General features: G+C 70.2%; 47 protein-coding genes and 2 pseudogenes. 27 read left to right on the plus strand and 22 right to left on the minus strand.

What is annotated here, in order from left to right; translation table 11 throughout:
- Nucleotides 1–118 precede the first annotated feature (118 nt).
- The gene (locus tag ACFHVL_RS24975; protein ID WP_416630873.1) at nucleotides 119–1,045 is read left to right on the plus strand and encodes an acyltransferase family protein; all 927 of its coding nucleotides are present in this window, start codon (nucleotides 119–121) and stop codon (nucleotides 1,043–1,045) included.
- A 27-nt stretch (nucleotides 1,046–1,072) separates the two neighbouring features.
- Here the strand turns inward: ACFHVL_RS24975 and ACFHVL_RS24980 are convergent, their stop codons facing one another.
- The 3 genes from ACFHVL_RS24980 to ACFHVL_RS24990 all read right to left on the minus strand — a co-directional run bounded on the left by ACFHVL_RS24980 (nucleotide 1,073) and on the right by ACFHVL_RS24990 (nucleotide 2,499).
- On the minus strand, nucleotides 1,073–1,246 hold the full coding sequence (locus ACFHVL_RS24980) for a hypothetical protein (RefSeq protein ID WP_416630874.1): 174 nt from the start codon (nucleotides 1,244–1,246) through the stop codon (nucleotides 1,073–1,075).
- Nucleotides 1,247–1,440: 194 nt separating this feature from the next.
- The gene (locus tag ACFHVL_RS24985) at nucleotides 1,441–2,046 is read right to left on the minus strand and encodes an MOSC domain-containing protein (RefSeq protein ID WP_416630875.1); all 606 of its coding nucleotides are present in this window, start codon (nucleotides 2,044–2,046) and stop codon (nucleotides 1,441–1,443) included.
- Between the two features lie 60 nt (nucleotides 2,047–2,106).
- Nucleotides 2,107–2,499: a MerR family transcriptional regulator gene (locus ACFHVL_RS24990; protein ID WP_416630876.1), complete on the minus strand. Its 393-nt coding sequence runs from the start codon at nucleotides 2,497–2,499 to the stop codon at nucleotides 2,107–2,109.
- A gap of 50 nt (nucleotides 2,500–2,549) precedes the next feature.
- Between ACFHVL_RS24990 and ACFHVL_RS24995 the strand changes: the two genes are divergently transcribed.
- Nucleotides 2,550–3,236 (plus strand): SDR family oxidoreductase, encoded by a 687-nt coding sequence (locus tag ACFHVL_RS24995; RefSeq protein WP_416630877.1) that lies wholly within the window; start codon nucleotides 2,550–2,552, stop codon nucleotides 3,234–3,236.
- Nucleotides 3,237–3,543: 307 nt separating this feature from the next.
- Here the strand turns inward: ACFHVL_RS24995 and ACFHVL_RS25000 are convergent, their stop codons facing one another.
- Nucleotides 3,544–4,194 carry a DUF4360 domain-containing protein gene (locus ACFHVL_RS25000; RefSeq protein WP_416630878.1) on the minus strand — a complete coding sequence of 217 codons (651 nt, stop codon included), beginning with the start codon at nucleotides 4,192–4,194 and terminating at the stop codon, nucleotides 3,544–3,546.
- 478 nt (nucleotides 4,195–4,672) lie between these two features.
- Here ACFHVL_RS25000 and ACFHVL_RS25005 point away from each other — a divergent pair, with 478 nt between their 5' ends.
- The 8 genes from ACFHVL_RS25005 to ACFHVL_RS25040 all read left to right on the plus strand — a co-directional run bounded on the left by ACFHVL_RS25005 (nucleotide 4,673) and on the right by ACFHVL_RS25040 (nucleotide 11,396).
- The gene (locus ACFHVL_RS25005; RefSeq protein WP_416630879.1) at nucleotides 4,673–5,320 is read left to right on the plus strand and encodes a DUF4360 domain-containing protein; all 648 of its coding nucleotides are present in this window, start codon (nucleotides 4,673–4,675) and stop codon (nucleotides 5,318–5,320) included.
- A gap of 525 nt (nucleotides 5,321–5,845) precedes the next feature.
- Nucleotides 5,846–6,226 carry a hypothetical protein gene (locus tag ACFHVL_RS25010; RefSeq protein WP_416630880.1) on the plus strand — a complete coding sequence of 127 codons (381 nt, stop codon included), beginning with the start codon at nucleotides 5,846–5,848 and terminating at the stop codon, nucleotides 6,224–6,226.
- A gap of 128 nt (nucleotides 6,227–6,354) precedes the next feature.
- Nucleotides 6,355–6,660 carry a hypothetical protein gene (locus ACFHVL_RS25015; RefSeq protein ID WP_416630881.1) on the plus strand — a complete coding sequence of 102 codons (306 nt, stop codon included), beginning with the start codon at nucleotides 6,355–6,357 and terminating at the stop codon, nucleotides 6,658–6,660.
- Nucleotides 6,644–7,273, plus strand: coding sequence for a GOLPH3/VPS74 family protein (locus ACFHVL_RS25020; protein ID WP_416630882.1), 630 nt, complete (start codon nucleotides 6,644–6,646; stop codon nucleotides 7,271–7,273). The genes ACFHVL_RS25015 and ACFHVL_RS25020 overlap by 17 nt, the downstream gene beginning before the upstream one ends.
- Before the next feature lie 159 nt (nucleotides 7,274–7,432).
- Nucleotides 7,433–8,077 (plus strand): GNAT family N-acetyltransferase, encoded by a 645-nt coding sequence (locus tag ACFHVL_RS25025; RefSeq protein WP_416630883.1) that lies wholly within the window; start codon nucleotides 7,433–7,435, stop codon nucleotides 8,075–8,077.
- 102 nt (nucleotides 8,078–8,179) lie between these two features.
- Nucleotides 8,180–8,908 (plus strand): YcnI family protein, encoded by a 729-nt coding sequence (locus ACFHVL_RS25030; RefSeq protein WP_416630884.1) that lies wholly within the window; start codon nucleotides 8,180–8,182, stop codon nucleotides 8,906–8,908.
- A gap of 83 nt (nucleotides 8,909–8,991) precedes the next feature.
- Complete coding sequence (locus ACFHVL_RS25035; RefSeq protein ID WP_416630885.1) at nucleotides 8,992–10,761, plus strand: copper resistance protein CopC; 1,770 nt, start codon at nucleotides 8,992–8,994, stop codon at nucleotides 10,759–10,761.
- Nucleotides 10,758–11,396 (plus strand): DUF1775 domain-containing protein, encoded by a 639-nt coding sequence (locus ACFHVL_RS25040; RefSeq protein WP_416630886.1) that lies wholly within the window; start codon nucleotides 10,758–10,760, stop codon nucleotides 11,394–11,396. The genes ACFHVL_RS25035 and ACFHVL_RS25040 overlap by 4 nt, the downstream gene beginning before the upstream one ends.
- A 21-nt stretch (nucleotides 11,397–11,417) precedes the next feature.
- Here ACFHVL_RS25040 and ACFHVL_RS25045 read toward each other — a convergent pair whose 3' ends face one another.
- From ACFHVL_RS25045 to ACFHVL_RS25055, 3 genes are all read right to left on the minus strand, one after another.
- The gene (locus ACFHVL_RS25045; protein WP_282225765.1) at nucleotides 11,418–11,585 is read right to left on the minus strand and encodes a hypothetical protein; all 168 of its coding nucleotides are present in this window, start codon (nucleotides 11,583–11,585) and stop codon (nucleotides 11,418–11,420) included.
- A 219-nt stretch (nucleotides 11,586–11,804) separates the two neighbouring features.
- A complete protein-coding gene (locus ACFHVL_RS25050; protein WP_416630887.1) occupies nucleotides 11,805–13,001 on the minus strand; it encodes a helix-turn-helix domain-containing protein in 1,197 nt (398 codons plus the stop codon).
- 148 nt (nucleotides 13,002–13,149) lie between these two features.
- On the minus strand, nucleotides 13,150–14,463 hold the full coding sequence (locus ACFHVL_RS25055; protein ID WP_416630888.1) for an ABC transporter substrate-binding protein: 1,314 nt from the start codon (nucleotides 14,461–14,463) through the stop codon (nucleotides 13,150–13,152).
- A 197-nt stretch (nucleotides 14,464–14,660) separates the two neighbouring features.
- On the opposite strand from ACFHVL_RS25055, the gene ACFHVL_RS25060 reads away from it, so the two are divergent.
- Entirely contained in the window at nucleotides 14,661–16,511 is a 1,851-nt protein-coding gene (locus ACFHVL_RS25060) for a right-handed parallel beta-helix repeat-containing protein (protein WP_416630889.1), read from the plus strand.
- A gap of 198 nt (nucleotides 16,512–16,709) precedes the next feature.
- Nucleotides 16,710–17,540: a phosphoribosylaminoimidazolesuccinocarboxamide synthase gene (locus tag ACFHVL_RS25065; protein ID WP_416630890.1), complete on the plus strand. Its 831-nt coding sequence runs from the start codon at nucleotides 16,710–16,712 to the stop codon at nucleotides 17,538–17,540.
- 33 nt (nucleotides 17,541–17,573) lie between these two features.
- On the opposite strand, the gene ACFHVL_RS25070 is transcribed toward ACFHVL_RS25065, so the two are convergent.
- Both ACFHVL_RS25070 and ACFHVL_RS25075 read right to left on the minus strand, forming a co-directional pair.
- Nucleotides 17,574–19,190 (minus strand): MFS transporter, encoded by a 1,617-nt coding sequence (locus ACFHVL_RS25070; protein WP_416630891.1) that lies wholly within the window; start codon nucleotides 19,188–19,190, stop codon nucleotides 17,574–17,576.
- Between the two features lie 105 nt (nucleotides 19,191–19,295).
- On the minus strand, nucleotides 19,296–19,886 hold the full coding sequence (locus ACFHVL_RS25075) for a helix-turn-helix domain-containing protein (RefSeq protein WP_416630892.1): 591 nt from the start codon (nucleotides 19,884–19,886) through the stop codon (nucleotides 19,296–19,298).
- 109 nt (nucleotides 19,887–19,995) lie between these two features.
- Here ACFHVL_RS25075 and ACFHVL_RS25080 point away from each other — a divergent pair, with 109 nt between their 5' ends.
- Nucleotides 19,996–20,637, plus strand: a complete 642-nt coding sequence (locus tag ACFHVL_RS25080) for a class I SAM-dependent methyltransferase (RefSeq protein WP_416630893.1) — start codon at nucleotides 19,996–19,998, stop codon at nucleotides 20,635–20,637.
- An 89-nt stretch (nucleotides 20,638–20,726) separates the two neighbouring features.
- Here the strand turns inward: ACFHVL_RS25080 and ACFHVL_RS25085 are convergent, their stop codons facing one another.
- Nucleotides 20,727–21,092 carry a hypothetical protein gene (locus ACFHVL_RS25085; RefSeq protein WP_416630894.1) on the minus strand — a complete coding sequence of 122 codons (366 nt, stop codon included), beginning with the start codon at nucleotides 21,090–21,092 and terminating at the stop codon, nucleotides 20,727–20,729.
- 108 nt (nucleotides 21,093–21,200) lie between these two features.
- Between ACFHVL_RS25085 and ACFHVL_RS25090 the strand changes: the two genes are divergently transcribed.
- Together ACFHVL_RS25090 and ACFHVL_RS25095 are read left to right on the plus strand one after the other, a co-directional pair.
- Entirely contained in the window at nucleotides 21,201–22,052 is an 852-nt protein-coding gene (locus ACFHVL_RS25090; RefSeq protein WP_416630895.1) for a helix-turn-helix domain-containing protein, read from the plus strand.
- Between the two features lie 7 nt (nucleotides 22,053–22,059).
- Entirely contained in the window at nucleotides 22,060–22,311 is a 252-nt protein-coding gene (locus ACFHVL_RS25095; protein WP_416630914.1) for a DUF397 domain-containing protein, read from the plus strand.
- Nucleotides 22,312–22,359: 48 nt separating this feature from the next.
- On the opposite strand, the gene ACFHVL_RS25100 is transcribed toward ACFHVL_RS25095, so the two are convergent.
- Nucleotides 22,360–23,289, minus strand: a complete 930-nt coding sequence (locus ACFHVL_RS25100) for an endonuclease domain-containing protein (RefSeq protein ID WP_416630896.1) — start codon at nucleotides 23,287–23,289, stop codon at nucleotides 22,360–22,362.
- Between the two features lie 84 nt (nucleotides 23,290–23,373).
- Nucleotides 23,374–23,706: a YnfA family protein gene (locus tag ACFHVL_RS25105; protein WP_416630897.1), complete on the minus strand. Its 333-nt coding sequence runs from the start codon at nucleotides 23,704–23,706 to the stop codon at nucleotides 23,374–23,376.
- A gap of 162 nt (nucleotides 23,707–23,868) precedes the next feature.
- Here ACFHVL_RS25105 and ACFHVL_RS25110 point away from each other — a divergent pair, with 162 nt between their 5' ends.
- Nucleotides 23,869–24,666, plus strand: coding sequence for a class I SAM-dependent DNA methyltransferase (locus ACFHVL_RS25110; RefSeq protein WP_416630898.1), 798 nt, complete (start codon nucleotides 23,869–23,871; stop codon nucleotides 24,664–24,666).
- A gap of 652 nt (nucleotides 24,667–25,318) precedes the next feature.
- Nucleotides 25,319–26,623: an aspartate--tRNA(Asn) ligase gene (gene aspS, locus ACFHVL_RS25115; RefSeq protein WP_416630899.1), complete on the plus strand. Its 1,305-nt coding sequence runs from the start codon at nucleotides 25,319–25,321 to the stop codon at nucleotides 26,621–26,623.
- Between the two features lie 156 nt (nucleotides 26,624–26,779).
- On the opposite strand, the gene glpK is transcribed toward aspS, so the two are convergent.
- Nucleotides 26,780–28,333: a glycerol kinase GlpK gene (gene glpK / locus ACFHVL_RS25120; protein WP_416630900.1), complete on the minus strand. Its 1,554-nt coding sequence runs from the start codon at nucleotides 28,331–28,333 to the stop codon at nucleotides 26,780–26,782.
- A 64-nt stretch (nucleotides 28,334–28,397) separates the two neighbouring features.
- On the opposite strand from glpK, the gene ACFHVL_RS25125 reads away from it, so the two are divergent.
- A complete protein-coding gene (locus ACFHVL_RS25125; RefSeq protein WP_416630901.1) occupies nucleotides 28,398–29,372 on the plus strand; it encodes an acetylxylan esterase in 975 nt (324 codons plus the stop codon).
- A 195-nt stretch (nucleotides 29,373–29,567) separates the two neighbouring features.
- Nucleotides 29,568–30,506, plus strand: a complete 939-nt coding sequence (locus tag ACFHVL_RS25130) for a ribose-phosphate diphosphokinase (protein ID WP_416630902.1) — start codon at nucleotides 29,568–29,570, stop codon at nucleotides 30,504–30,506.
- 47 nt (nucleotides 30,507–30,553) lie between these two features.
- Here ACFHVL_RS25130 and ACFHVL_RS25135 read toward each other — a convergent pair whose 3' ends face one another.
- Complete coding sequence (locus ACFHVL_RS25135) at nucleotides 30,554–31,048, minus strand: ATP-binding protein (protein ID WP_416630903.1); 495 nt, start codon at nucleotides 31,046–31,048, stop codon at nucleotides 30,554–30,556.
- Between the two features lie 139 nt (nucleotides 31,049–31,187).
- Here ACFHVL_RS25135 and macS point away from each other — a divergent pair, with 139 nt between their 5' ends.
- Both macS and ACFHVL_RS25145 read left to right on the plus strand, forming a co-directional pair.
- Nucleotides 31,188–32,489, plus strand: coding sequence for a MacS family sensor histidine kinase (gene macS / locus ACFHVL_RS25140; protein ID WP_416630904.1), 1,302 nt, complete (start codon nucleotides 31,188–31,190; stop codon nucleotides 32,487–32,489).
- A 16-nt stretch (nucleotides 32,490–32,505) separates the two neighbouring features.
- Complete coding sequence (locus ACFHVL_RS25145; protein WP_416630905.1) at nucleotides 32,506–33,180, plus strand: response regulator; 675 nt, start codon at nucleotides 32,506–32,508, stop codon at nucleotides 33,178–33,180.
- A 69-nt stretch (nucleotides 33,181–33,249) separates the two neighbouring features.
- Here ACFHVL_RS25145 and ACFHVL_RS25150 read toward each other — a convergent pair whose 3' ends face one another.
- The 3 genes from ACFHVL_RS25150 to ACFHVL_RS25160 are packed head-to-tail and all read right to left on the minus strand — an operon-like array spanning nucleotide 33,250 to nucleotide 34,589.
- Nucleotides 33,250–33,834, minus strand: a complete 585-nt coding sequence (locus ACFHVL_RS25150; RefSeq protein ID WP_416630906.1) for a DUF5709 domain-containing protein — start codon at nucleotides 33,832–33,834, stop codon at nucleotides 33,250–33,252.
- 28 nt (nucleotides 33,835–33,862) lie between these two features.
- A complete protein-coding gene (locus ACFHVL_RS25155; RefSeq protein ID WP_416630907.1) occupies nucleotides 33,863–34,288 on the minus strand; it encodes a hypothetical protein in 426 nt (141 codons plus the stop codon).
- 1 nt (nucleotide 34,289) lies between these two features.
- Nucleotides 34,290–34,589, minus strand: a complete 300-nt coding sequence (locus ACFHVL_RS25160; RefSeq protein WP_416630908.1) for a hypothetical protein — start codon at nucleotides 34,587–34,589, stop codon at nucleotides 34,290–34,292.
- 165 nt (nucleotides 34,590–34,754) lie between these two features.
- Here ACFHVL_RS25160 and ACFHVL_RS25165 point away from each other — a divergent pair.
- A pseudogene (locus ACFHVL_RS25165) lies at nucleotides 34,755–35,963 on the plus strand (glycosyltransferase); the annotation flags it as partial.
- On the opposite strand, the gene ACFHVL_RS25170 reads toward ACFHVL_RS25165, so the two are convergent.
- From ACFHVL_RS25170 to aroA, 4 genes are all read right to left on the minus strand, one after another.
- On the minus strand, nucleotides 35,939–36,985 hold the full coding sequence (locus tag ACFHVL_RS25170; RefSeq protein ID WP_416630915.1) for a hypothetical protein: 1,047 nt from the start codon (nucleotides 36,983–36,985) through the stop codon (nucleotides 35,939–35,941). The pseudogene ACFHVL_RS25165 and the gene ACFHVL_RS25170 sit on opposite strands and share 25 nt — an antisense overlap.
- Nucleotides 36,986–37,047: 62 nt before the next feature.
- Nucleotides 37,048–37,839, minus strand: a complete 792-nt coding sequence (gene hisN / locus ACFHVL_RS25175) for a histidinol-phosphatase (RefSeq protein ID WP_416630909.1) — start codon at nucleotides 37,837–37,839, stop codon at nucleotides 37,048–37,050.
- An 80-nt stretch (nucleotides 37,840–37,919) separates the two neighbouring features.
- Nucleotides 37,920–38,996, minus strand: coding sequence for a ribosome small subunit-dependent GTPase A (gene rsgA, locus ACFHVL_RS25180; RefSeq protein ID WP_416630916.1), 1,077 nt, complete (start codon nucleotides 38,994–38,996; stop codon nucleotides 37,920–37,922).
- 28 nt (nucleotides 38,997–39,024) lie between these two features.
- Nucleotides 39,025–40,380: a 3-phosphoshikimate 1-carboxyvinyltransferase gene (aroA, locus tag ACFHVL_RS25185; RefSeq protein WP_416630910.1), complete on the minus strand. Its 1,356-nt coding sequence runs from the start codon at nucleotides 40,378–40,380 to the stop codon at nucleotides 39,025–39,027.
- A gap of 48 nt (nucleotides 40,381–40,428) precedes the next feature.
- Between aroA and ACFHVL_RS25190 the strand changes: the two genes are divergently transcribed.
- The 5 genes and pseudogenes from ACFHVL_RS25190 to rsrA all read left to right on the plus strand — a co-directional run bounded on the left by ACFHVL_RS25190 (nucleotide 40,429) and on the right by rsrA (nucleotide 44,081).
- Entirely contained in the window at nucleotides 40,429–41,235 is an 807-nt protein-coding gene (locus ACFHVL_RS25190) for an SOS response-associated peptidase (protein WP_416630911.1), read from the plus strand.
- 264 nt (nucleotides 41,236–41,499) lie between these two features.
- Nucleotides 41,500–41,892, plus strand: a complete 393-nt coding sequence (locus ACFHVL_RS25195) for a WhiB family transcriptional regulator (protein WP_416630912.1) — start codon at nucleotides 41,500–41,502, stop codon at nucleotides 41,890–41,892.
- A gap of 35 nt (nucleotides 41,893–41,927) precedes the next feature.
- Nucleotides 41,928–42,572 carry an alpha/beta family hydrolase gene (locus ACFHVL_RS25200; RefSeq protein ID WP_416630913.1) on the plus strand — a complete coding sequence of 215 codons (645 nt, stop codon included), beginning with the start codon at nucleotides 41,928–41,930 and terminating at the stop codon, nucleotides 42,570–42,572.
- A 562-nt stretch (nucleotides 42,573–43,134) separates the two neighbouring features.
- A pseudogene (locus ACFHVL_RS25205) lies at nucleotides 43,135–43,791 on the plus strand (sigma-70 family RNA polymerase sigma factor); the annotation flags it as partial.
- Between the two features lie 5 nt (nucleotides 43,792–43,796).
- Complete coding sequence (rsrA, locus tag ACFHVL_RS25210; RefSeq protein WP_326555354.1) at nucleotides 43,797–44,081, plus strand: mycothiol system anti-sigma-R factor; 285 nt, start codon at nucleotides 43,797–43,799, stop codon at nucleotides 44,079–44,081.
- Between the two features lie 74 nt (nucleotides 44,082–44,155).
- Here the strand turns inward: rsrA and ACFHVL_RS25215 are convergent, their stop codons facing one another.
- The gene (locus tag ACFHVL_RS25215; protein WP_370461611.1) at nucleotides 44,156–44,230 is read right to left on the minus strand and encodes a 50S ribosomal protein bL37; all 75 of its coding nucleotides are present in this window, start codon (nucleotides 44,228–44,230) and stop codon (nucleotides 44,156–44,158) included.
- Between the last annotated feature and the right edge of the window lie 160 nt (nucleotides 44,231–44,390).

A 44,390-nucleotide genomic window follows, 5' to 3' on the forward strand; every position in this document is an offset into this window, starting at 1 on the left:
CGACGGCCATGCCCCTTGCAACGACCAGCACACCCGGAAGACACCGCAGGTCACGCCACCGCCCGGAATGCCGGAAAACTCACCCGCCCCCGGTGAATAGCTACCCGCGATGGGTGTGATGTTCGGCATTGCCGGGCATTTGATGGCAGCTTCACTGGACCGGTACGGGCCGGCGGCCGTGGCTCGCCGAATGGTCCGGATGATCCTGCCGTTCTGGGCATTCAGCCTGGTCGCACTCGCGCTGATGCACAGCGTCGGCAGGCCGGCCGATCCTGCACGCAGGATCGGCTGGGACGAGCTGATCTGGTGGATTCTGCCGCTACAGGTGCCGTCTGCCGGAGAAGCAACCTGGGCATGGCCGTTCACGATAGGACTCTGGTATATCAGTACCTACCTGTGGCTGATCCTGATCTCGCCGGTCGCCCTGTTGCTGATTCGTCGATGGCCCGGATCATGCGTCGTGGCCTCGATTGTGATCTTGATCGGATTCCATCTCGGCCAGATCGAACAGGGGTTCTATATTGTCTCGTACCTGCCCTGCTGGCTGTTGGGGCTGGCCAGTCACGGCGGGAGACTGCAGCGTATACCGGCGCGAACCTTCTACGCGACAGCGTCGGCGCTGGCTGTTGTCGGTGGCTGCTGGATCGCCATCTTCATGGCCACGCATCCGGCCACGGCGCTGAACCATGTGCCAATAGCGACCACGCTGTGGTCGATGGCCTGGGCCGTCGTGCTGCTGCGCCCGCACTCGCGCGTACAGCTGCACCGTCTCAGTGAGTATCCTGCAGTGTGTCAGGTACTGCGTCTGATAAACACCTGGGCCGTCACCATCTATCTCTGGCATATCGTGGCGGGCGCATTGATTGTGGCCGTACTGACTCCTGCGTTGCCACCTGATTCGGCCGCTAATCTCGTGCTGCGGGTGATCGGGATGGCGATTCTGACTGCCCTTGCCGTGGTTTCGTTTGGCTGGGTCGAGACGCTGTCGTCCCGCTACGCTCGCCTCTGTAAGATCTCACCTGGCCACGCCGGCCCAGGACGGTGAGCCGGTCGCCGACGCCCCGGAGCCCACCTAGGCTCGCTGGGCGTACCGGAGCCCGTCGCGCAGGACGGCGAGGACTCGTCGTTGGCTTTCCGGGTCCGGGTCGACGTGTTCCAGGGTCCGTGCGGTGCCGATCATCAACCCGATCAACTCGGGCGTGGCGATGTCCGGGCGTACCGCTGCGGTCTGCTGCGCCTTGGCCAACAGCTGGCGTCGGTGAAGGCGTGCTTGACCGTCGACTGGCGGACGGCCTCGGCGAAGAACGCGAAGAAGCCTGCGCCGACGTCCTCTCCGGCGGCCATCTCCCGTGCGTAGGCGGTGATCTCCTGTAGCCGGGACTGGCCCAGCGCGACGACGCCCGGGACGCCCTGTGGGCCGACAGCGCCGACCTGCTGTCCCTACGCTGACCGACCGGCCGGGCCGAGCACCCAGATCGTGTCCCCTGGGCGGATGACGCCCGCGACCACGACGCGGGCATAGAGGCCGCGCAGCCGGGCCTGGCGGCCCTGCTCGCTCCAGACCAGTTTGTGCGCGTCGCGCCCGTAGCGGTTGGCGAACTTCACGCATCCGTTGTGTGGCTCGGCCGTCACCTCGATGACCGCCTCGTCGCCCACCGCCAGCCGGGTGCCGGCCGGTAGCGCTTCGGAGTGCAGGTCGAGGTCGGCGAAGAGCTGATCGCCCGCCAACCCCCAGTCCTGCGGGTCGTCGCCGGCGACCAGCCGGACGAACCGGGAGTTCATCACGGTGAGCTGACGGTCCGGGTGGGCCGACCCGTTGTCGGTCACCGAGCTGCCGCGCTCCGCCCAGGTGTCGCCGACCAGACCTACGGTGACGTCGAGCATGCCCTCGGCCAACAGCTCCCGCTCGTCGACGGCCGGCCGGCGGACCACCAGGTCCAGCGTGCCGGAGCTGCGCGGGGAGCGGGTCACCTCGGCGAGCCCGGCGGCAAGCTCGGCAGTGGACAGCTGGCGGGGTGCGGTGGTGTGCGCCATGACGTCGTCCATGCTCGGAGTGTGCCAGAGCGTACGCGTACCGTCGAAGGGATTCTCGGCCCGGTCACCGGGTCAGTCGGCGGCGGCCGGGGCGGATTCGTACGTGCAGCCGCTGGCCGGGTGCGCGGAGCGCGAGATCACCTCGTCCAGCCGGCGGCGGGCCGCGATCAGCTCGGCGATCTGCGCGTCGATCCGGTCGCGCTCGGCGGCCAGCCGGGCCCGCGACTGCGGCGTGTTGACCTTGGCGTCGACGCACGGCATCAGGTCGGCGATGGTCCGGCTGGACAGGTTCGCCGCGTACAGCATCTGGATGAGCTTGACCCGATCGACGGCCGACTCCGGGTAGTGGCGCTGGCCGGCCGGGCTGCGCTGCGCGGCCAGCAGCCCCTGTTCCTCGTAGTAGCGCAGCGCCCGGGTGCTCACCCCGGCACGGGCCGCCAGGTCTCCGATGCGAAAGGTGACCACGGTCACTGCTCCTTGCCTTTGACGTCAACGTCAGGTCTTAGCGTACCGGCATGAAGATCTCCGGAGCAGTCGCCCTGGTCACCGGGGCCAACCGCGGTCTCGGCCGCCACTTCGCCGCCCAACTGTCGGAACGCGGCGCCAAGGTGTACGCCACCGCCCGTCGACCCGAATCCGTCGATCTGCCCGGCGTGCAGGTCCTGCCGCTGGACATCACCGACCCGGCGTCGGTGGCCGCCGCCGCGCAGGCCGCCAGCGACGTCACCCTGCTGGTCAACAACGCCGGCGTGGCCACCGGCGCCGACCTGGTCTCAGGTGAGCTCGACCTGATCCGCCGGGAGCTGGACACCCACTTCTGGGGAACCCTCGCCATGATCCGGGCCTTCGCGCCGAGGCTGGCCGACGGCGCGATCCTCAACGTGCTGTCGGCACTGTCCTGGAGCGCCTACCCGGGTGCGGGCGGCTACGCGGCGGCGAAGGCGGCCGAGTGGAACCTCACCAACGCCGTACGCCTGGAGCTGGCCGGCCAACGCACCCAGGTCACCGGTCTGCTGCTGGGCGTCGCCGATACCGACATGACAGCCGACTTCGACGGGCCGAAGAGCGACCCGGCGGTGATCGTGAAGTCCGCCTTGGACGGTCTTGAGGCGGGCGAGTGGGAGGTGCTCGCCGACGAGACCGCCACCGCCGTGAAGGCGTCGCTGGCCGGAGACCCCCGAAGGTTCTACGCCAACCCGTGACCGGTTCCGCGGTTGGACCTGGCGACCCGCGGCCGGTCCGGTCGGATCCGTCGTCCCGGCCATCGACCGCCAGGACGGGTCAGCCCGGCCAGCCACCCGATCGCGTCGCATGACCACTCGACCAGCTTGCCGCGGAACACCGCACCGTGCAGCGGTGGGCCGTTGCAGAAGCTGTCGTCCGGCAACCCCGGGAGACATGGTCTGAACCGGGTACGGAGTCGACGCGTGGGCGCGGGCAGGTGAACCTGCCCGCGCCCATCTGCTGTGGTGCGGAGACGCCGTACGTCGCTGAGTCGGGTTCAGGGAATCAGCACCGTTCCCATTTGAGGTTGAACAGGGTGTCGACGTCGCCCTCGCTCGCCGCCATGGACATGCTGGCGTTCGAGCTAGCGGTCCCGGCGTCCACCCGTAGCTCGGTGTTGATGTTCAACACCCGCTGCTGTCCGCAGGGCAGGTAGAACAGCGCCGGTGCCGCGTCCTCGGTGGACCAGTAGCCGTTGTACGGGCCGCCGAACGTGGCGTCGGTGCGGCTGCTCTCGGAGGAGCCCTGCCAGTAGTAGTGGGTGCGTTGCCGACCTGTCGCGCCGGTAGGGATCCGGGCCCGGCCGCGGTAGTCGGCGGTGGCGACCGCGATGGTCCAGCCCGCAGGCAGCCTGACGAGGACGCCGAGCTGGCAGTTCTTCCGGCTGGCGGTCAGATCGAGGCCCCGGCCGGCGGTGGCGACGAAGTCGGAGTAGCGGATGCGGAAGCCAGTGTTGTCGGAGTTGGCGACGACCCAGGCGGTGCCGGGTGCGCAGCCTGACCCGTTGGCTGCCAGCACCTCGACGGTGATCTGGCCATCCGGCGCGCTGTTGGGCTCGGCTGGCGCGGCGTGGGCCGGTACGGACAGGGACAACGCGAGAACCGTGCCGAGTACGGCGAAGATTCCGTGTCTCGCGCCAACGAGGTCTTTTTTCATTCTGTTCCTCTCGGGGCAGTTGGTGTTAGCCGAATAGAACACGTGCTTCGTCGCCGAACAGCCCGCAGGATGTTCGCATGTCGACCTTGGGGCAGGCCGCTGCTCGGTGGAGCGGAGTTCTCGGTGGCGTTCTGCGAATGGATGGTAGCGACGCTGACCGAAACCTGCAACCATCTGTGCTCATCAATGTGATCAACTTGTGGCGGGTCCTTGAGCTGGACCGGGGTGGTGGCAACGTCGACAAGATCAAGTCGTGGAGTCGTTGTGTGGCACTGGATTTGACCAGTTGGCCGCAGGTTGCTGTGCTACATGGACCCCGTGCGTCCACCTCTGTGTCGACCTCGATGCGGCGGTAGGCGGTCGAATCGACTTCGCTTTCGTTCCAATTGATCTCGAACAAATTGACGTTGACAGACGTCGATGTCTGTACGTAGCTTGTCCTGCAGGTAGCGTCGTTTCCTGCATCGGAGGAGGTTTCATGCGTAAACTGCTGACGCGTGGCGGCGTGGTGCTTGCGCTGCTCGCTTCAACGCTGATCGCCGGGGCGCCAGCGTCCGCTAGGGGAGTCATGGATGACCCGCCCGCGGACCAGGTCGTGATCGATCTGGTGGCGATGGCGGGCTCCGGCTGCCGACCGGGCACCGCGGACGTCGCCGTCTCCCCGGACAACACCGCCTTCACCACCATCTACAGCGACTACCTCGTCGAGGCCGGTCCGGGTATCTCACCCACCGCCGGCCGCCGGAACTGCCAACTCAACGTCCTGGTCCATGCCCCGGCCGGTTACACCTTCGCGATCGTCAAGGTGGACTACCGGGGGTACGGGCTGCTCGGCCGGGGTGCCGTCGCCTCAGCTCGGGCCAACTACTACTTCCAGGGCATGACGCAGAGCACCTTCAGCAACCACCCGATCCCGGCACCGCTGGACGACAACTGGATGGTCACCGACGAGGTGCCGATCGCCTCGGTGGTCTGGCACCCCTGCGGCGAACGCCGCAACCTCAACATCAACACGGAGTTGCGCCTCAGCAGGGGGTCGTCGACAGGGTCCAGCTTCCTGACCATGGACTCGACCGACGGCAGCATCGAAACGATGTACCACCTGGCCTGGCAGCCCTGCCCGTGACCTGAACGCACGACCGCACCGTACGACCCGAGGGTGACCGGCCACGCCGGTCACCCTCGGCCTGTCAGCGTCCGGGCGCAGCGATCGAGGCCGGCCCGGACAGCGACAGTTGGCCGTCACGGCCCGGGTTGCGTCGAACGACTGTCGATCAAGGGCGGAGGGGCGATTGGCGGTGGCCGGCGGGACATTGGTGATGGGGAGGGATCCCGCCGGCCACCGGGTTCACCCGCGAGAGGTGTGGGAGATGCAGCTTATCCGAAGCCGACAAGCTTTCGGAGTCGGCCGGTGCGACGGGTGTCGTCGTTGGTCGGCGATGCCCGGTCCTCCGTTCGGTGACGGGTCACGATATCCGTGCCAGCGCCGGGCCGGGACGTAAGGTGAACATGTGGACTTCTCGCGTTTTCAAACTTTCGTAGCGGTTTCACCGGCGCGTTAAGCATTGCACCACTGTGGGTGCCCTGGCAGACTCGATCTGCGTACGCCGATGGCGGGCGATCGATGGTGATCCAGGGTGAGGAGTTGGCGATGGCCAAGAGCCGTGGCACACGCCATGAGATCACCGACGGCGCCGAGCTGAGCGATATTCGGGTCGCCGCATCGAACGATCCCGCCGACTGCCTTCAGCCATCGCTGGCCGGCCTCCTGTTCTGTGCAACTTGCGAACGGCAGATGATCCCGATGTCGAGGCTCAACGGCCGTGTGTACGGTGCTCCCTGCGGCTGCCGGCTGAGTCCGGTGGATGCGCTGACGGTCGAACGACTCGTGTACAACGCCGTCGAGGCGCAGCATCCGGAACTGCTGACCTGTGTCACCGGCAATGATCTTCCGGCGGTATTCCGGCAGGTCCTGGCGGAGGTACGGATTGGCGGCGCAGCCGACGAGTTGGAATTCATCTGGTCCACGTGACCGCTGTCCGCTGAAGTGCTCTCCCCCGACCCGCACCTTCATCATTGACGACCGCATCCGGATCACCCGCCGGTGACCGGACGACCTCGCGTACCACTTTGTGGGTCGATGATCGGGCTGGACTAAATATGACATATTTTGCTGAAGACGTACTGATACCGGAGTTCTCGCCGGGAACAGTGCTCCGGTTCACCCCGTCCGAGTGGCGGTACGGTCGTGGCCCCGTACCCGGGGAGCCGTTCGAGCTACTGATCACCAAGGTACGGACCGCGTCCGCGCGCAGCTACGACGGCCAATGGGTGTGGGTCGACGGGCACCATGTGGATTGCCGCCCCGACCACCAACCCTGTCAACAGGCGCTGGTCAGCGTCGCCGCGGTGCGACGCGCAACGGAGCCGGGTCAGCGGGCGGTGGACGGTGCTGCTCGCCGATGAGTTCTTCCTGCTTGCCCACCACGATGTCACCGGCCGTGCCCGCCTGCACCCCAGGGCCGTCGGGCTGGGCCTGGCCAGCGCGGTCCTGGCCGAACTGGTCACCGTACGGGCGGTCACCGTCGACGCTGGACACGTCTGGGTGGTGAACCCGGCGGCACGGACCGACCCGCTCGGTCGGTCGGCGCTGCGGCTGCTGCTCGACGAGCCCGATCACACCGCCGTACGGCTGTGGCTGGCCGTGCTCTCCGAACGGGCACCGATCCACGTGGCCCAGCGGCTGGTCACCGCCGGGGTCGTCCGGGCCGAGCAGATCCGCCGTCTGTTGCGGACCCGCACCGTGTACGTACCGGTGGACATCAACGCGGCGGCCTGGCCCTGGGCGAGGCTGTCGCTGCGGCTGCGTCGGCTGGAGCAGCTCGACGAGCCGGACCTGTTCCTCGCCGGACTCTCCGTCCAGACCGGACTGGACAATCACCTGCTCGACGGGGCTGAGTTGGAGGCCAGCCGTCACCTCGCAGACCTGCTGCGCACCACGCTGTCACCGGCACTGCGGGACCTGCTGCTGCACACCGGCGCGGCCGTCGGCAACACAGTGCTCTCCGGGCGCGCCTGACCCCGGGCGCACCTGACCCCGGGTACGCCCGGAAACCCGGGTACGCCCGGAAACCCGGCCGCGGCCGTCCGCGAGCCGGCCTGTCCGCCAGTCAGCCGGCCTGTCCGCCTGCGACTCGGCCTGTCCGCCTGCCTGGTCATCACCCAATTGGAGTACGCCATGAACGCCACCACACCGGCGACGACCGTTCGGGACGCCACCCCCGCCGACATAGCTCAGGCCGCGACGCTGCTCACCGAGGCATTTCTCATCTCGCCGGTGTCCCAGTGGCTCGTCGGGGACATCGACGCCCGGGTCACCACCTTCCGCTCGCTGTTCACCATCGAACTGGAGCAGGCCATCGACTCCGGAGCGACCGTGCATGTCGCCGGCCGGTTCAGCGGGGTCGCCATCTGGTACCCGCGCGATCGACCGGGTCCGGCCGGCCAGGTCACCGTGCACCAGCGCCGACTGCTGCTCGCGGCGGGCATCTGGCAGCACCGGGTCGCCGTACTCGACGCTGTGCTGCGTGAACACCAACCGGAGCAGCCACACCGGTATCTCGCGTACCTCGGGGTGACCCCGTGGCTGCAGGGCAGGGGAGTCGGTACCGCGCTGCTGCGTCACCAGCATCAGGAGCTCGATCATCGCGCCGTACCGGCCTACCTGGAGGCCACCACGCCGCGCAACCGGGGCCTCTACCACCGGCACGGGTACGTCGCCAGCGAACCCATCCACCTGCCGGGCGGGCCACCGCTGTGGCCGATGTGGCGGGCACCCCGGCGACCGGGGACCTCCGGCCCTGTCGGACCGGCCGGCAAGTAGTCGCACCAGCCGGGAACCAGACGACGGACGCATCCGACCAATGCGAAAGCCCCACCTGCCCACGGGCACCTGGGTGGGCCGACAGACGAAAGGTCGCCATCGATGCATTCCACCCTTCGGCATGTCACGCGTGCCGGCGCCGTAGCCGCCCTCGCCGGCGGTGTCGTGCTGCTCGCCACCGCACCGGCGGCAGCCCACGTGACGATCACCCCCACCGTGACGGCCGCCGACTCGTACACCGTGCTGACCGTGTCGGTGCCGCACGGGTGCGACGGCTCGTCCACCACGAAGGTCGCCATCCAGATTCCTGACCTGATCAACGCGGTCACGCCGACGATCAACCAGGGCTGGACGGTCGAGAAGGTGATGGCGGAGCTCGATCCGCCGATCACCGACGGCCACGGCAACGAGCTCACCGAGCGGGTGGCCGAGGTCGTCTACACCGCCAAGACCCCGTTGCCTGAGGGGCACCGGGACGTCTTCGAGCTGTCGCTGAAGCTGCCGGACGCCGCCGGCGAGGAGCTGATATTCCCCGCGATCCAGACCTGTGAGCAGGGCGAGGCGGCCTGGGCGCAGGTGCCGGAGGCCGGCCAGGACAGCCACGAGTTGGACTACCCGGCACCGGCGTTCGTGGTCACCGCAGCCACCGAGGACGGCGATCACGGATCCGGCGAAGGGTCCGACGACGGTGACTCAGGCGAGGCGACCACGGCGAGCTCGACCACCGAGTCCGGTCCGAACTCGCTGCTCGGCTGGATCGGACTGATCTTCGGGCTGCTCGGTTTCATCGCCGGTGCCCTGGCGCTGCAGCGGACGAGGAAGGCCGCGTAGGCGTGGGTCACCACAACCGGCTGCGCCGCAGGGCGCAGCCGGTTCTCCTTGCCCGGTCGGTTCTCCGTCTCGCAGTACCCGCGATGCTGCTCGGGACGCTGCTCGCGTTGGCCGTGTCCAGCCCGGCCGCCGCGCACGCCACCCTGCTCAGCAACGACCCGGCCGACGGTGGGCTGCTCACCGAGGCGCCGCAGACGGTCACCCTGACCTTCAACGAGCCGGTCCAGGTACGCCCCGACGGTATCCAGGTGCTCGACGCCGCTGGCACCCCCGTCGAGACCACCGCCCGGTCTGTCGACAGCAGAGTCCTCATCGGCCTGCCGGCCGAGATGAGCGACGGTACGTACGTCGTCAGCTGGCGGGTGATCTCGACGGACAGCCACCCGGTCGCCGGTGGATTCAGCTTCGCGATCGGGGCGCCCAGCGCCGGTAGCGTCACCATCCCGGTCAGCGAGCCGGACACCGCGTTGCAGGTGCTGCGCCCGGTCACCGAGGCGTTGCTCTACCTCGGGGTCCTCGGCAGCGTCGGCCTGGCCGTGTTCGGACTGGCGTTCCTCCGCGGGCCGGCCGGCGTGGCGTTGGCCGGCCGGCTGCGTCGGCGGCAGACCCGGGTGATCCGGTTGTTCGGGGCGGTGGCGTTGGCCGCGCTGATCGTGATGCCGCCGGTCACCACCGCCTGGCAGGACGCGGCGGAGGTCACCGCCCTGGCCGGCACCGCCCCGTGGCGGACCGGGTACGCGTCCGACCTTGGTCTCACCGCCGGCCTCGCCGGCATCGGTGTCGTCGCCGTCCTCGCCGGCATCGGCCTGATCGGGGCCGGCGGCGGCTGTTGGCGGCGACCCGCCGGCGCGACGGTCTTCGCCGGTGCCGGACTCGCCCTCGGCTCGTTGATGATCATCGGCCACACCCGTAGCTTCGGCCCGGCCTGGCTGGTGCTTGGCAGCGATCTGCTGCACCTGGTGACCGCCGCAGTCTGGCTCGGCGGCGTACTCGGCCTGAGTCAGCTGCTGTCCGACCGAGCCGACCGAGCCGACCGAGCCGACCCCGGGCCGGCGGCCGACGGTGCACCGGCGGCGGCCGAGTCAACACCGGCGGCGGCCGAGTCCACACCGGCGGCCGCCCCGGCACCGACGGTGCTGGACCGGGCCGGCGTGGTGGTGGCGTTCTCCCAGACGGCCGTCTTCCTGGTCGCGGTGCTTGCGATCGCCGGGGTACTGCTCGGCTGGCGGATCGTCGGCTCCTGGTCGGCGTTGTTCGGCACCACCTACGGGCAGGTGCTGCTGGCCAAGGTGTCGGCGGTGGGAGTACTCGTCGGCATCGCCGGATGGAACCGCTACCGGCTGGTGCCGCGTACCGCGAAGCCCGACACCGAGGCCGCCGCGCTCCGGTCACTGCGCCGCGCCGTACGGGTCGAAGCGGCGCTGCTGGTCGCGGTGCTGGCCGCGACCGGCGTCCTGGTCACCCGCGATCCGACCAGTACGCCAGCCGGTTCCGAGCCGGCGGCCGACGCGACCGGTCCGGCCGGCGAACAGGCGATCACCGTGGACGGAGCGCTCGGCGACGACCGGGTCGAGATCCGGATCACCCCCGGGGCGACCGGCATCAACGCGTTGGAGTTGGCGCTGTTCGACGCCGCCGGGCAACCGCTGGAGCCGGTGGTGCCGCCGACGGTGACAGTGACCCAGCCCGACATCGGCATCGGCCCGCTGGAACGCCGGCTTGCCCAGGTCGGTGCGGGCAGGTACGAGGCGGTTGCCGACTTCCCGCTGCCCGGGGTGTGGGAGATCAGGGTCAACGCCCGTACGTCCCGCTTCGACAGCCCGATCGTGACCATCCCGGTGGAGATCCGATGAAACCTGTCCGACGACGGGCCGCGGCGCTGGTCGCCGCGACGACGCTGACCATGGCCCCGCTGACCGCCGCGTCGATCTGGCTCGCGGCACCCGCCGCCGCGCACACCCAGCTTGCCGCAGCGCAGCCCAACGGTGCTGGCGCGACCACCCTGACCTTCACGTTCGACCATGGCTGCGACAACGCGGACACCACCGAACTGGCGGTCGACATGCCGGACGGGGCGATCGCCGGTGCCGCCACCGGGCAGCCGGCCGGCTGGAGCGCGGACGTCACGCCCCGCCGGGTGGTCTGGACGGGCCCGGCGATCGACGCGGAGCAGATCGCCGCGGGCGACGTCGAGTTCGCGGTCCTGGTCCGGCTCACCGGAACCGTCGGACAGACGTTCTGGTTCCCGTCGGTGCAGGGGTGCGCCGACGGGGACAGCTACGACTGGCTGGGCACCGAGCCGGGCGCCGAACGCCCGGCACCGTCGCTGATCGCCACCAACGCGGTGCTCGCGCCAATGCCAGCTGCCGTCCCGGACGGGCAGCGGCCGAGCGGCGGTGGCGCGAGCCTGCCACAGACAGTGTTCGTCGTGGGGATCCTGGTGGTCGGCGCGGGTCTGGCCGGCTACCGGCTGACCGGCAGCGGGTGAGGCTACGACCTGCCGGTCCGGTCATCGTGGCCAGTGGCCCCGGTTGATCGGCACCCGGTGCAGGGCGCGGCAGGGAAGCTCGGCACCGCACCGGCAGGTCCGGCGCCACCTGCGCCACGACCACTGTGGGCGGTGCCGGCGGGCCAGTGTCGCCGCGACGGCGAAGAGGTACTCGTCGTACGAGACCATGGTCCCTCCCTTGACGACAGAGCCGATCACGGCATGCCACGGGCGCGGCGAACCACCGGCACCGAGGACCTACTGCCACGGGGTGCCCGGCCGATCACGGTGCGCCGTAGCGCGACACGGAGCCGGGGTGCGACGCCGGGGGCTCTCCACTGACACCCGACGCCGCACCCCGTACGAATGACGATAGAAGCTCTTACGTGGATTTTGCGTAACGAGCGGTTACGTTGCGTGCTGCTCGGGCGAGAGTGGATCGATTCCCATCCGTACCGCGAGTTGCCGCAGCTCGTCGGAGCCGCCGCGGGGCGACGAGTCCCGCACGATGTGCGCGATGATCTCCCGGACGGTGGCCCGGCTGCGGGTCTCGTGCGGGGCGATCGCCTCGGCCCGCAGGAACGCCCGGACCGACTCGTCGTTGCGTTTGGCGGCATGGAACCCGCGACCGGCGTCCATGTGCAGCCGGGCGCGGCGCTGCGGGGTACGCAGCGCGCTCTGGTCCACCTTGCGGGCCAGCTCCGGTGCGCGGCCCGGCTCGCCGTTCTCCAGTACCACCCCGACCCGCCACACCGCGACGTTGGCCGAGGTGAACTCCATCCGCCACGGGTCGCCCGCAGTCCGCCGGGCCACGTCCTCGGCCTCGGTGACGTGCACCTCGGCGACGTCGTGCTGGCTGAGGCTGGCGGCGGCGAGCGCGGCGTGCAGGTGCAGCATGCCGTACCAGGCCCGGCCCTCGTCCGTATCGAGATGGGGTTGCATCTCCTTGGCGGCGGTGCGGGCCAGGTTCCAGGAGCGCTTGCGCAGGCCGGTGGCGAGGATCGCCTGGGCCAGTGCGTACGCGGCGGCCGCCTGGCAGGCCGGGTCGCTGCTCAGCTTGGCGGCCACCACGGCCCGTTCGGCGAGCCGCATCGCCAGGTCGACGTGCCCCTGTGGTTTGAGCGCGAGTGAGCCGGTGACCAGTGTTTGGACGGCGATGCGCAGCGCCGTCGGGTTGTCGCCGGCGTTGGCGATGGAGCGGATCTCGGAGATCAACCGGGGGAGCAGGATGCCCAGCGTCGGGTTGTCGCAGGCCATTCGGGCCCGCATCGCCCGGTCCGCCTCGGCGGCGAGGTGCGCCGCCGGCCGTGCGCCGGCCGGCTCGTCGTCGTCCATCGCCTTGCGGATCGCCGGTACGGCCGCATACAGTGCCAGGTCGTTGCGTGAGCGCGGCAGATATGGCTGCGCGGTGAGATCCATCGTGGATACGCCGAGAGCGGACGCGAGCGCGATCAGCATGGAACGCTTGGTCACGGCCCGCTTGCCGTTCTCGATCATGGAAACGTACTCGCGGCTGACCCCGATCTCGGCAGCGAGTTGTTGCTGCGTCATGCCGGCGATGTCACGCCATCGCGCGACCCGCAGGCCGATGTAATCCTCCGGCATCGGAGTACCTCCCATGCAGACGGTACGGATCGATCGGCGTGACGTCGACAGATGTAACTGCTCGTTACGCCCATCTCGCCTGTTGGCGTGATCCCGTCGACCCGGGTGGACGGTGGGAGGTGTCCGGGTGGTCGGCCGGCCTGCGTGTTCAGCCGGCGGACAGGGCCCCGTTGGCCTGCGCGACGAACTGCTCGGCTGCTTGCTGCGGTGTTGCCTGGCCGCCCTGCACCGATTCCGCCGCGATGGTGAGCAGCGACCGGATCTTGGTGTGTCCGCGTGGCGGCGGGACCGGAGCCGAACCGAACAGGTCGGCCATCTGCTGCTCGAAGGCGACCGACGCCTTCATCTTCTCGTCGGCGAGTGTGGCCTGGACGCTCTCACGGACCTGCAGATTGGAGCTGAGACCGCGTTCCGTGCCCAGGATCCGGCCGGCCTGCGGGTCGTTGACCAGGAAGTCGATGACGTCGACGACGACGTCAGGGTGCTGGGTGCCGCGGAATCCTGACCAGTACATCGAGGCGCGGGCCCACTGACCCTGCGGGTCACCGGGGTAGGACACCACTCCGAGATTGTCACGGGTGTGCTTCTGCAACTCGGCGAGCTGGTTCGACCACATGAAGGAGGTGGCCGCGTCGCGGGTGGCGACCAGTTGCTGGGTCACGTCGCCGCTGTTCGCCAACTTGATCAGCTCGGCGCTCGGGGTGGCTTCGGCAGCCCGTGCCTGCGTCCACAGCTCGAACCAGGCGGTCAGATCCCGGACGCTGAAGCCCAACTGCCGGCCCTGGTAGAGCTCCATGTCCTGGGTTCGCAGCCACAGCCAGAGTGCCTTGTAGTCGCCGGACGGATCCATGGTGCCGGCCACCGCGCCGTCGGTGAGTGCGGTGATCTCGGCGGCCCAGTCGATCAGCTCCTCGTAGGTCATGCCGATGGTCGGCTCCTCGACGCCGATCTCGGCGAGCAGTGTCTTGTTGTAGACCATTCCGGGCGTGTTGGCAGCGGCGGCCACGGCCACCGTCCGGCCACCGATCTGTCCGTACTGGACCAGACTGCTCGGAAAGCCGGAGAGATCCAGTTCGCCGTTCTGGACATACGAGGTGAGGTCCAGGACCACGTTGCGTTCGGCGTACTCTGTCAGGTAGTTGTCATCGATCTGGAACAGGTCGGGCGCGTTGCCGCCGGCGGCTTCGCTGGAGAGCCGGTCGTAGTAGCCGCTGTTGCCCTGCCAGGTCACCTTGAATGTGACGCCCGAGTGGCGGCTGGCGTACAGGTCGAGTGCCTGTTGGGTCAGCTCGGCCCGCCGCTCCGCCCCCCACCAGAAGACGGAGATCTCGACCGGTTGGTCCCCGTCGTCGGCCTCGTCGCCGTCGACAGTGGCGCAGGCAGTGAGTCCGATAGCGACGAGTAGTGTGACTGTCAGTGTTCGTGCGAACGCTCCGCGTGTCGAGATGGTTGATAGTGACACGGGTTTCTCCTGATCAGGGCCGGGTTTGCCGGTCGGCGCTCGACCATTTAACACAAGCGGACGGGCTGCGTGTCAACGGTCCGTCCGGGTGGTCATTGCTTGACGTAGATCGATGTATTGACATACGTGAGCTGCGGACGTAGCGTTTCGAGAGCGGAAAGCGCTTTCCTACATCATCGTCAGCGGAAGGCATTACCATGAGGCACCATCCCGACCTGACCAGCCGCCAGCGCCGGCGGCGGATCTGGTGGCCGACACTCGCTGCCGCCGTCATCACCACCCTGCTCGCCACCAGCGTCACTTCCGCCTCCGCAGCGGCCCTCTTCGGCGACGACTTCGAAGACGGCAACACCTCCGGCTGGTCCAAGTCCGGCGGCAACTGGACAGTGGTCAGCGACGGAACCCGGGTCCTGCAGCAGTCCAAGGTCGACGCCAACCTTGCCCGGATGTTCGCTGGCTCCACCAGCTGGACCGACTACCAGGTCCAAGCCAAGGTCAAGCCGCTGAGCTGGACCGCATCCGGCGGCTTCGTCGGCCTCGCCGCCCGAGCTTCGGGCGCCACCAGCTTCGACCGGTTGGCACTGTTCGACGGGCGTGTCGAACTGCAGGCGGTGCGCAGCGGATCCGTCACCGTCCTCGGCACCGCCGCGCGGCCCGTGCCCACCGGCACCTGGGCGACTCTGACCCTGGAGGTCTCCGGTGACACCGTCCGCGGCTGGGTCGACGGCACCCTGATCGGCACCGGCACCAGCCAGCGCGGTCAGGGCCGCATCGGCGTGCAGACCGACCGGGCCACCGCTGCCTTCGACGACGTGACGGTCAGCACCCTCGGCACCGGCCCGTCCCCGTCCCCGTCGGTACCGCCGTCGTCCTCGCCGACCCCGACCCCGACCCCGACCCCGACGCCGCCCCCGCCCCCGACGCCGACGCCCACGACCGGACCGGGTGACGAACTGATCGTCGCCACCACCGGCGACGACGCAAACCCCGGCACCCTGGCCCGACCACTGCGCACCGTGCAGCGTGCCGTCGACCTCGCCGTCCCCGGCACCACCATCCGGCTGCGCGGTGGCAGCTACGCCCCGACCACCAACATCCGGATCCTCACCTCCGGCACCGCCGCCGCGCCGATCACCCTCACCCGGTACGGCACCGAACACGTCCTCATCGACGGTGAGCAGATGCCGCACACCCCGGCCCCACTGGGCGGCAGCATCCCCAACATCGAACGCGGTGCCATCCACATGCAGGCGTCGTACTGGCGGATCGTCGACCTGGAGATCGCCAACGGCCCGTACGGGGTCTACTGCCGCACCTGCCACCACAACGTCTTCCAGCGCCTGACCACCCGCGACAACTACGAATCCGGCCTGCAGATCCAGGGCGACGCCACGTACAACCAGGTCATCGACCTCGACGCGTACGGCAACCGCGACCCGCGCAAGAACGGCGAGAGCGCCGACGGCCTGGCCATCAAGGAGGGCACCGGCGTCGGTAACGTCGTCCGGGGCGTGCGGCTGTGGAACAACGTCGACGACGGCTTCGACGCCTGGATGTTCCGATCCCCGATCCTCATCGAGAACTCGGTCGCCTGGGGCAACGGCGTCAACCGGTGGGGCTTCCCCGACTTCGCCGGCGACGGCAACGGCTTCAAGATGGGCGGCGGGATACCCGACGCGATCGGTCACACCGTGCGCAACAGCATCGCGTTCGGCAACGTCGTCGACGGGTTCATCGACAACGGCAACCCGGGTGCGCACCGCTTCGACCGCAACACCGCCTGGAACAACGGCCGTAACGGCTTCACCGTCAACCGGTCGTCGTCGGTGCTGACCGGCAACCTGGCGGCGACCAACCCCACCCCGGTGTCACTCGGCTCGTCGACCGGCAGCGGAAACTCGTGGGACATCGGCGGTACCTGGAACGATGCGTCGCTGATCAGCACCAACTCGTCAACGATCACCGGTCCCCGCCGCCCGGACGGCAGCATCCCGACCTCGAGGTTCCTACGCCCGATCAACCAGCGACACCTCGGCGCCTGCCTGTAGTAGTCCCGGCTGCCGGCCGTCAGGTCGACCGGGTTCATCTGATCACCGTCGCGTCGCCGCCCCGGAATGCGTCGGCGGCGCGGCGGCCACCCGGCCAGGTCCTCCACCCGCTCCAACCTGGCCAGCCCGTCCGCCCGCCAGCCTGGGGCGGACGGGCACCCGGCGGTCTGCGTCCGTCGTCGTGATGTACTTGCGGCCGTGGAACTGCTGCACTCAGGCAAGGTAAGGGACGTGTACGCCGACGGCGACGACCTGATCCTGGTCGCCTCCGACCGGATCAGCGTCTACGACGTGGTGCTACCCACCCCGATCCCGGACAAGGGCAAACTGCTCACCGCGTTGTCGCTGTGGTGGTTCGAGCAGCTCGCCGACCTGGTGCCCCACCACGTCGTCTCCGCCATCGACGTACCGGCCGAGTTCGCCGGCCGGGCCATCCGGTGCCGCCGCCTGGACATGGTGCCGGTCGAGTGCATCGCCCGCGGCTACCTCACCGGTCTGGGCCTCAAGGAGTACGAGAAGTCCGGCTCGGTCTCCGGCATCGCGCTGCCCGCAGGCCTGGTCGAGGCGTCCAGGCTGCCCGAGCCGATCTACACCCCGACCACAAAGGCGCCCGCCGGCGAGCACGACGAGTTCATCACGTACGCCGACGTGGTCACCCAGGTCGGCGCGCAGACCGCGCAGCGGCTGCGGCAGATCACCCTCGACGTCTACCGGCGGGGCGCGGCGCTGGCCGAGGAGCGCGGCCTGATCGTCGCCGACACCAAGATCGAGCTGGGCTGGGCACCGGACGGCACCCTGGTCCTCGCCGACGAGGTGCTGACCAGCGACTCGTCCCGGTTCTGGCCGGCCGACGCGTACCAGCCGGGCCGTGCCCAGTTCTCCTTCGACAAGCAGTACGTGCGGGACTGGGCCGCCGGCACCGGCTGGGACAAGCGTCCGCCGGCCCCGGAGGTGCCGGCCGACATCGTCGAGGTGACCCGGGCCCGCTACGTCGAGGTCTACGAACGGATCACCGGCCGCACCTGGTGAGCGGGGCTCACCAGGTGCGGCCATACCCCTCGATCACGTGACCTGTTGCGGCGCGGTGTCGGCTGCTCGGCTCGTGGCACCACGCTGCGGACCCCGGGCGAGCACGTAGCCGAACAGGAGCGCCATCACCACGACGCCCACCCACATCGCCTGCTGCCAGCCGTCGACGAAGGACTGCTGCGCGGCTCGGACCAGCTCGTCGGCGTACGGGCCGGCGTCCTCGGCGGCGACGAGGGCGGTGGCGATGCCCTGTCGGGCCGCGTCGGGCGCGTCGACGGGCAGCTCGTCGAGCCGGGCGCTGACGGCGTTGCGGTAGCCGGCGGACACGATCGCCCCGAGCAACGCCACGCCGAGTGCGGCACCGAACTCCCTGGTGACGTCGTTGAGCGCGGACGCGGTGCCCTGGCGGGCGCGGGGCAGTGCGCTGGTGATCGCCTCGGTGGAGGGGGTCATCGACAGGCCCATGCCCAGCCCCATGGCGAGCATCCCGGGCAGCACCGACAGATAGCCCCCGTCGACGGAGACGAAGCCTGCCATCAGGGCCAGACCCGCGCCGCCGAGGAAGATCCCGGCCGCCATGGTCGCGCGCGCACCGATCAGCGCGGCCACCCGTGGGGCGAGGCCCGAGGCGAGCATCATCAGCAGTGCCATCGGCATCATCGCCAGCGTGGAACGCAGCCCGGACCAGCCGAGGACCGCCTGGAAGTACGGGAAGAGCACGACGAAGATGCCGGCCTGAACGCCGAACACGGCGAGTAGCGCCACCGAGCCGCTGGACAGGCCCCGGTCGCGGAACAGCCTAACGTCCAGCAGCGGCGCACGCCGGCGCAGTTCCCAGGCGACGAAGACGGCGGCGCCGACAGCACCGACGGCCAGACCCAGCAGGGTCGCGGGAGCGGTCCAGCCGCGTTCCGGCCCCTCGTGCAGGACGAAGATCAGTCCGACGGCGGCCAGCACCGACGACAGTGAACCGATGGTGTCGAACGGGTCGCCCGACTCCTCGCGGGAGTTCGGGACGTACCGGATCGTCATGCCGGCGGCCACGACGACCAGCGCGACCGGCAGGGCGAACAGCCAGCGCCAGTCGGCCACGTCGACCAGGAGCGCCGACAGGTACATCCCGAGCAGGCCGCCGCCGCCGGCGACGGCGGTCCAGACGCCGATCGCCCGGGACCGTTCCTGATCCGGGAAGGTCGAGGTGATCACGGCGAGCGTGATCGGCATGATCATCGCCGCGCCGACGCCGCTGAGCAGCCGCGCGGTGATCATTGTTTCGGTCGAGGTGGCGAGGCCGGCTGCGGCGCTGGCCGCGCCGAAGACGACCAGCCCGGCGAGCAGTACGGGTTTGCGCCCCCACCGGTCGCCGACCGCGCCGAGCGGCAGCAGCAGCGCGGCCAGGGTGATCGTGTAGATGTTGATGATCCACAGGACGGTGCTCTGCGAGGCGCCGAACGCGACGGCGAACTCCTGCTGGGCTACGTTCAGCCCGGAGACGGACGCGATCACCGCCATCAGCGCGATGCAGACCGCGACGAGGACCGCGCGGCGTCGGCGCGGATCGTGGATCGTCGGGTCGGAATCTTTCGCGGTGGCTTTCGCGGCGGCTTCCGCCACGGCTGGCACCTGCGGAGACAGGCTCGGAGAGGTCATGCGGGAAAGCTAGCCCGGCCTTGCGGTAGCGGCACTGCATCTTGCGGTAATGGCAAGACTGGGCTGGTTGCCGATCAGCGGAGTCGGTCGAGGTCGCTCCTTCGTTCAGCTACTCGGTGCGTCGCTCGACGACAGGGCATGTGCCCGCTCGCCGTCCTGGTCGAAGATGGTGAGGATCTCGACCGGCCCGTTCACCGCGCCGATCGAGTGCGGGATCATCGTGGAGAACTCCGCCGCGTTTCCAGGGCCAACGGGAATCTGCCGCTCACCCAGGTGCAGCAGAGCGGTGCCGCTGAGCACGAAGAACCACTCCCGCCCGGGGTGCACGCTCAGATGCCCCGGGCCGGTACGCCGCTGCGGGGTGATCCGCATCTTCGCCACCATGCTGCCGCCCGGCTGACCTGAGCTGCGCGACAACATCCAGGTAGCCAGACCCGGCTCCTGGTGTTTCATCGGCCGGATGATCACATCGGCGTCGTCGACCGGCTCGACGAGTTGATCGATCGTTGTGTCCAGCGCCCGGGCCAGGGCGACGAGCTGGTCCAGGTCGATCCGTCGGTGGCCGGTCTCGATGCGGCTCAGTGTGGACGGACTGAGGTGGCACCGGGCGGCAAGCGAGTCGAGGCTCCATCCGCGCGCCTGCCGTAGGCCACGGATGCGCTGCCGGACCACCTCGGAGAGATCGACCTCTGACACGCCCACCATGCTAGATGCGTCCGACGCTGAGCCCTGCCGAGGTACGGCACCTTCTTGCGGAAACCGCATGATCTCTTCCGGTTTGCGGAAGGTTCACTACCGTCGAGACATGAGCAACGACACCCACGCCGATCATCCCGCGTTCAGCGCGCACTGGTGGGAGCGGCACTATCAGGCACACCCGTCGGGACACGTCTCGCCAGGACCGCAGCTGGTCGCCGAGGTGGCGGACCTGCCCCCGGGTACGGCCCTCGACGCGGGCTGCGGCACCGGCGCCGACGCGATCTGGCTCGCCAGCCGGGGTTGGCAGGTGACCGCCGTCGACGCCTCGTCGACCGCGGTCGGCCGCGCCGAGAAGCTCGCCGCGCAGCAGGAACCAGGTGTGGCGCAGCGCATCACCTGGATCGCCGCGGATCTGACCAACTGGGAGCCGTCGCGGCGCTACGACCTGGTGACCAGTCAGTACGTGCACCCCGACCTGCCGTTCGACCAGTTCGTGGCACGGCTGGCCGCCGCCGTCGCCCCCGGCGGGACGCTGCTGGTCGTCGGCCACGACCACGCCGACACCCACTCGGCTGCCCACGCCCCGAAGGCCGCGTCGATCGGCCTCGACGCCGTCGTCAGCTCCCTCCCCGAAGTCCAGTGGGAGCTGGCCGTCGCGGAGTCCCGGACCCGCGAGGTGCACCACGACTCGAAGCAGTTGACCATCCACGACTTCGTCGTCCGGGCCTACCGCAGGCCGTCGCCCTGAAAGAACAGCGCTTCACCTTGCCGGGCTGGCCGTGATCGGCCAGCCCGGCAGCCGTTCGTCAGTACGCAGCTCGCCTGCCGAGCGGTACGTCAGATCGCATCATCGGCGTAGGGCAGCTCCAGGTGCGCGGTCCAATAGCAGAGGTCGGCGCGGTGCTCGACCAGCATGACCGGCTTGCCACAGTGTTCGGAGATCAGCGTCGCTGCCTCGTCGAGGTCGGACACGTCCGCCTCCCAGTGGTGGTCCAGGTAGAGCTTGAGCCCCGGATTCTCCCGGCCGAGATCGAGGACCTCCGCCTCCTCCGGCGGCACCAGGATGACCGTGTAGCGGGCTGCGGTGTGCTCCGCCTCGCTGAGCTGCTCGGGCAGTTCCGGGCCGGGCCGGAAGTGGTCGATCACCGACGGGATCGGCCCTGGGCTGTCCGCCGGGTCGTACGCCCGCACCTTCACCAACATCACAAGCTCACCTCACTGATTGCATCTTAAGGATGGCGAATCGCAACGTTGTCGATTACTCTCGGACTGTGCGGAGATCAAGTCAAGCCCTCATCTGACGGAGAGCAAATGATCAATAGAGAGTTGCCCACCATCGTCGGTCGCGGGCTGGCCGGTGAGCTGCGTGAATTACGGAAGGCGGCAGGACTGAGCGTCCGTGCGGTGGCTGGCAAGCTGGACTGGCAGGGCTCCAAGTTGTCCCGGATGGAGACCGGGCAGCAGCGAATCCGGATCGAGGATGCCGCATCGTTGCTGGTGATCTACGGAGTAACGGGTGCGGATCGCAAGCGACTCCTTGCCATGGCCGAGCGGGCAGCCGAACCTGGCTGGTGGGAGACCTACGGGTCCGGCTTGTCAGCGTGGTCCCGCACGTTGCTGCAGCTCGAAGCGGAGGCGACGGCGATCTTCAACTTTGAACCGCTACTGGTGCCAGGACTGCTACAGACCCCGGACTACACGCGGGCGCTGATGAGGTCCTGCGGCATCTCCGACTCCGACACCCAGCTGCGGGTCGCAACTCGACTCGGACGTCAAGCGATCTTGACCCGTGACGAGCCACCGACCGTGCGTTTCGTCATCGACGAAGGTGCACTGCGCCGGCCGTTGGGCGGTGGGTCGGTGATGGCCCGGCAACTACGGCGCATGGTCGAGTCGGCGGAGCGACCGAACATCGCGATCCAGGTCGTGCCGTTCGTGACCGGAGGCCATACCGGGCTGGACGGACCCTTCATGCTCCTCGACTTCCCGAGGAACAAGCCTGTCGTACACCTGGAGCACAAGATCTCCGGGTTGTTCCTGGAGGAGCCGGACCAAATCGCCTTCTACCGTCGAGAAATCGATAGTCTTGCTGCTGTGGCGCTCGACCCTGACCGGTCGGCGCAGCTCATCGGCGAGATCGCGGCAGAACACGAACGTGAGTGAGGCGAGGATGAACGCAGCCGACCTGCCAGTGGGCTTGGCGTGGCGTAAGTCGAGCCGCAGCGGCTCCGACTCCAACTGCGTCGAGGTAGCTGGGCTCGTTGGGGTGGCGGGGCTCACTGACGAGGGTGTCTCCGGCGCCTCCGGCGTCGAGGTAAGGGACTCGAAGGATCCGTACGGCCCAGTTTTGTCCTTTTCCGGCGACTCCTGGGCTGGCTTCGTCTCGTCGCTCCGGTGTCGAGGTGACGCTGACGCACGTTAAAACGCGAAGATGACGTGCGTCAGCGTCACCTCGGTGTGCGCGACCTGGTCAGGTGGCGCGTTCGGCGATCGCGTCCCGTACCTTTCGCACGACTTGCCCTTTCCGCCGGAGTACGTCGTCGGCGGTGAAGCGGAGCGCAAGCCAGCCGGCTTCGCGGAGCGCGTTGAAGCGGTACACGTCCTTGCGGAACGTCGCCCGCTCCCGGTGGTGGTCACCTTCGTACTCGATGGCGATCCGCCACTGCGGGTATGCCAGATCGACCCGAGCGATGAACCGCCCCTTCCCGCCGAGCGGGGCGTCCCGCACCTCGTACTGCGGGATGGGTTTTGGCAGGCCGGCGTCGTGCAGCAGCAGCCGGAGCCGGCTCTCCATCGGCGATTCACTCAACGGCTCGGCAAGGGCAAGAAGCTCCCGGACCTGTTGCAGTCCACGCAGCCCGGGGCGGGTGTCGATGTATGCCGCGAGGTGCTTGCGCGTGACGAGGCGGCGGCGTAGGACGGTGTCGAGGGCACCGAGCGCAGCAGCACGTGGCAAAGAGCGACCCAGGTCGAACGCGGTACGGACTCCAGTGGTCAAGGGCAACCCGGCGAACGAGGTGATGTCGTCAGGGGCGAGCGTCCGGTGCGCGGACTTCAAGATGGGGTGTGAGTACCGCCTGGCCGTCTTCGGTAGGGCGACGTGTACCGGCACTACTGCCTGCCCGGGACCGCGTCGCGGCAGGATATCGACCCCCCATAGAAATGCTGCGCTGAGCTCGTGGATTGCCGCGCCGGGCGGCAGCCGTGCGGCGGCGGCTCTGCACCACATCCGGTGGTCGTCGGGGTCGTACGAGCTCTTGTGTACATAGACGTCGGGCAGGATGCGGCGCCAGGACGGACCGTTGAGCATCCGCCGGGTGATCAGGCCGGCGGCGATGGCGCGGCTTGCGGAGAACGGCTCGAAACTCAGCTCGCGTGGCACCGTGGCGGGGCGGGACATCGCAGCAGCTTGCCCGGTCGTCGCCGTCGTTTCTGCCCGGTACGCCGGTCCAGTCGCGCATCCGACGCAAGAAGAAGCAAAGCCTCAGCCGCGTGGGGCGTACATGATGACGGCGACGCCGATCAGGCAGATCGCCGCGCCGGTGATGTCCCAGCGGTCCGGCCGGAACTTGTCCACGACGACGCCCCAGGCGAGTGAACCGGCGACGAAGATCCCGCCGTAGGCGGCGAGGATCCGGCCGAAGTTCGGATCCGGCTGCAGCGACGCCGCGAAACCGTACAGTCCGAGCGCCATCACCCCGGCGGCGATCCACAGCAGGCCACGGTGCTCCCGCCAGCCCTGCCAGATCAGCCACGCCCCACCGATCTCGGCCACTGCGGCGAGCACGAACAGGATGAGGGAGCGCGCGACGGTCACGACGCCGACCCTAATCCAGATCTATCCAGACCCAGCCGCTGGTCGAGGTGACGCTGACGCACCTCATTTCGCGATTTTGAGGTGCGTCAGCGTCACCTCGGTGTTGATCGGACATCGTAAATGGTTGGCGCGGAGTCGGCAGGCATGTGCAGGATCGCGTCCATGACGAGCAGCGATCTGTGGGACGAGCAGGCAGCACAGAGCTACGACGAGGGATCGGCCGAGATGTTCGCCCCGCACGTGCTGGACCCTACGGTGGAGTTTTTGGCGCAGTTGGCTGGTGCCGGCAACGGCTTCGCTCTGGAGTTCGCGATCGGCACCGGCCGGGTGGCGATCCCACTTCTCGCGAAGGGTATTCCGGTGAGCGGGATCGAGCTGTCGCAGCACATGGTGAACCAACTTCGCCGCAAGATTCCGCTGGCCGCGGAAGACCTTCCGGTCGTCGTCGGCGACATGGCGACGGCGACGGTTCCGGGGCAGTTTTCCCTGGTGTACGTCGTGTACAACAGCATCGGCAACCTGCGTACGCAGGACGAGCAGGTGGAGTGCTTCCGCAACGCGGCTCGGCACCTGTCGCCGGGTGGGCGGTTCGTTGTCGAGCTGTGGGTACCGGGCATCCGTCGGTTTCCACCGGGCCAGTCGGCGGTGCCGTTCAAGGTGACGGACCGGCACGTCGGCTTCGACACGTTCGACATGGTCACCCAGCAGGGCACCTCGCACCACTACCGGCGGCGCGACGACGGCAACGCCAGCTATGGCGCCAGCAACTTTCGCTACATCTGGCCGGCCGAGTGTGACCTGATGGCCCGGCTTGCCGGCCTGGAGCTGGAGCAGCGGGTAGCGGACTGGGACGGCTCGCCGTTCACCTCCGACAGCGAGAAACACGTCTCCGTCTGGCGCAAGCCACCGTCTGGCGCAGCTCCGCGCTCAGCGTGCCCTGCGGACCACCACGAAGCGTGACACGGTGAACGCCGCGCTCGAGTTGGCTGCCGCTGTCGACGCCAACCGGCGTGCCGAGCTCCTGGGATGTCTCTCGCGAGCTACTCGTCCTGCTCGATATCGACCTCATCGAGCAGGACGAGGCTGACGATCACAAGGACATCGCGGCGTGACCTACCTGGCCGACACGTCGATGCTGGTGCCTGGTGCCTGGTGCCTGGTGCCTGGTGCCTGGGGTCTGGGGTCTGACCGTTCTACACATCGACAACGACTTCGAGACGATCGCGGCGGTGACCGGGCTTCGGGTCCGGCGTGCGGACCGTGTCTGACCGGTCGGAATCCGGATGCGGACGGCGACGCCGTACCGCTAACGTCGACAGCCAACAGCGACGACGGAGCCGAGTAGCGGTTGCGCCCACCGGAGTGACAGAGAGCCGCCCACAGCTGAGAGGGCGGACTCCGGCCCAGCCGTGAAGACCCTCCTGAGCTGCGGGAAAGAACGGCCCGTCCGGGCTCAGTAGACTCCCGCCGACTCGCCCACGTCACGGGTAAGCGAAGGCTGCGCCACGCGTACACCACGCGGTGGCGCGGCGAAGGTGTGGTGGCACCGCGAGGATCCCGCTCGTCCACACCTTTCTGGGGACGCGTTGCGCACACTCCAGGAGGTCACCACATGCAACGCATCCTTTCCGCCGCCCTTCCTGACTTCGTCGGCCAGCCCGTACGGCTGGCCGGCTGGATTCACCGGCGGCGGCTGCTGAAATCCGTCGCGTTCCTGATCATGCGCGACGCCGCCGGGCTCGCCCAGGTCGTCGTCACCGACCCGGCGGTACGGGCCCAGCTGGAACAATTGCCGGAGGAGACCACCGTCTCCGTCACCGGCACGGCGACCGCCCAGCCGGCCGCCCCCGGTGGCATCGAGGTGACTGGCCCGTCGATCACCGCGCTGACCGACCCGGCGGCACCCGTACCGTTTGATCTGTATCGGCCGGACCTGCGGGCCAACCTGCCGACGATCCTGGACCACGCGCCGGTCGCGCTGCGGCACCCGAAGTTGGCCGCCACGCACCGGATCTCGGCCGCCGCCGTCGCCGGCTTCCGGAACACCCTGACCGGCATCGGGTTCGTCGAGATCCACACCCCGAAGATCGTCGGTACGGCGACCGAGAGCGGCGCGAACGTCTTCGCCCTCGACTACTTCGGCCGCCGCGCCTACCTTGCCCAGTCACCGCAGCTGTACAAGCAGATCATGGTCGGTGTCTTCGAGCGGGTCTTCGAGGTGGGGCCGGTGTTCCGGGCCGAGCCGAGCGACACCGCCCGGCACCTGGCCGCGTACACGTCGCTCGACGCCGAGCTCGGTTTCGTCGACGACCACCGGGACGTGATCGCCGCCTGCCACGCCACCGTCGGCGGGATGCTCGCGGCGGTCTCCGAGCGCGCCGGGCCGGCGTTGGAGCTGCTCGGCGTACGGCTGCCGGCGCTGCCGGCCGAGCCGGTGATCGTGCACTTCGCCGACGTCCTCGACATGATCAGCGCGGCGACCGGCCGGGACGTCACCGGTGAGCCGGACCTGGCCCCGGAGCATGAACGCTGGCTGGGGGAGTGGGCGCTGCGCGAGCACGGCAGCGACTTCGTCTTCGTCGAGGGCTACCCGACCCGGCACCGGGCGTTCTACACCCACCCGGACCCGGCGCGGCCCGGCTACTCGCGTGCCATCGACCTGATCTTCCGGGGCGTGGAGCTGGTCAGCGGCGGGCAGCGGCTGCACCGGTACGGCGACTACGTCGACGCGCTCGCCGAGCGGGGTGAGACCGACCTGAGCCCGTACGCCGGTTACCTGGACGCGATGCGGTACGGCATGCCGCCGCACGGCGGCTTCGCGTTCGGGTTGGAGCGGTTCGTGGCCCAGCTGCTCGACCTGCCCAACATCCGGCAGGTCACCCTCTTTCCGCGCGACCTGCACCGCCTCACCCCCTGACCCGGACACATCTCCCCGCCCGGCGATCTTGCACTTATCGATGGACAATCGCGACAAATGCTCTCGATAACTGCAAGATCGTCGCGAGGGGCGAGGGGCGAGGGGCGAGGGGCGAGGGGCGAGGGGCGAGGGGCGAGGGTGGGAGGGTGGTGGCGGTCAGTCGGGGTCGTCGACCCAGTCGAGGGTGCGGCTGACGGCCTTGCGCCACTGGGCGTACTCGCGGTCGCGGTGCGCCGGCTCCATCGCCGGCAGCCACTGCGCGTCGGCCCGCCACTGGGCACGCAACGTGTCCAGATCCGGCCAGAAGCCGACCGCCAGCCCGGCCGCGTACGCCGCCCCGAGGCAGGTGGTCTCGCTGATCGCCGGGCGGACCACCGGCACGTCGAGCACGTCGGCGAGGAACTGCATCAGCAGCCCGTTGGCGGTCATCCCGCCGTCGACCCGCAGCCGGCGCAGCGCCACGTCGGAGTCGGCGTTCATCGCGTCGACCACCTCACGGGTCTGCCACGCCGAGGCCTCCAGCGCGGCACGGGCCAGATGCCCCTTGGTGATGTAACCGGTCAACCCGGCGACCACGCCCCGGGCGTCGGCCCGCCAGTGCGGGGCGAACAGCCCGGAGAACGCCGGCACGATGTAGCAGCCGCCGTTGTCGTCGACGCTGCGGGCCAGCTCCTCGACCTGTGCCGCGCTGGAGATCAGCCCCAGGTTGTCGCGCAACCACTGCACCAGCGAGCCGGTCACCGCGATCGCACCTTCGAGCGCGTAGCGCGCCGGCTCATCGCCGATCTGGTACGCCACCGTGGTCAGCAGCCCGTGTCGGGAGGCTACCGGGCTGGTGCCGGTGTTCAGCAGCAGGAAACTGCCGGTGCCGTAGGTGCACTTTGCCTCGCCGGGCTGGAAGCAGGTCTGCCCGAACAGGGCCGCCTGCTGGTCACCGAGCGCGCTGGCCACCGGCACGCCGGCCAGCGCCCCACCGGCGACGTCGGCGTCCGCCGTACCGTAGATCGAGGCTGACGGGACGATCTCCGGCAGCATCGCGGCCGGAATGCCCGCCGCGGCCAGGATCTCGTCGTCCCAGCGCAGCGTGTGCACGTCCATCAGCAGGGTGCGGCTGGCGTTGGTCACGTCGGTGACGTGCCGGCCGGTCAGTTTCCAGATCAGCCAGGATTCCATCGTGCCGAACAGCACCTCGCCGCGCTGCGCCCGCTCGGCGAGGCCATCGACGTGCTCCAGCAGCCACATCGCCTTCGGTCCGGCGAAGTACGTTGCCAGTGGCAGTCCGGTGCGTTCCCGTAGCCGCTGCTCGCCGCAGGCGTCGCCGAGGCGGTGCAGTTGCGGCCCGGTGCGGGTGTCCTGCCAAACGATGGCGTGGTGCACCGGCCGGCCAGTGGCCTTGTCCCACACCACCGTCGTCTCCCGCTGGTTGGTGATGCCGATCGCGGCCAGCCCGCCAGCGCCGCCGGCCCGGGTCGGACCGTCGATGCCGGCGTCGGCGAGGGCCTGCCGGACCACCTGCTCGACGTTGGTCCAGATCTCGTCGGCGTCGTGTTCCACCCAGCCGGGCCGGGGGAAGATCTGCCGGTGTTCCCGCTGCGCCATGGTGACGATGGAGCCGCTGGCGTCGAAGACGATGCACCGTGACGAAGTGGTGCCCTGGTCGATGGCGGCGATGTACCGCGCCGTGGCGGCCCGGCTGGTTTGCTCGGTCATTGGACCAGTATGGCCTTGAAAAGTAGGGGCCCAACCGTGGAGCTTGCGCTGGTAGCGTGCCGCCATGGCCTGGTTCGATCTTCCCCTCGATGAGCTGCGGCGCTACCAGCCGGAGCTGTCCCCACCGGCGGATCTGCGTGCGTTCTGGGACGACACGTTGTCCGACGCCCGATCGATGGCGGTGCCGCCGGTGGCCACCGCGGTGGAAACGCCGCTGCGCGCGATCGCCACGTACGACGTGAGTTTCACCGGCTTCGCCGGTCAGGAGATCAAGGCCTGGCTCAACGTGCCGTCGGGCGCCGCCGGGCCGCTGCCGGTCGTCGTCGAGTTCGTCGGGTACGGCGGGGGCCGTGGCCGCCCGCACGAGTGGTTGCTGTGGGCCAGTGCCGGCTATGCCCATCTGGTGATGGACACCCGGGGCCAGGGCGGTTCGTGGCGTGGCGGCGACACCCCGGACCCCGGTCCGGACGGTTCCGGGCCGGCTACTCCCGGCTATCTGACCCGGGGAGTGCTGGATCCGGCCGGCTACTACTACCGGCGGTTGATCGCCGACGCGGCGCGGGCGGTGGAGATCGCCCCCGAGCTGCCCGGCGTGGACGGGGCGCGGCTGGCGGTGGTCGGCACCAGCCAGGGCGGCGGGCTGGCGCTGGCCGCTGCCGCGCTGGCCGGTGACCGGGTGTCGGCGGTGGTGTCCCGGGTGCCGTTCCTGTGCCAGATCCGGCGGGCGGTGACGATCACCGACGCGGATCCGTACAACGAACTGGTCCGGTTCTGCCGGGTGCAGCCGGGGCGGGCGGCGGCCGCGTTCACCACGGTCGACTACGTCGACGCCGCGCATCTGGTGCCGTGGGCGAGCGCGCCAGCGCTGTTCAGCGCCGCGCTGATGGACCAGACGTGTCCGCCGTCGACGGTCTTCGCCGCGTACCACGCGTACGCCGGTCCGAAGGAGATCGAGGTGTACGAGTGGGACGGGCACGAGGGCGGTCGGGCGCACTTCGACCAGTTGTCGATCGAGTTCGTGCGCAAGCAACTCGGCTGAGCCGGGCTCGGTCAGGGCCGCTGCTACTTCTGGTCGGGGTTGTCGCCGAGCGTCCGGAACGCGGGCCAGACGCCTGGCCGCGGGGGGGGGAGTTCGATCCGGGTTCTGCTAGGTGGATCTGCAGTAACAGATCGATCTCACCTGACTCGCCGCCCGTTGCCGACGCTGGTCCCGGGCTGCCCTACGATGCACCTCGTGCGCGACATCGCAGTGTTCAGTGGCAGCGCCCACCCGGGGCTGGCGGCCGAGATATGCGCCCACCTCGACGTCCCGCTGCATCCGGTGCGGGTCTCCCGGTTCGCCAACGACTGCCTGGAGGTGCAGTTGCAGGCGAACTGCCGCGAGCGGGACGTCTTCCTGATCCAGCCGTTGGTGCCGCCGGTGCAGGAGCACCTGGTCGAGCTGCTGCTGATGCTCGACGCCGCCCGAGGCGCCTCCGCCGGGCGGATCACCGTGGTGCTGCCGCACTACGCGTACGCCCGGTCCGACAAGAAGGACGCCCCGCGGATCTCCATCGGTGCCCGGCTCGTCGCCGACCTGCTGGTCGCCGCCGGCGCCGACCGGGTCCTCGCGATGACCCTGCACTCACCGCAGGTGCACGGCTTCTTCAGCGTCCCCGTCGACCACCTGCACGCGCTGCGCGAACTCGCCGCTCACTTCCGCGACCACGAGCTGGCCGACACCGTCGTCGTCTCACCCGACCTCGGCAACGCCAAGGAGGCGGCCGCCTTCGCCCGGATGCTCGGCCTGCCGGTCGCGGCCGGCGCGAAGCAACGGTTCAGCGACGACCGGGTGCAGATCAGCGCCGTGATCGGCGACGTCGTCGACCGGGACGTCATCGTGCTCGACGACGAGATCGCCAAAGGCAGCACGGTGATCGAGCTCATCGACCACCTGCGGGAGCTCAAGGTCCGCTCGATCCGGATCGCCTGTACCCACGGACTGTTCTCCAGCGACGCGCTGAACCGGTTGAGCGGCCAGGACGGCGTGATGGAGATCGTCTGCACGAACACCGTGCCGATCCCGGAGACCAAGCGGGTGCCCAAACTGCAGGTGCTCTCGGTCGCGCCGGCACTGGCCGAGGCGATGCGGCGGATCCACAACGGCGAGTCGGTCAGCGCACTGTTCAGCTGAGCGCACTGTTCAGCTGCGGAGCTGGGTACCCAGTCGGGCGCAGCCGGTCAGCGCCGCTGCTGGCCGACCGGATCGTCGACGTCGGTGCCGACTCCGGTGCCAGGGCCGCCGGACAGACTGAGGCTGACCCGGACCGTGGTGCCGTCCGGCCCGGTGGCGACCGCCATCGTGTCGGTCAGCCGCTCGGTGAGCCAGAGTCCCCAGCCACCGGCGGTGTTCGGCGCCGGCCGCTCCCGGCTGTGCAACTGGTCCGAACCGATGCCCTGGCCGTTGTCGGAGACCTCGCAGAACATCGATCGCGTGTCGCGCCACATCTGCAGCCGGCCCCGCCCGCCGCCGTGCCGCACCGCGTTGGTGATCAACTCGTTGACTGCGAGGACGAAATCGTCGAGCTGCTGGCCGGTCATCCCGGCCGAGGTGGCGCAGGACGCCACCCGGTGCCGCAGGTCGGTGACCTGACCCCGGTCGAAGGTCTCGTTGAGCAGATCCATCGGGTCGATAGGCACGACCGTACGCGATGACGAGGGATCTGCGTCGGTCATGGCCCATCCGGCTGCTGATTGGCAGGTGCTTTCCGCGGCATTGTCACCCTACGTCGACCGGTGCGGAAATGCACCTCGATCCGGCGTGTCCCCGCTGCCCATCGGCCACCTGCCAGGACGCGTGTGCCATCGTCTTCGGGTGCGTGGGACCCCCTCACCGGCGGGCACCCTGATCGTCCCGCTGTGGCGGGCGATCGCGGTCTTCCGGTTCGCCGCCCTCGGCTACGTGCTGGTGCTGTACGGCCGCAACGCGGTCGACTACGCCCACCCCGTCGTCGCGATCCCGGTGCTGCTGGCGATGGTCGCCTGGACGATCGTGGCGACGTGGGCGTACGCCCGTCCCCGCTGGCGCCGCTGGCCACTGCTCGCCGCCGACCTGCTGATCGCGCTGGCCACGTTGCTGGTCAGCCCGTGGATCATCGGGCGGGCCGTCCTCGCAGACGGGGTGCCCACCCTCGGCGTCGCCTGGCTCGCCGGTCCGGTGTTGGCCTGGGCCGTCGCCGGCGGCCGCCGACTCGGCGTGGTCGCCGCCCTGGTCCTCGCCACCGCCGACCTGGCCGTACGGGAGCGGCTCAACGAGTCGTCGGTCACCCCGGGAGTGCTGATGCTGCTCGCCGGTGTCGTCGTGGGTCACGTCGCCCGGCTCATCGTCGCCGCCGAGGACCGGTTGCAGCGGGCGGTCGAGCTGGAGGCGGCGACCCGCGAACTCGCCGCCGCCACCCGGGAACGGGAACGGCTGGCCCGCGACATCCACGACTCGGTGCTCCAGGTGCTGGCGATGGTCGCCCGTCGAGGAGCCGACCTCGATGGTGAAGCGGGCGAACTCGCCCGGCTGGCGGGGGAGCAGGAGGCGGCGTTGCGGACCCTGGTGACCAGCCGGGTGGCATCGTCGGCGGCCGGGTCCGCACCGCTCGCACGCGCGGCGGCCGGGTCCGCACCGCTCGGACGCGCGGCGGCCGGGTCCGAAGGCCGGGCGTCGGCAGCCGGGGCGGACGGCGTCGGAGCGGCGGGCGCCGCCGCGGACGGCGCCGGTGCCGGCGCCGGCACCGCGGATCTGCGGACCGTGATCGCCCGGTACGCCGCACCCCGGGTGTCGATCGCCGAACCGGCCGGTCCGGTCCTGTTGTCCGGTCACGTCGCCGCCCAACTCGGCGCCGCGCTGGGCGCGGCCGTCGACAACGCCATCCGCCACGGTGGGCCGGACGTACAGGTGTGGGTGCTCGTCGAGCAGGAGCCGGACGCCGTCACCGTGTCGGTCCGGGACGATGGACGCGGTATCGCACCCGGTCGCCTCGCCGAGGCGGCGGCCCAGGGCCGGCTCGGTGTCAGCCAGTCGATCCGGGGACGGATCGCGGAGGTCGGCGGCACGGTGCGGATCGTCTCCGCACCGGGCGAGGGTACGGAGATCGAACTTCGGGTGCCGGGACCGGTGCCTTGTTGACGGGAGCGGGACAGAGATGGCAGCCAGCGCGGCGGAGCAACCGGCGGAGCCGATCCGGGTGATGGTGGTCGATGACCATCCGATGTGGCGTGAAGGCGTCGCGCGGGACCTGGCCGAGGCCGGCCACCAGGTTGTCGCGACCACCGGTGAGGGCCGACAGGCGGTCCGAATCTGCGCCGCAGCCAGACCCCAGGTCGTGGTCCTGGACCTGCAGCTGCCCGACATTTCCGGCGTCGAGGTGATCCGTGGCCTGCTGACCGCTCACCCCGGCGTCCGGGTGCTGATGCTCTCGGCCAGCGGCGAGCAGCAGAGCGTGCTCGACGCAGTCAAGGCCGGGGCGACCGGCTACCTGGTCAAGTCGGCCAGCCCGGCGGACTTCCTCGACGCGGTCCGGCGTACCGCCGCCGGTGACACCGTCTTCACTCCGGGACTGGCCGGACTAGTGCTTGGCGAGTACCGGCGACTCGCCGCGACCCCGGACCCGGGCGGCGACGAGCCGCAGCTCACCGAACGGGAGACCGAGGTGCTGCGGCTGGTCGCCAAGGGGCTGTCGTACAAGCAGATCGCCGCCCGGTTGGGGTTGTCGCACCGGACGGTGCAGAACCACGTACAGAACACCCTCGGCAAGCTGCAACTACACAACCGGGTCGAACTCACCCGGTACGCGATCGAGCAGGGCCTGGGTGACTGACCGCCCCGTAAACGGCTGACCCGCCTCCGCCCCTGGAACGCCGACCGCCCCGCGGGTCGGTGTGCGGCCTCAGCGGTTGATCGGCCGGTCGACCGGTGGCTCGGTCTCGTGGATGGCAAGCTCCTCGGCGGTGGCACCGCCACCGGCCGCACCGGCGTCCATCGCGACCGAGTCCGGCTCGTCGTCGGTGTGCGCGCCTTCGTCGGCTTCGACCAGCCGGCCCACCACGCCGTCGCCGGCTGCGTCGCCGAGCCGGCCGTGGTCGTAGACCGACACCGGCGAGTCAGGATTCGAGTACGGCCCCGGGTCGAGCACGTCGGCGTCGCGCTGCGCCTGGGCCCGGGCCTGCTCGCCGTCCGCCTCGTCGCTCAGCGCCTGATCCGCCGGGCCGCCGAGCAGGTCGGTCACCGGTTGTTCCAACGACTCCCGGGCGACCTTGTAGTCGAGCGACTCCCCGTCGAGCTGCTCCTGGGCGGTGTTGCCGAAATGGTCGACCGCCACCGGGACGTCGCCCGGGATACTCGCCGGATCCGGCCCGTCCGCCTCGCGGCCGCTGGCCACGTCGTCGTACGCGGTCGAGTCGTCGTCGGCGATCTCGGGAATCCCTTCGGACTCCGTGTCGGAAACCGGCCGGGGGAAGTCGTCTGCACGCATGCCGTCCCATTACCCGCGACCGCAGTGGTCACACACCTGTACCCGGTCGGTCCGGTCGTCGCCGCAGTGGCCGCCCTCCTTCGTCGCCCGCAGCCCCGGTGGGCACCACCGGGTCTCCGATCGGGGCCGCCGGCTTCGCCGTGGTCCGGCCCGCAGGCACCTGGTACGGATGCGAGGCGGTCGTCGCCGACGATCCGCTCACCGTGTCGGCGGCGAAATCCTCGTCGGCCGGGCGCCCGACCGAGCGCCCCAACGGCGGCCCGACCGGGCGGCCCGACGGCGCACCCATCCGGCTGGCTCCACCACTGGTGCCGATGAGCGGACCGGTCGCGGTCGGGTGGCAGTCCACGCGGCCGGCGGTGCCGCCGCTGGACCCCAGCCGTCGGCCGATCAGATAGCCCACCGCCGTGCCGAGTAGCACCAGTGCGAACCGTGTCGGGTCGAAGGAACGCATCTCAGAACCCTTCCCGTGGGTGATCGGCGGGTTCGAGCACCGCCCAGACCAGGTTTCCGTCGCGTACCGGCAGCCGCTGTGAGATGTTCCGCCGCAGGCTGGCCTGTGCCGGCAGTTCCCGGGCCGCGTTGGCGGCACCGGGGACCGGCTCGAGATCGAGGCCCAGCACGGTGGCCGTCGGCGCGCAGGCCGGCAGCGGGCCCCGGTCGAATCGTCCGCCACGTGCGTCGGGCGCAGCCGCCCGCCGCGCCGACGTACCCGATGGGTGGATGCGGCTGCTCTGCGTCCTGGTCGCTGCCATACGTACCGGTACCCCGGTTCGGCCCGGTCACACCGTCAGAGTGCGTGGTCGCGCCTCACCCTCGCGTTTCACCCCAGGGTGGTGCTCGGCGGAACCGGGTGTTCGGCCGTACGGCAGAGGTTAGAAAGAACCGCTACCAATCGTGCCGAGCCAACGGAGGTGAAGATGCGCGTAGGTCTGGTGTCAGCACACGGTGGAGCTTCCATCGGCGGTGACCCGGGACGTCTCGACGGCGGCGGGCAGCCGTTGACCGGGACGTGGCAGCACATCGCCCGGCTCGCCGCCGAACTGGCGGAGCTCGGTCACGACGTACGGGTCTTCCAACGGTGGACCGAACCGGACCTGCCACAGACCTGCCAGCGGGATGGGTACCAGCTGGTCCGGGTACCGGTCGGCCCGCCGGCCCGACTCGGCACCGGCGACCTGCTGGCGTACCTGCCGGAGCTCGGGCGTTGGCTGGCGCGGCAATGGGACGACCAGACGTGGACCCCAGACGTGGTGCACGGCCACTTCTGGCCGGGTGGGCTCGCCGCAGCCAGCGCGGTGAACCACAGCGGCGGTGTGCCGCTGGTGCAGACCTTCCACAGCATCGGCAATCATCAGCTGCGCCAACTGGGCGGTGACTACAGAGGACCACGGGCGCGGATCGCGTTGGAGCAGGCACTGAGCCGGGTGGTCGACGCGGCGATCGCCCAGTGCACCGAGGAGGTCGACGAGATCGCCCGGATGGGCCGCGACCGAGCCTCGGTGGCGATGATCCCACCCGGGGTGGACACCAGTCGCTTCGCCCCCGCCAACGACCCGCCGATGCGGCGCCGCCGCCGGATGCTCGCCGTCGGTGAGCTCGTACCCGGTGCCGGCCACGACGAACTGATCGGGGCGCTCCGGCTGGTCGGCGACGTCGATCTGCTCATCGCCGGTGGTCCGGGCCGGGCCGACCTGGACGGGGATCCGGGTGCCCGCCGGCTGCGCGAACTGGCCGGCCGCTGCGGCGTCGCGGAGCAGGTCGAACTGGTCGGCGCGGTGCCCGCCGAGGAGATGCCGCAGCTGTACCGGTCGGTGGACGTCGTGGTCTGCGCCAGTCGGTACGCGCCGGTCGGCACCGTCGCGCTCGAGGCGATGGCCTGCGGGATACCGGTTGTCGGCTACGCCCGTGGCGGCGTCGCCGACTGCGTGGTGGACGCGGTGACCGGGCGGCTGGTGCCGGCCGGGGACGTCCGGGCCCTCGGCGTAACCCTGCGCCGGCTGCTCGCCGACGACGCGGAACGGTTCGCGTACGGGCATGCCGCGATCGACCGGGTCCGCTGCCGATACAGCTGGGAACGGACCGCCGCCGCGGTGGAGCGGCTCTACCAGCGGGTGCTCGGGGTACGCGGCGTACTGGTCCCGACCGGGTCGAGTTCCGCCGTCGCGACGCCGGACGGCGATTCGGTCGAGCCGGTCGAGGTGGAGCTCGACCTGGTGGCGATCGAGGCGGCGGAGGCGGCCACCGCCGCACCGGCGGCAACCCCGGTCCGCGCCGCCTGACCGGCGGCTGGCCGGGTCGCTGTCTCGTCGGCGGCTGGCCGGGTCGCTGGCGGCGCGAGCGCGGGATCGCCGGCGTGCTGCGCCGTCGCGTACCGGGTCATGCCCAGCACGGCTGCCAGGGTGATCAGGAAGCCGGTCGCGGCCAGCCATTCCCGCCCCGGCCAGATCTTGTCATTGAGCAGCAGCAGGCCGACGACGGCGGCGGGAACGGCACCGGCGGCGTCCATCGCCGCGATCGCCGCGGTCACCGAGCCCCGCTGCATCGCCAGGGCGATCAGCCACTGACCGATCGCCGAATGCGCGATCAGCAGGTAGAGCAGCGGTTCGGTGAGGAACTCCCGGAAGGTGTCGGTCCCGGCCAGCGGCCGGGAGGCGACCGCGGCGGCGGAGAACGCGAACCCGGCCAGCAGGCCGAGCAGGACCGAGGCCATCGGCCCGGTGAGTCGGGCGGCGAGCGCGCCGAGCGCGGCGATCACGACAGTGGCCAGGGCGATGGTGGCCACCGCGCGCTGGCCGAGGGGATGCGCCGGTGCCGGCCGGGCGGCGACGACCAGCGCGCTCACCCCGATCAACAGCAGCACCAGCAGGACGATCTCGGCGGCCGGCAGCCGCCACCCCAGCGTCAGCACCCCGAGCAGCGCGGTGACCCCGAGTGCGGCGGCCGCACTCGCCTGGACCAGGAACAACGGCAGGTCCCGCCGGGCAAGGAAGGCGAGCACGAACGCGGCGATCTGGCAGCCGACCCCCAGCAGGTAGACCCGCTGGCGGATCAGGCGCAGCAACAGCCCCGGATCGAAGCAGAATCGGACGGTGGTGCGGGCTGCGGCGATCGCCTGGAACAGGTGCGCGACACCGTAAGTGATGACCATTGCCGCAAGGAAGCACCAACCGGTCGATGTCACCCGGCGAGGATAGACGGTGGCATCGGCGGTCAGCCGAGCCGGTGCAACAGGTCGGAATGCAGCCTCCCGTTACTGGCCACCGCGCTGCCGCCGCCCGGACCGGCCCGTCCGGTCAGGTCGGTGAAGGTGCCACCGGCCTCGGTGACGATCGGGATCAGCGCCGCGAGATCCCACAGCGACAGCTCCGGCTCCACCATCGCGTCGACGGCACCCTCGGCGACCAGCATGTAGCCGTAGAAATCGCCGTACGCGCGGCTGCGCCACACCCCGCGCATGATGTCCAGCATCGCGTCCAGCCGGCCCAGCTCCTCCCAACTGGTCAGCGAGGAGTAACAGAAGCTGGCGTCGGCGAGGCGGCGTACCCCGGAGACTTTGATCGGGGTGGCGGCGGCGGTGTGCCGACCGGCGTACGCGCCGTGCCCGATCGCCGCCCACCAGCGGCGGCCGAGCGCGGGCGCCGACACCAGGCCCACGACCGGCTGATCGCCCTCCATCAGGGAGATCAGGGTGGCCCAGATCGGTACGCCACGGATGAAGTTCTTGGTGCCGTCGATCGGATCGATCACCCACTGTCGATTCCCCGGGCCGGCCGCCGCGACGGACGCGCCGAACTCCTCGCCGAGGACACCGTCCCGGGGCCTGGTCCGGGCCAGCGTCGCCCGCAGCGCCTTCTCCACCGCCGTGTCCGCGTCGGAGACCGGGGTCAGGTCGGGCTTCGATTCGACGCCGAGGTCGAGCGCCCGGAACCGGGCCATCGAAATCGAGTCCGCGGTGTCGGCGAGCATGTGGGCGAGCGAGAGATCGTCGGCGTACCGGGCCATGGCCGGAAAGGTATCTGATTACCGAACGCGATGTTCAGGAGTCCCATCGCTCAAGATCGTGTGAGTCGGCGCGGCGGCGATCATTCCCGCGCGGCGCCCCGGCCGGGTTCGGCGTCGCCGCCACGCGAGTCCAGCAACCGGCGGTACGAGGCGAGCCGACGCGGGTCGGCGTTGCCGGCGGCGACCCAGTCCGCCAGCCGGCACTGTTCGGCTTCGTTGGTGTGTTCGCAGCCCGGTGGACAGTCGACGCTGCCTTCGACGAGGTCGGCGAAGCCGTGCAGCAGGCTTTCCGCCGACACGTGGGCCAGCCCGAAGCTGCGTACCCCGGGCGTGTCGACGATCCAGCCCGGGTCGCCGTCGATCAGGACCCGGGGCAGGCGCAGCACCACCGCGCTGGACGAGGTGTGCCGGCCCCGACCGATCGCGCTCACCGTGCCGACCGCCCGCAGCGCCTCCGGGACCAGCCGGTTGACCAGGGTGCTCTTGCCGACGCCGGAGTGCCCGACCAGCACCGACAACCGACCCGCCAGGCGCTGGCGCAGGTCGGCCAGATCGCTGCCGGGGCGGCAGAGCACGAACTCCAGGTCGAGGTCGCGGTAGTAGTCGATGACCTGTTCCGGGCCGGCGAGATCGGCCTTGGTCAGGCAGAGCACCGGGGCGATCCCCGCGTCGTATGCGGCGACCAGGCAGCGGTCGATGAAGCCGGTCCGGGGCGTCGGATCCGCCAGCGCGCTGACGATCACCAACTGGTCGGCGTTGGCGACCACGATCCGCTCGAGTCGCCCCTCCGGGGTGGTGTCGTCGTCGTCGGCGGTGCGGCGCAGCACCGACACGCGCTCGTCGATCCGCACGATCCGGGCGAGACTGCCGGGTGTACCGGAGACGTCACCGACCAGACCGACCCGGTCACCCACCACCACCGCATGGCGGCCGAGTTCCCGGGCCCGCATCGCGGTCACCACCGGCGGAGCGCCGGTCTCGGGGTCGGGCACCGCCGGGACGGCGAGGACGCAGCCGTACCGGCCGCGGTCGACGGTGACGACGAAGCCGTCGACCGCGTCGCCGTGCGCCGGCCGGTTGCGGGTACGCGGCCGCGACGCCCGGCCAGGACGGATCCGTACGTCGTCCTCGTCGTACTCCCTGCGTCTGCCGGCCAGGACAGTGCTCCTCTCTACCGTCTCCGGGTCATGAGTCTGCCAGTGCGTTGCGGTCGTCGGCCGCCACCGTCGGCTGTTCGTCCGGTCCCGTGCCGGCCGTCACCATTGACCACAGGGTCGGGAACTGCGGCAGTGTCTTGGCGGTGCAGGCGACGTCGTCGAGTTCGATGCCGGGCACCAGCAGCCCGAGTACGGCGGCGGCGTGCGCCATCCGGTGGTCGTCGTAGGTGCGGAACGCGCCGCCGCGCAGCGGCCTCGGCTCGATCCGCAGCCCGTCGGGCAGTTCGGTGACCTGCGCGCCGAGCCCGGACAGCTCGGTGGCCAGGGCCGCCAGCCGATCGGTCTCGTGCCCGCGGATGTGCGCCACCCCGGTCAGCCGCGACGGGGAGTCGGCGAGCGCGGCGAGCGCGGCGAGCACCGGGGTGAGCTCGCCGACCTCACGCAGATCTGCGGTGAGGCCGTGGACGGTGCCGGTGCCGGTGACGGTGAGCCCCGCCGGCCCGACCGTCGCGGTGCCGCCGAGCTGCTCGATCAGTTCGATCAGCTGCCGCACCGGCTGGGCGCTCTCGGCCGGCCAGCCGGTCAGCGTGACCTCGCCGCCGGTGACCAGCGCCGCCGCGAAGAACGGCATCGCCCCGGAGAGGTCCGGCTCGACGGTGAAGTCGTGGCCGGGCAACTCACCCGGCTCCACCCGCCAGGTATCGGGCGTCGAGTCGTCGACGACGGCCCCGGCCGCCCGCAGCATCCGGACGGTCATCCGCACGTGCGGCGCGGACGGCAGGGTGGGACCGACGTGGCGGACCAGTACTCCCTTGGTGAACCTCGGGGCGGTCAGCAGCAGACCGGAGACGAACTGGCTGGATCCCGAGGCGTCGACGTGTACCTCGCCGCCGGGCACCTCTCCGGTGCCGTGCACGGTCATCGGCAGACCGCCGCCGGGCGCGGCGTCGATCCGCAGGCCGAGCTCGCGCAGCCCGTCCAGCAGCGGGCCGAGCGGGCGGGACCGGGAGTGTGGATCACCGTCGAAGTCGACCGGGCCGTCGGCCAGTCCGGCGACGGCCGGCAGGAAGCGCATGATGGTGCCGGCGAGTCCGACGTCGATCTGCGTCGGGCCGCGAAGTGCGGCCGGCCGCACCGACCAGCGTTCGTCCGGGCCGGTCTCCACCCCGACGCCCAACGCGGCCAGGCCGGTGGCCATCAGCGTGGTGTCCCGGGCCCGCAACGGCCAGGCGATGGTGGCGGGTCCGGCGCCGATCGCGCTGAGCACCAGCGCGCGGGCGGTCATCGATTTCGAGCCGGGCAGGCGCAGGCTGGTGCGTACCGGCCCGGCGGCCGGGGGTGCGGTCCATGGCTGGTGCGGCTGGAGCTTCGTCAGTTCGGGCACCCGTACAGTGTGCCAATGGTCGGGCCGGCACCGACTACCCTGGGCCAGATGTGTGGGCGGTACGCGACCACCCGCAGCGCGGCGGATCTCACCGCGCTGTTCGAGGCGCTGGACGACACCCCTGCGCCGCTGGTCGGCGACTACAACGTGGCGCCGACGGATCCGGTGCCGATCGTGCGCCTGTCGCGGCGCGATCGGGCCGCTGAGCACGAGCCTGCGGGGGCGGGCGACGACAGGGCTGCCGCCGCTGGCGGCGGGCGCGGCGTGTCCCCCTGGCGGATTCTGGGCCTGGCGCGGTGGGGGCTGGTGCCGCCCTGGGCGGCCGACCCGAAGATCGGCGCTCGCATGATCAACGCGCGGGCGGAGACGGTGGCCACGAGCCGGGCCTTCGCGCCGTCGTTCGCCCGGCGTCGGTGCCTGGTGCCCGCCGACGGCTGGTACGAGTGGGTCCGTGCCCCGGGTGGCCGGCGCGGTGGTGCCCAGGCGTACTTCATGACGCCCGCTGACGGCCAGGTGCTGGCGTTCGCCGGTATCTGGTCGGTCTGGGGCCGGCCGGAGCCACTGGTGACCAGTAGCGTGATCACCACTTCGGCGGTGGGGCCGCTGGCCGAGATTCATGATCGAATGCCGCTGCTGCTGCCGATGGATCGCTGGTCGGAATGGCTGGACCCGGAGGTGGACGGGGCCGCGTTGTTGACCCCACCGGATGGCAATTACCTCGACGGCATAGAGATCCGCCCGGTCGGTGCCGCTGTCGGCAACGTCCGCAACAACGGCGCTGAACTGGTGCGACGGGTCGTACCGGGGGATGGGCCGGGTGGATCGGGCCGGCCGGCCCAGACTGAGCTGTTCTGACTCGCTGTACCGACTGGACCATGGTACCGCTCCCACCCGAGTCGGCCGCCCGGGGGGCTTGCTCTGCGTGTTCAAGCAACTACTGGCGCGGGGGTTTGCCAGCGTTGAGACCGAATCGCCGGATCGATTTTTCCCCAGAATCGATGCTGCCCCTTGTCTGGGGGCCGCGAAGTGCGATAGAAACCAGCGCCGACAGTGGATTTCGATTCGATCCAATCAAGTGACCTTGATCAATGTCTATGATCCCACGGGGGAGGTGGGTAAATGACCCGAGCGCGAATGCCCCGTCCACACGAGGTGGCTGCCGCACGCCGCGATCCCAGGCTGGTCAGGGCGATGGCGGAACGGCAGCTCGACGAGGCCTGGCGGACCCGCGGCGTCTGTCAGAGCGTCGATCCGGAGACGTTCTTTCCCGCGCCGAGCGAACCAGCCGACGCGGCCGTGGCGCTCTGCCGGACCTGCCAGGTGCAGGGGCCGTGCCTGGCCTGGGCGTTGGACGCCGGGGACAGCCACGGTGTGTGGGGAGCCACCACGCCCCGGGAGCGCCGCGCGATGCAGGTCGCCTGGCAGGGCGCTGGCGAACCCGACACGGCGGTGGTCGACGAGCCGGGCCCACTGGTGCGCGACCGGATGCTCACCCTGGTGCCGCTGAGCTGACCGAAGCGCCGGCGCCGAGGCGGGACAATGACCCGATGGCGGAGACCGACCCGACAGATCCGACCGGCACCCGACGGATGGTGGGCACGCCCCGAGGGCCGGCCCGGGTCGATCTCGTGGTCCCTCGGGCGGCGCCGGTCGGCCTGCTCGTCCTCGGGCACGGCGCTGGTGGCGACGTGGACGCCGCGGACCTGTCCGCGCTGTGCGCCGCCGCGAGCCGGGCAGCGGTCGCGGTGGCGAGGGTCACCCAGCCGTACCGGGTCGCCGGCCGCCGTGCGCCGGCTCCCGCCGGCCACCTGGACGATGCCTGGCGTGCCGTCGTCGCCGATGTGGTCGCCGGCTTCGATCCGCTGCCGCCGCTGATCGTCGGCGGGCGCTCCAGCGGAGCCCGGGTCGCCTGCCGGACCGCGTCGGCGGTGGCCGCCGCGGGTGTGGTCACCCTCGCCTTCCCGCTGCACCCACCGGGGCGGCCCGAACGTTCCCGGATCCAGGAACTCGACACCGGCCGGCCCACCCTGGTCGTCAACGGTGACCGGGACCCGTTCGGTGTACCGCCGCCCGGCCCAGACCGGGAGGTCGTTCTCCGCCCGGGGGAGCGGCACGACCTCAAGGGCGACCCCGCCGGCACCGCGGCGGCGGTGGTGCGGTGGCTCGCCCGACACGGGTGGGCCCGGCCCTGACCGACCGGGCCGGCAGATGGGCCGCTCGGCGGCGCGCCGGCCTGATCGCGTCACCGGCTCACCCCTGCGGCCGTGTCCGTCGGACCACGCATGTCGTTGCATCGGGTGTCCGTGACGCCGAGCCGGCGTCCGGCCACGCCGCGGTGGCGACACCGCCGCGGGAACTCCCAGGCCCCTCCCGGTTCCGGCGCCCACCATCGGCAACGGAGCCGGGACGGGTGAGTACGCCGGAGCCACCGCCGGCAGGATGCTGGAATGCCCGACCGCCCACCCGGTGTTACACCCCCCGGGAAGCAGTTCGACGAAGGGGGCGGAACCGGTGCGAATCCAGATTCGGGGCGGAACGCGGGCCGCAGGGGGTCCGGACATCGGCCAGCAGCTGCGCGGCGTTCTCGACCGGACGCCCGAGCTCGCGACCCTGGAGGGTCTCGCCGTACCCGGCCCGTCGTCCCGACGCCCGGGCGACGCCCGGCCCACCGCGACCGTCCAGGCCGCCGGTCAGCCTGCCAGACGGTTGGTGAGCGCGGGCACAACTGACCGAACCGCATCTGCCGGTCGGCCCGTACGCGTATCCTCGGCGGGACAGTCGAGGGGGGACGAGCGGTTGACTCGATCAGAGCGGACAGACGAGCGTCGCATGCGGTTCGAGCGTGACGCGTTGCCCTTCGTCGACCAGTTGTACGCCGCCGCGCTGCGGATGACGCGCAACCCGGCCGACGCCGAGGACCTGGTGCAGGAGATGTTTCTGAAGGCGTTCTCCGCCTTCCACCAGTTCGAGGAGGGCACCAACCTCAAGGCCTGGCTCTACCGAATCCTGACGAACACCTACATCAACTCCTACCGTCGCCGGCAGCGGCAGCCAGTCCAGGCGCCCACCGAGGAGATCACCGACTGGCAGCTCGCCGCGGCCGAGTCGCACACCTCCAGCGGGTTGAAGTCGGCGGAGACCGAAGCTCTCGAACGGCTGCCCGACAGCGACGTCAAGAACGCGCTGCAGCAGTTGCCGGAGGACTTCCGGCTCGCCGTCTACCTGGCTGACGTGGAAGGCTTCTCCTACAAGGAGATCGCCGACATCATGAACACTCCGATCGGGACGGTCATGTCCCGGTTGCACCGTGGGCGACGGAACCTGCGCGGCATGTTGGAGCGTTACGCCGCCGACCGGGGCGTCAACCGAGCCCGGAGCACCAAGCCTGCCGCAGCCGGACAGGAGGTGTGACGGCCGTGCACGACGGTGACTCGTTCGACCAGGACTGCCGTCAGGTGATCGCCGAGGTCTACCTCTACCTGGACCTGGAATGTGCCGAGGACCGGCGTCAGCTGATCCGGCACCACCTGGACGAATGCTCTCCCTGCCTGCGTGAGTTCGGCATCGAGCAGGAGGTCAAGGCGCTCGTCGCCCGCTGCTGCGGCAACGAGACCGCGCCGGCCGAGCTGCGGGAGCGGCTCCGGGCCAAGCTCAGCGAGTTCGTCTTCGACGCCGACTCGCGGGAGTACCTGCCCGACTGATCCGGCGGGAGTGCCTGCCCGACTGAGATCCGGCGGGAGTGCCCGTGTGACCGATCCGGCGGCCCCCGCCGACATCAGGAGTTGGGGCGCTTGCCGTGATTGGCCGCGCTCTTCTTGCGTGCCTTCTTCTTGCGAGCCTTCTTGGCCATCTGCCCTCCCGTCGGACGGTGCCTCCCGTGGACCGGGAGCTGACCTGTTGATGCTAGGCCGAGGTAGCGACCGGCATGCGGGGCGGGCACTAGACGAGTAGTTCCGATGTCCGGTCAGTGGTCGTAGGCGATCAGGGACCGGGTGACGGGTGCGCCGGTC

It is taken from the genome of Micromonospora sp. LOL_023 (assembly GCF_048060115.1).
In the GTDB taxonomy this organism is placed as follows: Bacteria; Actinomycetota; Actinomycetes; order Mycobacteriales; family Micromonosporaceae; genus Micromonospora_E.

Bases quoted from the DNA above. Each gene is read 5' to 3' on its own strand.
- ACFHVL_RS25045 (WP_282225765.1), bottom strand. From the start codon at position 11,585: ATGGTCTCGTACGACGAGTACCTCTTCGCCGTCGCGGCGACACTGGCC.
- ACFHVL_RS25010 (WP_416630880.1), top strand. From the start codon at position 5,846: ATGGCCAAGAGCCGTGGCACACGCCATGAGATCACCGACGGCGCCGAG.
- ACFHVL_RS25080 (WP_416630893.1), top strand. From the start codon at position 19,996: ATGAGCAACGACACCCACGCCGATCATCCCGCGTTCAGCGCGCACTGG.
- ACFHVL_RS25200 (WP_416630913.1), top strand. From the start codon at position 41,928: ATGGCGGAGACCGACCCGACAGATCCGACCGGCACCCGACGGATGGTG.
- ACFHVL_RS25030 (WP_416630884.1), top strand. From the start codon at position 8,180: ATGCATTCCACCCTTCGGCATGTCACGCGTGCCGGCGCCGTAGCCGCC.
- ACFHVL_RS24995 (WP_416630877.1), top strand. From the start codon at position 2,550: ATGAAGATCTCCGGAGCAGTCGCCCTGGTCACCGGGGCCAACCGCGGT.
- ACFHVL_RS25090 (WP_416630895.1), top strand. From the start codon at position 21,201: ATGATCAATAGAGAGTTGCCCACCATCGTCGGTCGCGGGCTGGCCGGT.
- ACFHVL_RS25155 (WP_416630907.1), bottom strand. From the start codon at position 34,288: ATGCGTTCCTTCGACCCGACACGGTTCGCACTGGTGCTACTCGGCACG.
- ACFHVL_RS25040 (WP_416630886.1), top strand. From the start codon at position 10,758: ATGAAACCTGTCCGACGACGGGCCGCGGCGCTGGTCGCCGCGACGACG.
- ACFHVL_RS25035 (WP_416630885.1), top strand. From the start codon at position 8,992: ATGCTGCTCGGGACGCTGCTCGCGTTGGCCGTGTCCAGCCCGGCCGCC.
- aspS (WP_416630899.1), top strand. From the start codon at position 25,319: ATGCAACGCATCCTTTCCGCCGCCCTTCCTGACTTCGTCGGCCAGCCC.
- hisN (WP_416630909.1), bottom strand. From the start codon at position 37,839: ATGGCCCGGTACGCCGACGATCTCTCGCTCGCCCACATGCTCGCCGAC.
- ACFHVL_RS25085 (WP_416630894.1), bottom strand. From the start codon at position 21,092: ATGTTGGTGAAGGTGCGGGCGTACGACCCGGCGGACAGCCCAGGGCCG.
- ACFHVL_RS24975 (WP_416630873.1), top strand. From the start codon at position 119: ATGTTCGGCATTGCCGGGCATTTGATGGCAGCTTCACTGGACCGGTAC.
- ACFHVL_RS25070 (WP_416630891.1), bottom strand. From the start codon at position 19,190: ATGACCTCTCCGAGCCTGTCTCCGCAGGTGCCAGCCGTGGCGGAAGCC.
- ACFHVL_RS25190 (WP_416630911.1), top strand. From the start codon at position 40,429: ATGTGTGGGCGGTACGCGACCACCCGCAGCGCGGCGGATCTCACCGCG.
- ACFHVL_RS25095 (WP_416630914.1), top strand. From the start codon at position 22,060: ATGAACGCAGCCGACCTGCCAGTGGGCTTGGCGTGGCGTAAGTCGAGC.
- ACFHVL_RS25150 (WP_416630906.1), bottom strand. From the start codon at position 33,834: ATGCGTGCAGACGACTTCCCCCGGCCGGTTTCCGACACGGAGTCCGAA.
- ACFHVL_RS25160 (WP_416630908.1), bottom strand. From the start codon at position 34,589: ATGGCAGCGACCAGGACGCAGAGCAGCCGCATCCACCCATCGGGTACG.
- ACFHVL_RS25050 (WP_416630887.1), bottom strand. From the start codon at position 13,001: ATGCCGGAGGATTACATCGGCCTGCGGGTCGCGCGATGGCGTGACATC.
- ACFHVL_RS25100 (WP_416630896.1), bottom strand. From the start codon at position 23,289: ATGTCCCGCCCCGCCACGGTGCCACGCGAGCTGAGTTTCGAGCCGTTC.
- ACFHVL_RS25135 (WP_416630903.1), bottom strand. From the start codon at position 31,048: ATGACCGACGCAGATCCCTCGTCATCGCGTACGGTCGTGCCTATCGAC.
- ACFHVL_RS25145 (WP_416630905.1), top strand. From the start codon at position 32,506: ATGGCAGCCAGCGCGGCGGAGCAACCGGCGGAGCCGATCCGGGTGATG.
- ACFHVL_RS25125 (WP_416630901.1), top strand. From the start codon at position 28,398: ATGGCCTGGTTCGATCTTCCCCTCGATGAGCTGCGGCGCTACCAGCCG.
- ACFHVL_RS25005 (WP_416630879.1), top strand. From the start codon at position 4,673: ATGCGTAAACTGCTGACGCGTGGCGGCGTGGTGCTTGCGCTGCTCGCT.
- ACFHVL_RS25000 (WP_416630878.1), bottom strand. From the start codon at position 4,194: ATGAAAAAAGACCTCGTTGGCGCGAGACACGGAATCTTCGCCGTACTC.
- ACFHVL_RS24985 (WP_416630875.1), bottom strand. From the start codon at position 2,046: ATGGACGACGTCATGGCGCACACCACCGCACCCCGCCAGCTGTCCACT.
- ACFHVL_RS25060 (WP_416630889.1), top strand. From the start codon at position 14,661: ATGAGGCACCATCCCGACCTGACCAGCCGCCAGCGCCGGCGGCGGATC.
- ACFHVL_RS25015 (WP_416630881.1), top strand. From the start codon at position 6,355: ATGACATATTTTGCTGAAGACGTACTGATACCGGAGTTCTCGCCGGGA.
- glpK (WP_416630900.1), bottom strand. From the start codon at position 28,333: ATGACCGAGCAAACCAGCCGGGCCGCCACGGCGCGGTACATCGCCGCC.
- ACFHVL_RS25170 (WP_416630915.1), bottom strand. From the start codon at position 36,985: ATGGTCATCACTTACGGTGTCGCGCACCTGTTCCAGGCGATCGCCGCA.
- ACFHVL_RS25025 (WP_416630883.1), top strand. From the start codon at position 7,433: ATGAACGCCACCACACCGGCGACGACCGTTCGGGACGCCACCCCCGCC.
- ACFHVL_RS25195 (WP_416630912.1), top strand. From the start codon at position 41,500: ATGACCCGAGCGCGAATGCCCCGTCCACACGAGGTGGCTGCCGCACGC.
- ACFHVL_RS25110 (WP_416630898.1), top strand. From the start codon at position 23,869: ATGACGAGCAGCGATCTGTGGGACGAGCAGGCAGCACAGAGCTACGAC.